This window comes from Chryseobacterium indologenes, assembly GCF_001295265.1.
Taxonomy (GTDB): Bacteria; Bacteroidota; Bacteroidia; order Flavobacteriales; family Weeksellaceae; genus Chryseobacterium; species Chryseobacterium indologenes_A.
On sequence record NZ_LJOD01000001.1, the window covers coordinates 748,561 to 806,231 of the forward strand.

At 39.0% G+C, this 57,671-nt stretch carries 52 protein-coding genes and 1 riboswitch (2 of these 53 only partly in view); of the genes, 32 read left to right on the forward strand and 20 right to left on the reverse strand.

Annotated features, from left to right (window positions below):
• The 4 genes from AOB46_RS03370 to AOB46_RS03385 form a co-directional block, all read left to right on the forward strand.
• Positions 1-416 carry the 3' portion of a phage baseplate protein gene (locus AOB46_RS03370; protein WP_062696620.1) on the forward strand. It extends 403 nt beyond the left edge of the window, so the window shows 416 of its 819 coding nt (coding positions 404-819); its start codon lies beyond the left edge, outside the window; its stop codon occupies positions 414-416.
• A 97-nt stretch (positions 417-513) separates the two neighbouring features.
• Positions 514-2,535 (forward strand): hypothetical protein, encoded by a 2,022-nt coding sequence (locus tag AOB46_RS03375; protein WP_062696621.1) that lies wholly within the window; start codon positions 514-516, stop codon positions 2,533-2,535.
• Positions 2,536-2,571: 36 nt separating this feature from the next.
• On the forward strand, positions 2,572-4,833 hold the full coding sequence (locus AOB46_RS03380; protein WP_062696622.1) for a hypothetical protein: 2,262 nt from the start codon (positions 2,572-2,574) through the stop codon (positions 4,831-4,833).
• A gap of 20 nt (positions 4,834-4,853) precedes the next feature.
• A complete protein-coding gene (locus AOB46_RS03385) occupies positions 4,854-5,195 on the forward strand; it encodes an LPXTG cell wall anchor domain-containing protein (RefSeq protein ID WP_062696623.1) in 342 nt (113 codons plus the stop codon).
• 228 nt (positions 5,196-5,423) lie between these two features.
• On the opposite strand, the gene msrB is transcribed toward AOB46_RS03385, so the two are convergent.
• From msrB to AOB46_RS03405, 4 genes are all read right to left on the reverse strand, one after another.
• On the reverse strand, positions 5,424-6,521 hold the full coding sequence (gene msrB / locus AOB46_RS03390; RefSeq protein ID WP_082377015.1) for a peptide-methionine (R)-S-oxide reductase MsrB: 1,098 nt from the start codon (positions 6,519-6,521) through the stop codon (positions 5,424-5,426).
• Between the two features lie 19 nt (positions 6,522-6,540).
• On the reverse strand, positions 6,541-6,987 hold the full coding sequence (locus tag AOB46_RS03395) for a DUF417 family protein (RefSeq protein WP_062696625.1): 447 nt from the start codon (positions 6,985-6,987) through the stop codon (positions 6,541-6,543).
• Positions 6,988-7,066: 79 nt separating this feature from the next.
• Positions 7,067-7,339, reverse strand: a complete 273-nt coding sequence (locus AOB46_RS03400; protein ID WP_062696626.1) for a hypothetical protein — start codon at positions 7,337-7,339, stop codon at positions 7,067-7,069.
• Positions 7,340-7,352: 13 nt separating this feature from the next.
• Positions 7,353-7,907, reverse strand: a complete 555-nt coding sequence (locus AOB46_RS03405; protein WP_062696627.1) for a sigma-70 family RNA polymerase sigma factor — start codon at positions 7,905-7,907, stop codon at positions 7,353-7,355.
• A 456-nt stretch (positions 7,908-8,363) separates the two neighbouring features.
• On the opposite strand from AOB46_RS03405, the gene alaS reads away from it, so the two are divergent.
• The 5 genes from alaS to AOB46_RS03430 all read left to right on the forward strand — a co-directional run bounded on the left by alaS (position 8,364) and on the right by AOB46_RS03430 (position 17,558).
• A complete protein-coding gene (gene alaS, locus AOB46_RS03410) occupies positions 8,364-10,967 on the forward strand; it encodes an alanine--tRNA ligase (RefSeq protein WP_062696628.1) in 2,604 nt (867 codons plus the stop codon).
• Positions 10,968-11,359: 392 nt separating this feature from the next.
• Positions 11,360-12,847 carry a hypothetical protein gene (locus tag AOB46_RS03415; RefSeq protein ID WP_062696629.1) on the forward strand — a complete coding sequence of 496 codons (1,488 nt, stop codon included), beginning with the start codon at positions 11,360-11,362 and terminating at the stop codon, positions 12,845-12,847.
• A 67-nt stretch (positions 12,848-12,914) separates the two neighbouring features.
• A complete protein-coding gene (locus tag AOB46_RS03420; RefSeq protein WP_062696630.1) occupies positions 12,915-14,729 on the forward strand; it encodes a cytochrome-c peroxidase in 1,815 nt (604 codons plus the stop codon).
• Between the two features lie 162 nt (positions 14,730-14,891).
• Positions 14,892-17,306, forward strand: a complete 2,415-nt coding sequence (locus AOB46_RS03425) for a hypothetical protein (RefSeq protein WP_062696631.1) — start codon at positions 14,892-14,894, stop codon at positions 17,304-17,306.
• A gap of 15 nt (positions 17,307-17,321) precedes the next feature.
• Entirely contained in the window at positions 17,322-17,558 is a 237-nt protein-coding gene (locus tag AOB46_RS03430) for a hypothetical protein (RefSeq protein ID WP_062696632.1), read from the forward strand.
• Positions 17,559-17,738: 180 nt separating this feature from the next.
• On the opposite strand, the gene folP is transcribed toward AOB46_RS03430, so the two are convergent.
• Positions 17,739-18,506, reverse strand: a complete 768-nt coding sequence (folP, locus tag AOB46_RS03435; RefSeq protein WP_241489152.1) for a dihydropteroate synthase — start codon at positions 18,504-18,506, stop codon at positions 17,739-17,741.
• Positions 18,507-18,830: 324 nt separating this feature from the next.
• Here folP and AOB46_RS03440 point away from each other — a divergent pair, with 324 nt between their 5' ends.
• The 5 genes from AOB46_RS03440 (at position 18,831) to tpiA (ending at position 23,973) form a co-directional block, all read left to right on the forward strand.
• On the forward strand, positions 18,831-19,394 hold the full coding sequence (locus AOB46_RS03440; RefSeq protein WP_062696800.1) for a DUF1599 domain-containing protein: 564 nt from the start codon (positions 18,831-18,833) through the stop codon (positions 19,392-19,394).
• Positions 19,395-19,400: 6 nt separating this feature from the next.
• On the forward strand, positions 19,401-20,510 hold the full coding sequence (locus AOB46_RS03445; protein ID WP_062696634.1) for a BT_3928 family protein: 1,110 nt from the start codon (positions 19,401-19,403) through the stop codon (positions 20,508-20,510).
• Positions 20,511-20,640: 130 nt separating this feature from the next.
• Positions 20,641-20,991, forward strand: a complete 351-nt coding sequence (locus AOB46_RS03450; RefSeq protein WP_062696635.1) for a TerB family tellurite resistance protein — start codon at positions 20,641-20,643, stop codon at positions 20,989-20,991.
• Positions 20,992-21,017: 26 nt separating this feature from the next.
• Positions 21,018-23,141, forward strand: coding sequence for a S9 family peptidase (locus AOB46_RS03455; RefSeq protein WP_062696636.1), 2,124 nt, complete (start codon positions 21,018-21,020; stop codon positions 23,139-23,141).
• Positions 23,142-23,214: 73 nt separating this feature from the next.
• Positions 23,215-23,973, forward strand: a complete 759-nt coding sequence (tpiA, locus tag AOB46_RS03460; RefSeq protein ID WP_062696801.1) for a triose-phosphate isomerase — start codon at positions 23,215-23,217, stop codon at positions 23,971-23,973.
• 302 nt (positions 23,974-24,275) lie between these two features.
• Here the strand turns inward: tpiA and AOB46_RS03465 are convergent, their stop codons facing one another.
• A complete protein-coding gene (locus tag AOB46_RS03465; RefSeq protein WP_241489153.1) occupies positions 24,276-25,568 on the reverse strand; it encodes an esterase-like activity of phytase family protein in 1,293 nt (430 codons plus the stop codon).
• A 217-nt stretch (positions 25,569-25,785) separates the two neighbouring features.
• Positions 25,786-25,976, forward strand: a riboswitch (cobalamin riboswitch).
• Between the two features lie 76 nt (positions 25,977-26,052).
• Here AOB46_RS03465 and AOB46_RS03470 point away from each other — a divergent pair.
• Positions 26,053-27,177, forward strand: a complete 1,125-nt coding sequence (locus AOB46_RS03470) for a T9SS type A sorting domain-containing protein (RefSeq protein ID WP_062696637.1) — start codon at positions 26,053-26,055, stop codon at positions 27,175-27,177.
• Between the two features lie 126 nt (positions 27,178-27,303).
• Here AOB46_RS03470 and clpP read toward each other — a convergent pair whose 3' ends face one another.
• On the reverse strand, positions 27,304-27,990 hold the full coding sequence (gene clpP / locus AOB46_RS03475) for an ATP-dependent Clp endopeptidase proteolytic subunit ClpP (protein WP_027373257.1): 687 nt from the start codon (positions 27,988-27,990) through the stop codon (positions 27,304-27,306).
• Positions 27,991-28,096: 106 nt separating this feature from the next.
• The gene (dnaG, locus tag AOB46_RS03480) at positions 28,097-30,079 is read right to left on the reverse strand and encodes a DNA primase (protein WP_062696638.1); all 1,983 of its coding nucleotides are present in this window, start codon (positions 30,077-30,079) and stop codon (positions 28,097-28,099) included.
• A gap of 211 nt (positions 30,080-30,290) precedes the next feature.
• Between dnaG and tsaE the strand changes: the two genes are divergently transcribed.
• The 8 genes from tsaE to AOB46_RS03520 all read left to right on the forward strand — a co-directional run bounded on the left by tsaE (position 30,291) and on the right by AOB46_RS03520 (position 37,484).
• The gene (tsaE, locus tag AOB46_RS03485) at positions 30,291-30,698 is read left to right on the forward strand and encodes a tRNA (adenosine(37)-N6)-threonylcarbamoyltransferase complex ATPase subunit type 1 TsaE (RefSeq protein WP_062696639.1); all 408 of its coding nucleotides are present in this window, start codon (positions 30,291-30,293) and stop codon (positions 30,696-30,698) included.
• Positions 30,699-30,768: 70 nt separating this feature from the next.
• Entirely contained in the window at positions 30,769-31,962 is a 1,194-nt protein-coding gene (locus AOB46_RS03490) for an alanine dehydrogenase (protein WP_062696640.1), read from the forward strand.
• The gene (locus tag AOB46_RS03495; protein ID WP_062696641.1) at positions 31,962-32,333 is read left to right on the forward strand and encodes a hypothetical protein; all 372 of its coding nucleotides are present in this window, start codon (positions 31,962-31,964) and stop codon (positions 32,331-32,333) included. Before AOB46_RS03490 ends, AOB46_RS03495 begins: the two co-directional genes overlap by 1 nt.
• Positions 32,334-32,439: 106 nt before the next feature.
• The gene (locus AOB46_RS03500) at positions 32,440-33,210 is read left to right on the forward strand and encodes a histidine kinase (protein ID WP_082377003.1); all 771 of its coding nucleotides are present in this window, start codon (positions 32,440-32,442) and stop codon (positions 33,208-33,210) included.
• Positions 33,188-33,898, forward strand: coding sequence for a LytR/AlgR family response regulator transcription factor (locus AOB46_RS03505; protein ID WP_062696642.1), 711 nt, complete (start codon positions 33,188-33,190; stop codon positions 33,896-33,898). The genes AOB46_RS03500 and AOB46_RS03505 overlap by 23 nt, the downstream gene beginning before the upstream one ends.
• Before the next feature lie 194 nt (positions 33,899-34,092).
• Entirely contained in the window at positions 34,093-36,375 is a 2,283-nt protein-coding gene (locus AOB46_RS03510; RefSeq protein ID WP_062696643.1) for a cation:proton antiporter, read from the forward strand.
• Positions 36,376-36,457: 82 nt separating this feature from the next.
• On the forward strand, positions 36,458-36,949 hold the full coding sequence (locus tag AOB46_RS03515; RefSeq protein WP_062696644.1) for a hypothetical protein: 492 nt from the start codon (positions 36,458-36,460) through the stop codon (positions 36,947-36,949).
• 16 nt (positions 36,950-36,965) lie between these two features.
• Complete coding sequence (locus tag AOB46_RS03520) at positions 36,966-37,484, forward strand: hypothetical protein (RefSeq protein ID WP_241489154.1); 519 nt, start codon at positions 36,966-36,968, stop codon at positions 37,482-37,484.
• Between the two features lie 87 nt (positions 37,485-37,571).
• Here the strand turns inward: AOB46_RS03520 and AOB46_RS03525 are convergent, their stop codons facing one another.
• Positions 37,572-38,204: a hypothetical protein gene (locus tag AOB46_RS03525; protein WP_062696646.1), complete on the reverse strand. Its 633-nt coding sequence runs from the start codon at positions 38,202-38,204 to the stop codon at positions 37,572-37,574.
• A gap of 380 nt (positions 38,205-38,584) precedes the next feature.
• Here AOB46_RS03525 and AOB46_RS03530 point away from each other — a divergent pair, with 380 nt between their 5' ends.
• From AOB46_RS03530 to AOB46_RS03545, 4 genes are all read left to right on the forward strand, one after another.
• The gene (locus tag AOB46_RS03530; protein WP_062696647.1) at positions 38,585-39,427 is read left to right on the forward strand and encodes a prephenate dehydrogenase; all 843 of its coding nucleotides are present in this window, start codon (positions 38,585-38,587) and stop codon (positions 39,425-39,427) included.
• A gap of 157 nt (positions 39,428-39,584) precedes the next feature.
• Entirely contained in the window at positions 39,585-39,857 is a 273-nt protein-coding gene (locus AOB46_RS03535; protein WP_062696648.1) for a DUF2089 family protein, read from the forward strand.
• A gap of 10 nt (positions 39,858-39,867) precedes the next feature.
• Entirely contained in the window at positions 39,868-40,449 is a 582-nt protein-coding gene (locus AOB46_RS03540) for a YIP1 family protein (protein ID WP_062696649.1), read from the forward strand.
• Between the two features lie 4 nt (positions 40,450-40,453).
• Complete coding sequence (locus AOB46_RS03545; RefSeq protein WP_062696650.1) at positions 40,454-42,091, forward strand: serine hydrolase domain-containing protein; 1,638 nt, start codon at positions 40,454-40,456, stop codon at positions 42,089-42,091.
• A 104-nt stretch (positions 42,092-42,195) separates the two neighbouring features.
• On the opposite strand, the gene AOB46_RS03550 is transcribed toward AOB46_RS03545, so the two are convergent.
• The 6 genes from AOB46_RS03550 to AOB46_RS03575 all read right to left on the reverse strand — a co-directional run bounded on the left by AOB46_RS03550 (position 42,196) and on the right by AOB46_RS03575 (position 47,660).
• Complete coding sequence (locus AOB46_RS03550) at positions 42,196-43,617, reverse strand: L-serine ammonia-lyase (protein ID WP_062696651.1); 1,422 nt, start codon at positions 43,615-43,617, stop codon at positions 42,196-42,198.
• A 102-nt stretch (positions 43,618-43,719) separates the two neighbouring features.
• Positions 43,720-44,397: an alpha/beta hydrolase gene (locus AOB46_RS03555; RefSeq protein WP_062696652.1), complete on the reverse strand. Its 678-nt coding sequence runs from the start codon at positions 44,395-44,397 to the stop codon at positions 43,720-43,722.
• Between the two features lie 116 nt (positions 44,398-44,513).
• Positions 44,514-45,140 (reverse strand): YceI family protein, encoded by a 627-nt coding sequence (locus AOB46_RS03560; protein WP_062696653.1) that lies wholly within the window; start codon positions 45,138-45,140, stop codon positions 44,514-44,516.
• Between the two features lie 78 nt (positions 45,141-45,218).
• A complete protein-coding gene (locus tag AOB46_RS03565; protein ID WP_062696654.1) occupies positions 45,219-45,785 on the reverse strand; it encodes a YceI family protein in 567 nt (188 codons plus the stop codon).
• Between the two features lie 147 nt (positions 45,786-45,932).
• On the reverse strand, positions 45,933-46,982 hold the full coding sequence (locus tag AOB46_RS03570) for a glucokinase (RefSeq protein WP_062696655.1): 1,050 nt from the start codon (positions 46,980-46,982) through the stop codon (positions 45,933-45,935).
• Positions 46,983-47,096: 114 nt separating this feature from the next.
• Positions 47,097-47,660, reverse strand: a complete 564-nt coding sequence (locus AOB46_RS03575) for a hypothetical protein (RefSeq protein WP_062696656.1) — start codon at positions 47,658-47,660, stop codon at positions 47,097-47,099.
• A 356-nt stretch (positions 47,661-48,016) separates the two neighbouring features.
• On the opposite strand from AOB46_RS03575, the gene AOB46_RS03580 reads away from it, so the two are divergent.
• Positions 48,017-49,393, forward strand: a complete 1,377-nt coding sequence (locus AOB46_RS03580; RefSeq protein ID WP_062696657.1) for a DUF1800 family protein — start codon at positions 48,017-48,019, stop codon at positions 49,391-49,393.
• A 26-nt stretch (positions 49,394-49,419) separates the two neighbouring features.
• Positions 49,420-50,604 carry a DUF1501 domain-containing protein gene (locus AOB46_RS03585; RefSeq protein WP_062696658.1) on the forward strand — a complete coding sequence of 395 codons (1,185 nt, stop codon included), beginning with the start codon at positions 49,420-49,422 and terminating at the stop codon, positions 50,602-50,604.
• A 52-nt stretch (positions 50,605-50,656) separates the two neighbouring features.
• Here the strand turns inward: AOB46_RS03585 and AOB46_RS03590 are convergent, their stop codons facing one another.
• Positions 50,657-52,411 (reverse strand): hypothetical protein, encoded by a 1,755-nt coding sequence (locus AOB46_RS03590; protein WP_062696659.1) that lies wholly within the window; start codon positions 52,409-52,411, stop codon positions 50,657-50,659.
• 204 nt (positions 52,412-52,615) lie between these two features.
• Positions 52,616-53,998 carry an RtcB family protein gene (locus AOB46_RS03595; protein WP_062696660.1) on the reverse strand — a complete coding sequence of 461 codons (1,383 nt, stop codon included), beginning with the start codon at positions 53,996-53,998 and terminating at the stop codon, positions 52,616-52,618.
• Positions 53,999-54,094: 96 nt separating this feature from the next.
• Between AOB46_RS03595 and AOB46_RS03600 the strand changes: the two genes are divergently transcribed.
• The 3 genes from AOB46_RS03600 to AOB46_RS23605 all read left to right on the forward strand — a co-directional run bounded on the left by AOB46_RS03600 (position 54,095) and on the right by AOB46_RS23605 (position 55,787).
• A complete protein-coding gene (locus AOB46_RS03600; protein ID WP_062696661.1) occupies positions 54,095-54,427 on the forward strand; it encodes a HopJ type III effector protein in 333 nt (110 codons plus the stop codon).
• 39 nt (positions 54,428-54,466) lie between these two features.
• A complete protein-coding gene (locus tag AOB46_RS03605; RefSeq protein ID WP_062696662.1) occupies positions 54,467-55,489 on the forward strand; it encodes a helix-turn-helix transcriptional regulator in 1,023 nt (340 codons plus the stop codon).
• 160 nt (positions 55,490-55,649) lie between these two features.
• Entirely contained in the window at positions 55,650-55,787 is a 138-nt protein-coding gene (locus AOB46_RS23605; protein WP_185113841.1) for a hypothetical protein, read from the forward strand.
• Positions 55,788-55,864: 77 nt separating this feature from the next.
• On the opposite strand, the gene cobC is transcribed toward AOB46_RS23605, so the two are convergent.
• The 3 genes in view from cobC to cobT are tightly spaced (each overlapping or abutting the next) and all read right to left on the reverse strand, a layout consistent with a single transcriptional unit that may run on beyond the window.
• Positions 55,865-56,419 carry an alpha-ribazole phosphatase gene (gene cobC, locus AOB46_RS03610; RefSeq protein WP_062696663.1) on the reverse strand — a complete coding sequence of 185 codons (555 nt, stop codon included), beginning with the start codon at positions 56,417-56,419 and terminating at the stop codon, positions 55,865-55,867.
• A complete protein-coding gene (locus tag AOB46_RS03615; RefSeq protein WP_062696664.1) occupies positions 56,404-57,186 on the reverse strand; it encodes an adenosylcobinamide-GDP ribazoletransferase in 783 nt (260 codons plus the stop codon). The genes cobC and AOB46_RS03615 overlap by 16 nt, the downstream gene beginning before the upstream one ends.
• A protein-coding gene (cobT, locus tag AOB46_RS03620) for a nicotinate-nucleotide--dimethylbenzimidazole phosphoribosyltransferase (protein ID WP_062696665.1) crosses the window boundary here: on the reverse strand, positions 57,187-57,671 show its end. It continues 520 nt past the right edge of the window; only the last 485 of its 1,005 coding nucleotides appear in the window; its start codon lies beyond the right edge, outside the window; its stop codon occupies positions 57,187-57,189.

The window sequence follows — 57,671 nt, forward strand, 5'->3', positions numbered from 1 at the left end:
CCCAGATTGATGTTTCCGCATTAACGGCCAGGATTGCAAAACTGGAACAGAAAACCGCACCTTTCATCAATGGAGGCATTGTCATAGCCTGGAGAAAACCTGTTTCCGAAATTCCTGCAGGATGGAAAGAATGTCTGGATTTCAGAGGAAAAACCATTGTAGGCTGGAATCCTGCCGAATCCGAATTCCAGAATCTGGGCGGTGAAGTCGGTTCAAAAACCCATACTCTTACCATTGAGCAGATGCCAAGACACTCGCATCAGCATTACTGGACCATAGGAAGCAAAGGAGCCAGCGGCACAGGAGGAACATTGGTAGATGGTTACAGAAATACCAGCGAAGTTGGTGGAAACCAGCCTCACAACAACATCCAGCCATCCAGAATCGCCATTTACATAGAACCGAACTTCCAGTAACTTAAACAACAGGAAGATGTTCAATAACAAAAATCATTTACAGACCATCTTTACCATCAATAAAAACCCTTTTGACTATATCATTAACTGAAACGCAATGAAAATACCTTTAAACCAAATATTCAGCTATTTTGAAACCGGAGACTTCCCTACCCAGGAACAGTTTCAGTCCGCATGGTCATCGTTTTGGCATAAAGATGACTCCATTCCTGCGGACAAAATCACCAACCTTACCAATACACTACAGAATAAAGTAGATAAATCCGTGTATGAACTGCATCTTTCCGATCCGGAAGCCCACGCAGCGGTTTTAGCTAAAAAAAATGCAGCCAATCTTTCCGATGCAGATAAAGAGGCATGGAAAGCAGCCTTGAATGTAGGGCAACTTCCGGACAATATTGCTACAGTAGACAATGATCCGCTTGTGGGGAATGTTTATACAAAATCTCAGTCCCGGGAACTCTTCATGATGATTGATGATTATGTAAACAATGACGGAAAGATTACCGCGGATAAACTTGAATCATTAGCTCTGACCAGGATTTTTAAAGCAAACGAATATACGTTACAGGACTTTATCAGTAACGCTCATCTCTATCAGTATGAGGAAAGTGATATTGTTGCAATTCCTTCTATAGGCGAAGAATATAGCCTGTATTTTTATATCGGCGGAGAAAAAACAGAGGCTAGCAACTATCTTCCTACAGGATTATCCAATATAACTGTAGGAATGGTAGAAGGATTACAGGAGGCTTTAAACACTAAAATGAACAAACCTACTGCCTCAGGAAACTATATTGCGTCCAATCTGGATGGAACGGTAACCTGGAAAGCAGTCAACCCCGCCTCCAACTACCTTCTGTACTGGAACGGAACCGATTTTAAAGAGTCAGGTGTTTTCCATAATGCCGGTAAACTTGGAATAGGATTAACAACCCCTGCTGAACAGTTGCACTTAACGGGAAGAGTGCGAAGTACAGGGTATATTTTGGAGGAAAATAATGAAACGGTAAATAATCAGATTACCACCTTCAACAGAAACCTTTTATTCACAAACAGTGTGGGAATCAAAAAGACCATTTTAACCAATGAGGATCTGCCGTCTGAATTTTTGAAATTACCTGCAAAACTCACCAAAGCTCAGAAAGAACAATTTGGAATCGATTGGAATAACCAATACTCCAACGGAAATCTGAATGTTTACGGAATCACTCCTCCTGTTATTAAAAATGATCATATTGTCAGATACTTTGTATTGCAGGGATTAAACCTCAATGTCAATCCGGCATTCACTTCCGTTAAATTCATACCAGTCGGAAATGCTATTGGAACAGGTGAAATTGAATGTTTAGGATTTCAGGCTTTTGCCAACGGATTATCGATGATTGTTTCGGTGTATGGTGATGCTCTACAGTCCGGCAATAAGTATAATCTGGTCATCAGAACAACTAACCCAACAATCCAGGTACATAGAACCACAGGCGTCATCAACGTTGTGGATACAATCAATAATATTGATCTCACTGGGCTTAAATGGGAAACCAGATCGTATACGCCAGGACAGGAAGGAAGTATATTTAACGTTAACGGAGGAGTATTCAACTATAATTCAAGCCCTAATAATAAAGCGTATGTTTATGAACCCAATGTTATTGTAGCAAGCGCTAAAAGTGATGTCGTTTTTGAAGCCAACACCAACTTCTATCTGGAAATGAATATGGCTCTTTCAACAGTAGCCGGACAAACCGTTAGTGATGTATATGATTTTTATGGTTACCTGGGGTTAATTCAAAAAAATATCCCTTTAACCTTAGCAGATAATTCATTTTTAAGAGTGATAAGCTCCAATTTCAGAAGTGGCGGTTATGAATCTGTATTGGTTTGGAATAATATTGCATCCCTTACTACCAAAATTGAACCGGGTGCGACAGTGATCAATGCCAATATTATTATCATGAGACAAGGAAATGTGTATACTCAGTTTGTAACAGTAGGCAGTACTTCCCTTATTCAGTCCGTTACCTCTACAACAGAAGCAGTTTCCTTATCACTGGTTGCTTCAAACAGCTCCAAACAAAAAACCATCAGCGGATCTGTTGCTCAGGCTTTTACATTTTAAGCAAAAAAATAAGATCATTATTCAATTATTAAAATTATGTCAATCCCATTAAATACTATATACAGCTATTTTGAAACCGGAGACTTCCCTACCCAGGAACAGTTCCAGGCTTCATGGTCATCATTCTGGCACAAAGATGAATCAATACCCACCAGTAAAATTACGGGTCTTGAAAATCTGTTACAAAATAAAGTAGACAAACCGCTATATGAACTTCACCTTTCAGATCCTGAAGCACATGCTTCATTTTTAGCGAAAAGAAACGCATCCAACCTTTCTGCATCAGACAAGCAGGCCTGGAAAGAAGCTTTAAACGTAGGGGAACTTCCCGAGAATGTTGCCACAGTAGACAGTGATCCTCTTATTGGAAACGTGTATACAAAGACCCAGTCAAAAGACCAGTTCATGATGATTGATGATTATGTAAACAGTGAAGGAAAAATTACCGCCGATAAACTGGAAGCACTGGCATTGACCAGGATCTTTAAAGCAGCAGAAGAGACCATTGATGACTTTATCTATAATTCTGATGCTTATCAGTATGAAGAAAGTGACATCGTTGCTATTCCTTACTACGTCGCAGTAGATCAAGACATTAATGGGGCTCCGGTCCCTGAGCCTAAATACACCCTGTATTTCTATATAGGCGGCGATAAAAAGAATGTTAACAACTATCTCAATACAGGAGTTTCTACAGTATCCATATCAATGGTAAAAGGATTGTCAGAGCGTTTAGACAGCAAAGTGGATAAACCGTTAACAGACGGTATTTACCATATTGAAAGAAGAGAGGGGGTCACTTCTACAGTACTTGCTACCGCTGAAACACTGGCATCAGTGATGAACCGTAACAATTATGCTCCCAAAGGAATTGCCTTCACTGAAGAAACAGACGGAACCGGGCAACCCGGTAAAGATGCCGTTTTAAGAGCCAACCCGGCAACCTATTCATTTTCCTTTGGGAATATCAATACGGCCCATACCGGAGTATACAATATTGCCATTGGGTATAATAATATGCCAGCCATTACTGATGGTTCATCCAACACGGCAATAGGGCATTTTGCGGCACAAGGTCTTACCTCAGGAGGAGCCAACGTTGCCCTGGGACTTGATTCAGCGAAAGGGCTTACCACCGGAGATGACAATACCTTAATAGGCGTATCGGCAGGATATGGTATTGAAGGCGGATCAGGAAATACCATGCTCGGAAAATGGACGGGATGTAATATCAAAGGAAACAACAATACCTTCCTGGGATACCAGGCCGGTCTGAACTGGGGTAAAGGAGGTAGCGGCAGATGGTCATCCAACATCGTCATCGGTGCCAATACAACAGGACATCCTATGGGAGTCTGGGGAGAAAACAGTATTATCATCGGGTCTAACCTGGAGCTGAACGGGCAGCAGTATAATAAATTTATTATCAACAACTTTACCGCAAAAGATAATAACTACTACAAAACCCACTTCATCGAAGGAAACTTTGCCGAAAGATGGCTGAGATTCGATACCAGCTTACAGGTACTGAGAATGCCTGCAGCAGATGCATCCTACACCAAAAATATCGTAGCAAGACCTGATGGTACCTTCGGAACAGAAGATAAAGTAGACAATGTTCCATTAAACGGCACACGTCTGGGGAAACCACTTAACGGCTCATTTGAATTTTCAAATGAATCCCTGGGGATGTTTTACTGTGGCCCTTCAGTGCTTAATATTAATGACGGGGCTATATCAATGGTCACCAATAATTCAAATGTTTTGGTTACCGCTTCTAAAGCCTCCATGTCAAATGGCTTCAAATCTATTGATATTGAAAGCAGTAATACTCACATTGATGTAAAATCTGATCTGAGGGGTCCCGGATTATTAGGAGCAGACTATTATGGTTATAACTATCAGCCCAACTCTTTTGTTCAGAAACAATGGGTGGAAGAGCAACTTCAATATGCCAATAAAAGACCCTACGAAGTATACACCGCATTTCTGAACTTTACCGAAGACGGAAGGTTTGACCCTTTATTCTTAGGTCTTGAGAATACAATCGGTGATATCGAGTGGAAACACGATTCAGAAGGCAGATATCTCGGAACCTTCAAAGAAGAACATTATGGAAACTGGTGGCTCGATAGTAAAATAAACAATTTTGACAAAGATCTTGTAAGCTGTCGTATCAAATCTTTAGATGCAAGAACCATTTCCCTGGATATTTTCAGAATGCTTGATTTCCGTCCAATAGAAATATCTGGAAATGTGGGCATCATAGAAATCCGCCTCTACCCCGGAGTAGACTAACAACAAATAAATAATATTATATGAAAGAAATACTAACCGAACATTTAAGCACCTTTTTAGGACTTCTGGCCACAGGCCTGGCAGGATTTGTTTTCGGAAAAAAGAAAATGAATGCTGAAGTCGCTGGAATGGATGCCGACAATGAAGGAAAAGAAATAGAAAACGCCGACAAACTGGTCAAGCTCTACAAAGATGCCCTTGACGATCTTGCCGGACGTTACGAAGTGAAATTTAAAGAATTTTCAAATCTGGCAGAGAGAAAAATCAAGCTGCTGGAAGAAGAAATAAACATACAGAAACGCATTAATGATCAGCTGAAAACTGAAAATGCCAAACTGAGAGCAAAACTTAAAGAAAATTGAATTATTAAAAATATCCTGTAATTTTTTTAGTAATTGCCATGAGACACCCGAAAGGGTGTTTTTTTGTTTATAAGCATAAAACAAACCTCTTTTCTCTGAAAAAACAGACATTTCGAAAACCCTTTCCGGCATCTGGTATTCCTGCCCGTAGAATCTCCAATTTCAAAACAAAGAAATAAAAAAGGATGAATCCTACAATTCACCCTTCCGCTTTTCATTTATTTTCTATTACTTTTTATCCAGCAAAGGCAGGTATTCCCCATAGCCTTTCTGTTCCATTTCAGCTTTTGGAATAAATTTCAATGAAGCACTGTTGATACAGTATCTAAGCCCCCCTTTATCAGCAGGACCATCCGTAAAAACATGTCCCAGGTGAGCATCCCCGGTTTTGCTCCTTACCTCTACCCTGTCCATCCCATGAGAGCGGTCTAACTTTTCATCAATCAGTTTTTTGGTGATGGGTTTTGAGAAGCTTGGCCATCCGCATCCGGATTCAAACTTATCCGTAGAAATAAATAAAGGTTCTCCGGTAGTAATATCCACATAAATGCCTTCACGGGTTTCGTTCCAGTACTCATTCTGGAAAGGTCTTTCCGTTCCGTTTTCCTGAGTTACATTATACTGTTCTGCGGTTAATTTTTCTTTCAAAACCTTTTTATCCTGCTTTTGGTATTTTGCTTTTGGAAGCGGATTGGCTTTTTTAGCCATTTCAAAAAGTCCCGGTTCAATATGGCAGTAACCTCCCGGATTTTTATCCAGATAATCCTGGTGGTAATCCTCTGCTCTGTAGAAATTTTTCAAAGGAATTGTTTCCACCAAAATAGGTTTACTGTAATTTTTAGCCAGCTTCTGAACCTCATTTTTTACTACGGTTTCATCAGCTTTATCGGTAAAGTAAATTCCGGTTCTGTATTGGTTTCCTCTGTCATTACCCTGTTGATCTTTACTTGTAGGATCAATGGTTTTAAAATATAAATCAATAAGCAGCTTCAAATCTACCTGCTCGGGATCATACTTTACTTTTACAGTTTCCGCAAAACCGGTGGTATGGCTTATCACTTCCTCATACGTAGGATTCTTGGTATTCCCGTTGGCATAGCCTACTTCCGTTCCCACTACCCCGCGGATCTGTTGAAAAAAGTGTTCTGTTCCCCAGAAACACCCGCCTGCAAAATAAATCTCTCTGACATTCTTATTATCCATAATTTCCTGATTTTCTTTTTCTTTCGTTGCTACTTTGGGCTGTCTGTTTTTAAAAAGCCCGGATCCTGCAGCAAAAGCTGCAACCCCCAGAATAACTCCGAGGACAATCAATATATTTTTCATTTTTTTCTTTTTTTCCATTTTACTTTTTATAGCTCATCAGCATCAGGCCAAATCCTAAAAGAACCAGATCTTTCAGAATAAAAAAATCCGTAACAGGAATTCCGTCTACTGTTTTCCATATACCCGGTGTGGTGAACAGATAGCTTAACGTAATAAGGAAAGTTACTGCCATTCCTATTCCGGCATACTTACGTAGAAATGCAAATTTCACACTAAACATCAATAATAAGGCAATGATAATTTCTATTATTCCGATAGTATCTGACACTGTCTGAACGCTTGTCATATCATATACGAAAAAAGTAAGAAAATGGTTTTCAACCAAAGGTTTGATAGCGGCTGCTTCTGTAGGAGTAAATTTAAATATCCCGATCCATAGCAATATAAGCGCTGACCCGAAAAGAGAAATATAATAACCTGTTCTATACGTTCCAGATTGACTGTTGAGTGATAATGTTCCGTTCATATTTTTAGGATTTTGAATGATACTTTATTATTTTCAAAAGTATAGTCGGAACAGATTCAGAATCCTGACAGTTTTTTTTCTAAAGATCTAAGTTTTTAAGAACTTTTTCTTTAAAACACTGAATTTCAGAATCATTTATTTGATCACTTTCTTTCTGAGCCAGTTTTCTTTTTAAAATATCATCTAAAATTTTAAGTTTTGATTCATAAGCCCTGCACCATTTACAGATCTTCAGGTGCATAGAAAGCTGCCAGTTCTCCTTTCGGGAGATGGTTTCCGCATTTCTTTTCTCCATCAGCATCGTAGCAGTGCTGCATGGAAGGAACAAAATATGAATAAATTTTCTCAACATGTTTCAGATATGGTTATAAGTTGGCAAACCAGTTCAAATCCAGGCATTCTCTCAGCTGCATTCTGCTTCTTTGAAGGATCTTCCACAGATTAGTCGCGGAAATCTGTAATTCCTGACTTACCTCAGGGGCTTTTTTCTCCTGAAGATAATACATCTTCAATGGAATCTTCCATCGGGAGGGTAAACGGTCAATACAATCTTCCAGTGTCTTAATGAAATCCTTGTTATCAAGAAGCTCAGATTCCCTATCCGAAACATTCCAGTCATTCAATACCCCGTCATTCCTCCATGAACCTGTTTCATCAAAAAAATGATCCAGTTTAATCTGTGGTTCCGATTTATATTTTTTACGGTAAAAGTCAGCGGCTTTTCTGTTCAGAATAGCCATCAGCCAGGTTAGCGGCTTGCTTTTTTCTTCAAAAGAATCATATGATGAAAACGCAGCAAGGAAAACGTCCTGAACAATATCCTTGGCTTCTTCCTTATCCGAAAGCAGATATACCGCCCTTTTCAAAAGAGATCCGGAATACAGTTCCACCCAGCTTTTCAGTACTTCGTCTTTCGTCATTATTCTCTATTCCTGCTTCTTCATGAGTTTCTTTATCAAATCCGGACGATTCAGCAGGAAATTTTAATTTTATTTAAACGAATATAATAAGTAAATCATAAAAACACAAAAATTTTTCAATCCGTGGTGGCTTTTTGTTGTAAACTGAAAAAAATCTGCCAAACCTTGCCCATTTTCGGTAAAACCAAACCTTATAGATTTTTAAAACACATGTATTTTTAGACCTATAAAGTTTCCGCCTTTACAACCATTTTTTTACCAAAACTGTTAATCGTCCATCAAACTCTGCTTTATCACGAATCCCATACCAACAGATCTTACAGACAATAAATTTTCCGCATGATAAAGGCGCACCCGGTACTATTCAAAACATCACATAAAATTACATCCGAATCGCTTAAAAATCTTAAATTTGCATCTTATCATAAAATGGATTAAAAAAGCAAAGCAATACATATGACATCACAAGAGATACGTCAAAAATTTTTAGATTACTTTAAAAGTAAAGGCCACCTTATCGTTCCTTCAGCTCCAATTGTGCTGAAAGACGACCCTACCCTTATGTTTTCCAACTCAGGAATGACGCAGTTCAAAGATTTTTTCTTAGGCTATAAAACACCTACCGCCCCTAGAATTGCCGATACACAGAAGTGTCTGAGAGTTTCCGGAAAACATAACGACCTAGATGATGTAGGTAGAGATACCTATCACCATACTATGTTTGAAATGTTAGGAAACTGGTCTTTTGGGGATTATTTCAAAAAAGATGCTATTGCTTTTGCCTGGGAATTACTGACGGAAGTTTACGGAATTCCAAAAGAGAATTTATACGTAACCATTTTTGAAGGTGATGCTTCAGAAAACCTTGACAGGGACCAGGATGCTTATGATTTCTGGAAAACACACATTTCTGAAGACAGAATCATTAACGGAAACAAAAAAGACAATTTCTGGGAAATGGGAGAAAGCGGACCATGCGGGCCATGCTCAGAAATCCATGTTGACCTGAGAACTCCGGAAGAAAAAGCCAAAGTTTCAGGACTTGAGCTGGTTAATAACGACCATCCTCAGGTAGTGGAAGTATGGAATCTGGTTTTCATGGAATTCAACAGAAAAGCCGATAAATCCCTTGAAAAACTTCCTGCACAGCACGTAGATACAGGAATGGGCTTTGAGCGTCTGTGTATGGCGCTTCAGGGAAAATCGTCCAACTATGATACCGATGTTTTCACCCCGCTTATTGCTAAAGTGGAAGAACTTTCAGGAAAAAAATATACCGGAATTTTAGAAGATGAAAAAGACATCGCAATCCGTGTGGTGGTAGACCATATCAGGGCGGTTGCTTTTGCCATTGCAGACGGACAGCTTCCTTCAAGCGGAGGAGCAGGATACGTAATCAGAAGAATCTTAAGAAGAGCGGTTTCTTACTCCTATAGATTCTTAGACATAAAAGAACCTTTCCTGTATAAACTGGTGGCTGTTCTTCAGGAGCAGATGGGACCATTCTTCCCGGAAATTGATAAGCAGGGCAAACTGGTAACCGAAGTGATTAAAAGTGAAGAAGAATCATTCCTGAATACCATTGAAAACGGATTGGTAAGAGTTACAAAACTAATCCAGCAAACCATTGCCGACAACCAGAAAGTATTGCCTGCAGCTGAAGTTTTCGAGTTATATGACACCTACGGTTTCCCGGATGACCTAACAAGAATTATTGCGGAAGAAAAAGGGCTGACCATCGACCAGGAAGGCTTTAATGCCAAAAGAAGGGAGCAGCAGGAGCGCTCCAGAGGAGGAGATGCTAAGAAAGTATACGACTGGGTAATATTGGAAGAAAAACCAGAAACATTTGTAGGATACGACCAGCTTGAAGCAGAAACCTATATTACGAGATACAGAAAAATAGAAAATAAAGACGGAGAATTTTACCAGGTGGTATTAAGCAACTCCCCGTTCTATCCGGAAGGCGGAGGCCAGGTTGGAGATAAAGGAGTTCTGGAAAATGCAACGGAAAGCTTCGAAGTACTGGAAACCAAAAAAGAAAACGGACTGATTATTTCACTCCTCAACGGTCTTCCGAAAGATGCCGGAGCTGTTTTCTATGCTAAGGTAAATGCTGCTGACAGAAAAAATTCCCAGGCCAACCACTCTGCAACTCACCTTTTACATGAAATATTGAGAGAGGTTTTAGGAACCCACGTAGAACAGAAAGGATCTTATGTAGGACCGGATTATCTGCGTTTCGACTTCTCCCACTTCAGCAAAATGACAGAAGAAGAGCTGGCACTGATTGAGCAGAAAGTAAACCAGAAAATAAAAGACAGCATTGCTTTACAGGAATTCAGAAGCATTCCTATTCAGGAAGCTTTAGATAAAGGAGCAATGGCTTTATTCGGTGAAAAATACGGAGATAATGTGAGAATGATCCAGTTCGGAAGTTCAAAAGAACTTTGCGGGGGAACTCACGTAAAAAATACCAGTGAGATCGGTCATTTCAAGATCACTTCCGAAGGTTCCGCAGCAGCGGGAATCAGAAGAATTGAAGCGATTTCCGGAGATGAATCTGAGGCATACTTCAGGAACTTAGAACAACAGATGCTGGAAATTTCCCAGTTGCTGAAATCTAAAGATGTCGTAAGATCCATTGAAAAGCTGATTGAAGAAAACATTTCCCTTAAAGCTGAAGCAGATACTCTTAAAAAAGAAAAAGCGAAAGGCGAAATCGGAGAATGGAAAAATGCCTACGAACAGAAAGGTAACAAACAGCTTCTTGTGAAGAAAACTTCCCTTGATGCAGCTTCTGTAAAAGACATTGTTTTCCAGCTGAAAAGAGAAATCCCCACTTCAGTAACGATCATCCTTTCTGATGCTGACGGTAAACCAATGATCACAGTAGGAGTTTCTGATGACCTTGCCGCAGATTATCAGGCTGGTGCTATTGTTAAAGATCTTGCAAAAGAGATCCAGGGCGGCGGCGGCGGAAACCCGGGCTTCGCAACAGCAGGCGGTAAAAACCTTGACGGTCTGGAAAATGCCTACCAAAAAGCATTAACTATCTAAGATCACAGATCTTATATCATACAACATTAAAAACTTCTGAAAATTTTCAGAAGTTTTTTTTATTAAGTCTGTTTTAAACTTAACCACAGACCAAAGGTTTAACGTAGTCAAAAGACACAAAAGCTCTCAAAAGAATAAAAATCAAAGATTTTTGAAGGCTTATGGGCTCTATTTTTTCAGAGTAATAATTAACTTTAAATAAAGCCTCCTGATTTTTTGTGTCTTTTGAGGTTTAATAAAAGGCTAAACAGTCTTATTTATAACCGTTCTAATTATTGACTTTACCTTAACAAAGCATTATGCAAACTTAAACAAATGGTTTTCTCTTCTTAAAATATAATTCACAATAGACCTTTAGTTTTGCTTCAAATCGAAATTCAAAAAAAGTAATTATGAAAATGAACAAAACCATTGGAGCCTTATTGTTTGCTGCTGCCATATTTCAGGCCTGTAACGACGATAATGAGGGCAGCCCTGCAGAAGGAAACGGACCTATAAATCCTAACATCAAAATTGAAAATTTTTCTCAGGAACCAGCCTTTGTTTACGGAATGCCCGGTTTTGAAAACCTGAATATCACCACACTGATTTCAAGTTCTGATGTGCTTTCCGGATCTCCCAACTTTGTTTTCGCAGGCCAGCCGGACGGGATGGGAATTATGAAAGACCCAAATTCCGAAGGATATCTGATGATTACCAACCACGAAATCACACAATCTGTATCAAGAGTATATTTAGATAAAACGTTCAGACCTTTCAAAGGAGAATATATTCTGAACGGAATCGGCGGGATGACCAGATTATGTTCTGCAACCCTGGCAACTCCGGAAACCCATGGCTTCAGTGCATTCCTTACTGCCGGAGAATCCGGTGAAGAGAGTATGGTTCATGCGCTTAATCCGCTGGCCCCTGTTACCCAGGCATCTGATCAGAGCAGGGTAAAACCGGCTTTAGGGAAAGCTTCTATGGAAAATGCCGTTCCTCTTCCTAAAGATGTTTCAGGCGGAAAAACATACATCATGATTGGTGAAGATCAGTCCTACTCTTCTTCGCATCAGTCTGCCGGGCAGCTAATCATGTATGTTTCCAATACACCTGGAGATCTGGACAACGGAAAACTGTATGCTTTAAGGAGAACCAACAACAACTATACGGAAACGGATATGGTAAAAGGAAGTTCTTACGATGTAGAATTCGTGGAAATTCCTAATGCCAAAAACCTTACGGGAGCACAGATCAACCAAAAGAATATCGACAATAATGCCATCCGTTTTTCAAGAGTGGAAGATGTAGATTACAGAAAAGGAGCCGGAAAAGGAAGAGAAATTTACTTTACCGCAACCGGGGAATCTTCAGATGGAGTTAATCCAAAACCAGGATTAACGATGTGGGGAAGAGTGTACAAGCTGGTTCTTAATGAAAGCAATATGCTGGCAGGAAAACTGGAAGTGGTAGCAGAAGGAGATTCCAATCCTGGAAATAACCTGATTAATCCCGATAACCTTTGTGTAACAGAAAACTATGTTTATATCCAGGAAGACGGTGATTCTTATTATACGGCCGCTGCTCACGATTCTTACATCTGGCAGCTGAACATCGCTACAAAACAGTATAAACCATGGCTGAATATGAAGCATAACAGAACAGATTCAGCGTGGCAGACAGCCTACAACCAGTCCGGAAATCTACAGAAATTCGGTTCGTGGGAATTTGGTGCGATGGTGGATATTTCCAATATCATTGGTCTTCCGAATACCTTTGCAGTTAACATCCACTCTCACACATGGCAGAAAGATAAATTCAAAAATGCGGACGGAGCCGGTGTTAATACCAACAAAGAAGGCGGACAGATCGTCATCATCAGAAACGTAGAGAAATAATTGCAACCCTATTCAATAAAAATTGAAGTATCAGCGGAAAATGTTCCGTTGATACTTTTTCATACCTATGAAAATCCTTTCCAAATACCCAATCCTTCTTACTGTATCCGCAATACTTGTTTTTCTTGTACTCTGGCAATGCAAAAATGATAAACACCAGCCTGTTAACGAAGACATGGCTGCTGTAAAAAGTGAAATACTGAAAACCAATGCCGCTTTTGAAAAACAGATCAGTGAGCTTATGTCTCTGGTCTCAAAAGATAGTGATCAAAAAACGCTTCAGGAAAAATTTGAAGCCCTCAGAAAAACGTATAAAAGAATGGAATGGGCAGTGGAATATTTCCTTCCTCATTCTGCAAGGTTCATCAACGGTCCCGCACTTCCTGAGATTGAAATGGATGAACACACAGAGCTGGAACCGGAAGGCCTTCAGGTACTGGAGGAACTCTTATATCCTTACACACCAGAAAATAAGGAAGAAACCATTCGTCTCCTTAAGAAACTGACCAATAAAAGCAATACGATAAAGGCTAATTTCCAGGCTATTTCCATCAGCAAAGATCAGATTTTTGATGCAGTACGGCAGGAAATTTTCAGAATATCAAGCTTAGGAATTTCAGGATTTGACACTCCGGTTTCGGGAACATTTTTAAAAGAGATGCCTTACGCTCTGGAAGGAATCCGGCTTACCCTGAAACAGATTTCCACGGAACATTCAAAAGACAGGTCCTTAAAAGATCTGAATACCGCTATTTATTCTGCAATTGCTGTTCTGAAGAAGAACACAGACAAAAATACGTTTGATTATGTGAATTTTATTCCGGATCACCTGAACAGGATCTCTTCTCTGATGCTTGAGTTCAAAAAACAGGAAAGTATTCCGGACATAGAAATTACATCGGCACTAAGTAAAAATGCATCTACTTTTTATTCTAAAAATGCATTTGATCCCAATGCTTTTACACCGGGAAAGGAATTTGCTTATTCACAGGAAAAAGCAGACCTGGGCCGGAAACTTTTTAATGATAAAATCCTTTCCAATAACAACGACAGAAGCTGCTCCACCTGCCATATTCCGGAAAAAGCCTTTACCGACGGACTTCCAAAATCCATGTCACTGGCCAATTCGGAATTACAGAGAAATGCCCCTTCCCTTAATTATGCAGGATTCCAGCATGGCCAGTTCTGGGATATGCGGAAAGATGATCTGGAAGGTCAGAGTTCTGATGTCATTTCCAACAAAGAAGAAATGCATGGTGATCTGAATGTGATCCTCGGAAAAATCAACAAAGACCCGAAATACCTTCCCGAATTCAAAAAAATATTCAAAACGTCAAAAGCAGAAACCTGGCAGCTTCAGAATGCACTGGCAAGCTATATCCGTTCATTAGCCCGGTTTAATTCAGATTTTGATGAATATATGAGAGGAACTCAATCAGCCATGACCGAAAATCAGAAGCAGGGCTTCAATCTTTTTGTAGGAAAAGCCCAGTGTGCAATTTGTCATTTTGTGCCGTTATTTAACGGAACTGTCCCTCCGAATTTCAAAAAAACTGAACAGGAAGTATTAGGAACAGCAGTGAACGGCAGCAACAAAACGTTTGATCAGGATCCCGGCAGAGGAAAATTCCATCAAACGGTAGCTTCTCTTCAGCACTCTTTTAAAACCCCAACGTTAAGGAATATCAGCAAAACAGCTCCTTATATGCACAACGGCGGTTATCAGACCTTAAAAGAAGTGATGAGCTTCTATAACAAAGGTGGCGGAAAAGGGTTCGGATTTAAGGTAGAAAACCAGACTTTATCGGATACTCCATTGAACCTTACGGATAAAGAAACTGATCAGATTATTGATTTTATGGGAGCTTTAAATGACCGATAGCAATTAGGTAATCCGTAATCAGTTTGGCAGGTGTTGATATGTTATAATAGTGGTAATTCAACTTGTTTTAACAATCGGAATATTAGATTATATCAATGTCATAACAAATCATAAAAACTTTTCCAAAAGGAGAAATATTATTACTTTTGAACTAGTTTTTGCATGAAAAGGTTTTTAATATTCTTATTTTTCCTGATATATTTCTTTGGTTATTCACAATCAAAGATTAAAGTCATAGATGAGACCGACCGCCGGCCTGTCTCCAATGCAAAGATATCCTGCAGCGGCAAAATTATCGGTTATACCAATGCTCAGGGAATACTGGAATTCAGTGCATCCTGCAACACTCTTGAGATTGAAGCTGACCGCTATCAGAAAGAGACGGCAACCGCAGAAAATGATATGGAAGTTTCACTGTCGAAAAAAACATTCAGAACCACCTCTATTGAAGAAGTGGTGATTGAAGATAAAAGTGATCCGAGGGCTCTTGAAATCCTTAAAAAGGTGAATAAAATGTTTAAAGAAAATTCACCGAAAAGCCTGGGCTCCTACTCTTTCAAATCCTACGAAAAAGTCTCTCTGGATATTGATGAGGACAGTATCTCCCAATTCAGCAAATTTTTTGATGATGCCAATCTTTTCAAAAGAAAAAGAGAAAAAGATTCACTGAATAACATTTCTGCAAGGCAGATTTTTTCCAAAAGCAAACTCTTCTTATGGGAAAGGGCTCAGGAATTTATCTATTCAAAAAAATACGGGGAAAAGATCAATATCCTGGATAACAGAATTTCCGGGCTTAAACAGCCTATGTATGAAATGATCGCCATTCAGCAGAGCAACAGGGATAAGGTTCCGAACCAGATCAAGCAGGAAAACAGAGGCCTGTACAGGTTCTTTCTCTCCGATACCATTGAGGTAGACGGAAGAAAAACCTTTGTAATTAAGTTCCGTGAAGTGAACTATAAAAAGCAGGATAAAAAACGAAAGTATAACGGTGCAATCTATGTAGATACACAAACCTACGGAATCCAGAAGATTGAAAACTTCAGCAAAAATAAAAATGACGGAATTATTACGAGTACCTGGATTTTCTATAACAACAAATGGTTTCTTTCCCAGGAAAAGGTAAAACTAAGGATGAGCAAAATGGCTATGGAAGAGGATGATAAAGAGAAACCGGAAAATAATCCTGAAAAAAAAGACCGGAGAAGCTTCGGAACTTATGCCTTCCTCACCTCCAGATATTTTGATTTCAAATCCCCTGTAGAAGAAAATCCAAAAGATTTCAAAGGCTATACTTTTTCGGTAAAAAATGCAGACGGACAACTGCTTGACCGCTACAGAACAGATCCTTTAACGGAAAGGGAACGTAATACCTATACCACAATCGACAGTCTGGGCAGAAAATATAATATTGACAGCAAAGCCAGAATCCTGACCGGACTTATCAACGGGCAGATCAGAGTGGGAATTGTAGATTTTGCAGTGGATGAAATCGTGAATTACAACTTATATGAAGGATTCAGACTTGGATTGAAAGCCAAACTGAATGAAACCTTTAATCCTTATTTTTCTCCGGATTATTATTTCGCTTATGGTTTTAAAGATGATAAATGGAAATATGGGATTGGTCTGGATATGAAGACCACACTGGATAAAAATTCATTTTTCAGGGTTGAATATTATGATGATGTCACCTCTTCAGGAGAGTTTTACAGAAGATTGTGGAACTTCAAGATGAGAACAATGAATTACGGAAACAACATCAACAACGATAAATATTACCACTTCAGGGGCGCTTCCCTGTCTTACCTGAATGATGTAACCAACGGTTTAACTCTTGTTTTTGCTGTCAAACGAAATATTGAGGAAGCTAAATTCGATTATCAGTTCAGAGAAAGAGGTGCTGCATTTGACAATTTCAATACTTTATTTACCTTAAAATATTCTCCGAATTCCACGAATATTATGACCCCTCAGGGAAAATCTATCATCGACCAGAAATATCCGGAGCTGTATCTTAACTATGAACAAAGTTACAAAGCGTTAGGCGGGGACTTCAATTATACCCGTTTTGATGCGCTGTTTGTTCATAATTTTAAAACCATGCTGGGAACAACAGGTTTCAGATTATACGGAGGAATTGTTTTAGGAGAAGCTCCCATCTGGAAACACTTTACCATGAACGGGCTGGCCTCTCCGAGAAAGGATTTCAATTTCAACCTTACCTCTTATCTTGGCTTTGCCACACTGGAAGGCGGAAAATATTACAATGATAAATTTATTGCGTACTATTTCACCCACAAGCTTCCACTCTATTTCAAAAGTTTCGGACAGAATATTTCCAGTTTCGATTTTGTACTGAGAGGTACTATAGGAGATATGAAGCATCCTGAATATCACCAGTTCAGATTCAGAAAGCTGGATCATTTATATCAGGAAGTAGGTCTGGAATGGAATAACTTTTTATCCAGCTATTTCAATTTAGGATTGTTTTACAGAGTGGGATATTACACCACTCCGAATTTTAAACAGAATTTTGCCATCCAGTTCAAACTTAAATTATTAGAATTTTAAATATATTATACCAAAATGCAGTCAATTGAAATAAAAGCAGAACAGTTTTTTGAATTATTAAAATTAAAAGATACTTCCATGTGGGCCATTTTCTCCCAGATGATCGACGGAAATGAGAAAGAAATTATCTTTTTGGACCAGGAAGATAAAATCCTTTTCAATTATGTTCTGCCTTCAACACAGGAAAAGCTGGAAGAAGACAGAAAGGAATTCTCTAAACAGTTTGCGGATAAACTGGCTGATCTGAATTAAAACCTCCTGCCCTCCGAAGTCTCCTGACTTCGGAGTCATATTTTTGTCTTTTTTCATTGTATTGTTCAGAATCTGGAGACTTTGCGGAACGAAAGTTTCAAGTAGCGGGTGTATTTCTTAATTATATCATTGAATTTCAACCCTTTGTACTATTCCCAAAACGTACCTCATCCACTACAATTAATTTCTCAAAAACTCATCCAAGGTTTTCTTAGCTTCAGCCACATCGTGCACCCTTAAGATTTTAGCGCCCTGTTCCAAAACTTTCCGATGAAGTTTCTGGGTTTCTTCATTAATATCCAATGGTGATTTACCGAGTGGCTTATAAATAAAAGATTTTCTGGAAATCCCTATCAGCAGGGGAAATCTTCCAAATCCGAGATATCCTGTTTCACCAATCATTTTCATCTGATCCTCCACAGTTTTTCCAAATCCGAATCCGGGATCAAGAATGATATCTTTCACACCTTTCTTCAGCAGTTCATTCACTTTCTGTGAAAAATAACGGTTCACTTCCAGGGTAATATCTTCAAACTTAATCTTATCATGCATGGTTTCATAGGTTGGGTTGATATGCATCAGAATATACGGAAGTCCGGTTTCAGCTGCTGTATCAAACATCTTGATATCATATTGTCCGCCTGAAATATCATTGATCATATCAATTCCTTCATGATAACCAAACTTCACGGTATCGGCATAGAAAGTATCCAGAGAAATCAACGCTTCCGGGAACTCTTTTTTAATTTGGGAAATAATGTTTCCTATCCTTTTGATTTCCTCTTCACTGCTTAAAAATTCCGCATCCGGACGGGTTGACTGCGGGCCGATGTCAATAATTTCAGCACCTTCTTTCAGTAGTTTTTCGGTTTGTTTCAATGCTGCTTTTTCAGAATTAAATTGTCCTCCATCTGAAAAAGAATCCGGTGTAAGATTCAGAATACCCATAATTTTTGGGGTATCCAGCTGTACCAAACGGCCGTTACAATTAATTGAAAAGGTTTGAGAACTTAAGGACCTGAGAGTTTGAGTATCTGAAAACATTGAATTTATTGGTAAATAATTTTAAGTACTGCAAAAATAGTGATTTTACAGGGTTGTAGTGATTAGTTATTCATTGATAGGAAATATAAATCTGACAGGAAATCCAGCTTAAGGCTTAAACTTTGAATAGTAAACATGGCACCTGCTATCCTTTCTGTTTCCCTTCTGTTAAAACCTCCGTTTTCAAACCCAAAACTAATTCGTATATTTGAAAGATTAAGAGAATTTATGTCAGAAACATCAGTACAGTTCGGGAAAGTTATTAGTGAGTGCCGTAATCTTTTCAGCAAAAAAATGCAGGATTACGGAGCAGCGTGGAGGGTTTTAAGGCCCAGCTCTATTACGGATCAGATTTACATTAAAGTTAACAGAATCCGCACTTTACAGATGACCGACAAGAAAATGGTAGATGAGAGTGAAGAGGATGAATTCATTGCCATTGTCAACTATTCCATCATCGGGCTGATCCAGCTTGAAAAAGGACTTTCCAATGATTTTAATGAAAACAGGGAAGAGATTATTGCTCTTTACGATAAATACGCTCAGGAAGCCCTTGCTTTAATGGAGCGTAAAAATCATGATTACGGTGAAGCATGGAGAGATATGAGAATCACCTCCATTACCGATCTTATCTATCAGAAAGTATTAAGAACCAAACAGATTGAAGATAATCAGGGAAAAACCATCGTCTCTGAAGGGCTGGATGCCAATTATTTTGATATGCTGAATTATGCTGTTTTCTGTCTGATCAAATTCTCCGAAAAAAAAATGAATACTGAACCCAAAAAATAATTGAATATGCTTAAAGGTTTATTACGTTTTATTGTCGCTGTGATCTTCATCCTTTCAGGTTTTGTAAAAGCGGTGGATCTGGTAGGTTTTTCCTTCAAAATGGAAGAATACTTTTCACCTTCTGTTTTCAATATGCCTTTCCTTGAAAAATTTGCACTGCTGTTTTCAATTATAGTGGTTGTACTGGAGCTTTTCCTGGGATTTATGCTCCTGCTTAAAATAAAACTTAAATTTACCCTTTCAGCATTAATTGCCCTTTGCATCTTCTTCGGATTCCTAACCTTTTATTCCGCTTATTTCAACGTAGTAACGGACTGCGGATGTTTCGGGGATGCGGTAAAATTTACACCCTGGCAGAGCTTCATTAAAGATATTATTCTTTTAGCGGGTCTGATCCTTCTGTTTATCCTGTACAGAAAAGAATTCAGAAAGAAAGATGAGTATAGCAGCAATACCCAAGAATCTTCCGGTAAGTTTAAATATTATATCCTTGGAATCTTCTCTCTGATCATGATCTACATTATGGCTCAGGGCATTTTACATGAACCGATGATTGATTTCCGCGACTATAAAATAGGAACCGATATTAAAGGAGAGAAAGAAAAAATCAATAAAAACCCTTCGGAATATAAAACATTCTATTCCCTTAAAAATCAGAAAACAGGAGAAACAGTGAATGTAGACCAGGACGATTATATCAAAGAAACAAAATACTGGGCAGAAGGTTCCCCATGGAAAATAGAGGAAGGAAAAAATAAATCTGTCCTGATTAAAGAAGGCTACAAATCTGAGATTGCGAAATTTAAAATTGATGATCCTGCAGGAATGGAGCTGACTGAAGAAATCATCAATGCCCCTAAAGCAATCCTTGTCTTCTCCTACCACCCGAAAGATGTGCCTGCAGATCTTCTTCAAAAAACCGAAGCTAAAGTAAATGCACAAAAAGGAGCTGTAATCTACGGAGTTTCCACCATCCCAAATACTTTTAAAACGATTAAAAATACCATGATGGACGGAACAGCGATCAAAACCATCGCCCGGAGCAATCCTTTCGTACTGGTATTGGAAAAAGGGAAAATTGTAGACAAGCAGCCTGCAAAAGACTATATTAAATAGCAGAGTGGCAGCCAATGGTGAACAGTGAACTTAAAAACAATTATCTCCTATAAATTGGCCATTCATTTGAAAACAAAATTGACTATTCACTATTAAAAATCAACTATCATATTAAAAACATACATTAAGAATGCAAAAATCAAATAAATCTATCGCCGGGTATCACCTTTTAATGATCCTTTCTTCTGTAGACGGAGAATTTGCTCCTGAGGAAGGAATGCTTGTACAACAATATCTGGCAGATGAGTTTCCGTTCAGAATGAACCTTGACAATGAGCTTGAAACCCTGGCTTTATTACAGCCCGAGGAATGGAAAGACCACTTTGAATTTCACGCACGATGCTTCCACGACGATTCTACGGAAGAAGAACGCATAAAATTTGCAGAATTTGCCAAAACACTGATCAAAGCTGACAATAAGGTAACCGATGAAGAGCATACTTTCTACAAGCTTTTGAAAAATCTGTGGAATATTTCTTAAACTGATTCAAAAAAACAAAATATATTATGAAAAAATTTTATTTCGGAATATTAGCAATAAGTACGTGTATGCAGGCTCAGAAATTCCCCGCCCTTAAGGCCCCCGTTGCCGAAAAACAGGAACATATCAGGGAAATCCATGGTGATAAGGTAAATGATCCTTATTATTGGATGATCGATTATTTTAAGAAAGGAAAAGATTCCACAAAAGTTGTCGACTATCTGAAGGCAGAAAATACCTATTGGGAAGGGATGATGAAAGATACAGAACCCTTCAGGGAGAGCCTTTTCCAGGAAATGAAGTCCAGAATCAAAGAAAAAGATGAATCTGTACCGGTTTTCAAAAACGGATATTACTACTATACCCGTACGGAAACAGGAAAGCAATATTACAAATACTGCCGAAAGAAAGGCAGTCTCAATGCTCCGGAAGAAATTGTTCTGGACGTAGACAAGCTTGCAGAAGGACATTCTTATTTTGCAGCCTCAGGCTTCAGCATCAGCCCGGATAATACCAAACTGCTTTACGGAGTAGATGATGTGTCCAGAAGACAGTATAAGTTATTTCTGAAGGATCTTACTACCGGAAAAACAACAGATCTCGGCATTAAAAATACCGGAGGCTATGCTGAATGGGCAAATGATAATAAAACCATTTTCTATTCTGAGAATAATCCTGTTACCCTTCTGTCTGAAAAGATCAAAAAGCATACTTTGGGAACAGATCCCAACAAAGATGTAACTGTTTATGAGGAAAAAGACAAAACCAATTTCATATCAGTATACAAATCTAAAAACCAGAAATACATCCTGATTCATTCCGGGGCAACAACCTCTTCCGAAACTAGGTATCTGGATGCTGATAAACCGGACGGTACCTTCAGGGTTTTCCAGCCAAGAATGAAGAACGTTCTGTATACGGTTACACCTTTGGAAGATAAATTCCTGATCAGGACAAATAAAGATGCTCTTAATTTCAAAATCGCTGAAGCACCTTTAGACAAAACCGGAGTTGAAAACTGGAAAGACTTTATTCCGCACAGAAATGATGTTCTGATGCAGGGCGTAAGCGCTTTTAAAAACTATCTTGTTTTCAGTGAAAGACAGAACGGTCTTACCCAGCTTATCGTTTTCGACAGAAAGACAGGTAAAAAAGAACCGTTAAAGTTTGACGAACCCGTTTACACCGCTTCAGCAGCTGAAAATCCGGAGTATAATACAGATAATTTCCGTTTCGGATATACTTCAATGATTACACCTTCTTCCCAGTTTGAACAGGATTTGAAGACCGGAAAAAGAACTCTTCTGAAGCAACAGGAAGTTTTAGGAGGCTATAATAAAGAAAATTATACTACAGAAAGACTTTTCGCAACGGCAAAAGACGGAACCAGGATCCCTATTTCAATTGTGTATAAAAAAGGATATAAAAAAGATGGAACCAGTCCGTTATTATTATATGCTTACGGATCTTACGGAAGTTCTATGGACGCATCTTTCAGCAGCACAAGACTGAGCCTTCTGGACAGAGGCTTTGCTTATGCCATTGCTCACATCCGCGGAGGTCAGGAAATGGGAAGACAGTGGTATGAGGACGGAAAAATGATGAAAAAGAAAAATACATTTACCGATTTCATTGATGCCGGAGAATATTTAGTCAAAGAAAAGTATACTTCCCCTAAACATCTGTACGCTCAGGGAGGAAGTGCCGGAGGTTTGCTGATGGGAGCCGTTGCCAATATGAAGCCGGATCTATGGAATGGCGTAATTTCACAGGTTCCGTTTGTAGATGTCATCAACACAATGCTTGACGAAAGTATTCCGCTTACCACTAATGAATATGACGAATGGGGAAATCCTAATAATAAGGATGCCTATTTCTATATGAAATCCTACTCTCCGTACGAAAATATAGAAAAGAAAAAATACCCTAACCTTCTGGTAACAACGGGGCTTCATGATTCGCAGGTGCAGTATTTTGAGCCGGCTAAATGGGTGGCCAAACTGAGAGATATGAAAACAGATAAAAACGTACTGATGCTGAAAACCGATATGGAATACGGCCACGGCGGAGCCTCAGGAAGGTTTGATTATCTGAAGGATCTGGCCCTGGTATATGCCTTTATGTTTAAGCTGGAAGGAATTAATAAATAAGAAAACTCCCCGCAGATTATGCAGATTCATAGGCGGGGAAAATATAAAAGTAAATCAATCAATATATAAATCTATGAGAAGAAAAATAGTTGCAGGAAACTGGAAAATGAACAAAAATGTAATTGATGCACAACAGTTGATGATTCAATTACTGAGCTATAAAAACAATACTGCCACCAACTGTGAGGTATGGATTGCCCCGCCTTCCTTATACCTGATGATGGCCAAGGATATTTTCGAAAAAGATGAGATAGGTGTGTTTTCCCAGGATATGAGTGCTCACGAAAGCGGTGCCTATACCGGAGAAATTTCCGCGGATATGCTAGAATCTATTGATGCTACCGGATCTTTAATCGGGCATTCTGAAAGAAGACAATACCATGGTGAAACAGATGCCAACTGCAACAAAAAGGTAAAGCTAGCTCTTGATAAAGGACTGATCCCTGTTTACTGTAACGGAGAAACCCTGGAGCAGAGAAAAGCAGGCCAGCACTTTGATGTCGTAAAAAGCCAGACTGAAGAAGCTCTTTTCACACTTTCTGCTGACGAGATCAAAAAAGTAGTCATTGCTTACGAACCGGTTTGGGCAATCGGAACCGGAGAAACCGCTACACCGGAGCAGGCACAGGAGATTCATGCACACATCAGAGGAATCATTGCTGCAAAATACGGTCAGGAAGTTGCTGATGAGGTTTCTATCCTTTACGGAGGTTCTGTAAAACCGGATAATGCTAAAGAGATCTTCTCCCAGCCGGATATTGATGGAGGACTGATTGGAGGAGCCGCTTTGAAATTAGAGGATTTCTCTAAAATTATCGAAGCTTTTAATTAATATTGAAAAAAGGATTGGCCTAAAGCCAATGGAATTTATTATAAAAGCTGTTTAAACTTTTTATTAAGCCACAAAAGATTGAGATGCTTTATTTAAAGTTGATCATTACTCTGAAAAAAGAGAACATATAAGCCTTTAAAAATCTTTGATTTTTATTCTTTTGAGAGCGTTTATAGTATCATAACATCTGTGTAATTTGTGTGATCTGTGGGAAATAATATGAATTCTGTTAAGGCTAACCTACTATAGAAACAAAAACGGCGGAATCTTCGATTCCGCCGTTTTCTTTTAAAAAAATCTAATTATTGAATATCGACTACATACATAGTTCCTTTATCTGTTTTTCCGGTTTTAGGAAGGATTTTTGCTTTGGGATTCCCGTTTCCGTCATCCAGGATTCCAAAGTCATCATCATTGAAAACAGCCAGTTTGTTATTTCCCAGATAAACAATTCCTTCAAATTTATCATGTTCATATCCCAGTTTGGCAACCAGGTCTACGGCTAATGTTTTCGATACCGGTTTTATTCCGGCAGCGGTAATTTCATTCCACGTACACTGTTCCAGTGCCTTGTTATTGATTTTCATTCCATCCACAGCCGCAACATCAGATCCGGTTACATCAGAAGCATCTGTCAGACTGATCCTGTATACTTTTTTCATTCCACCCTGCGATCCGAAATTTCCGTCTCTTTCGATCACCAGGAATTCTGTATTGCTGATTGCTGTGATGTCACATACAGAATCTGAAGCTCCGCCGTCCTGTTTATATAAAAATTGTTTTGTTTTCCCTGTGGCAATATCGAAGGTTACAATTCTCGTTAACGTAGTATTGGTAGCCAGAGCTTTGGTCGGAACATGCATCATAGACTGAATGGTTCCTACCAGTGTTTTTCCGTCTGGCGTAATGCATAATCCCTCCATTCCTCTGTTCGCTCTCCTTTTAGCAAGAACGGCAGGCAGCTTTCTCGGTCCCGTATTGACGCCTATCGGGCTTATCCTCTCCATTTCTACCCCTTCTGCGCTGTAATGTACAATATGCGGACCATATTCATCAGATACCCAGAAGGTACCATCCGCAGCAGCTACAATACTCTCACTGTCTAAACCGTAATTATCCGTTCCTAAAACATTTCCGTTTACGTCGTAAGCGGTTTCGCCTGTACTTCCCATTCCTGCGGGATTTGGAAGTCCCGTAATCGGCTGGCCGGACGGGTTTTTCAGTTTAATATATTTAATGACTTCAATATTTCCGTCAGCATTGATCTTAAAATGCATGATAGTTGGTGTAAAATCCGGAGCCGGAAACTTTTTCCCGTTCAGATAATCGGTATTCGGACCGCGGTCTGTAATCACATAAAACTCACCTTTTCTGCTTGGGTGGGCGGCTGCTCCTGAACCGAAACCTCCGTTAATCACATCCACACCATTTACAGTTGCCAGTTTAGAAAAAGGAAGTTCCTGAGGAAGTCCGGAATAATTAATATCCTGGCTACCTATATTCTCATCATCTTTACAGGATACAAGAACCATAAGTACCAATGCAGGGATCAGCAGTTTTTTCATGTTTACTTTTATGGCAGCGAAAATAGACATTGATTGTAAATTGATCTTAAATGCAAGAATAAATATACTTTAACAATGAAGGGTTTAAGGTTAATTAATTTTAAACAGGAAAAATATCAGAATAAACTCCAATATCGCCAATTCTTTACTGAATTAAAAAATCTATCAAACAAAAAACACCCAATCTATTAAACAAAATGTAAAAAGGAAGAATAATTCACAAAACAGCCTCAAAAATTTACATCCTATATTTGCAGTGGTTTAAGGCTGAACCATTGTTCATTAAAAGGGAACCAAGTGAGAAGAATATTCAAATCTTGGGCTGTACCCGCAACTGTAAGCTGTTTAAACAGGAATACACTGTGCCACTGGATCAAAATCCGGGAAGGCGTATTCCTGATGCAAGCCAGGAGACCTGCCTTAACTGTATTCATCAGGAACATAGGATTTGAAGTTATTCATTTCTTTTTTCTGAAGGAAAGTTTCGGGAATAAAACTTTAATTTAATTATATCATGAAAAAAATCTACTTTTTTTTCCTGCTGCTGTGCATGCAGCTCCTGTCAGCCCAGTTCACTGAAAACGACATTAAATTCTGGGTAGGAACCGGTTCTAAAAAAGCCTACTTTATTGCTGACTTCAATGATGATGACAATCCTTCCTCCTATGCCTGGGGTTACCGTTTTGACTCGGACAACCTGACCATGGAAGATCTCATTGTAGCTATTGCCGCAGCAGAACCTAAAATGGAAGTGGAGATTCCATCAGGATTCCTTTTCAGCTTAAATTATAACCACCACACTCCAAGTCCAGATGATTACTGGTCTACATGGTCCGGTACATCTGCTGAAAATATGACACTCAATAACGGCGTGAGCGGAGATCCGCTCGTAAACGGAAAATGGTACGGAGCCTCTTTTGGTTATGGATTTACCAATAATACTCCTCCACTTTCCCATCCGTCACCTCCGGTTCCAGCTTACAGTTCGTCATGGTATACTGCATCACAGATCACCAACTGGATTGGTACAGGAAGCAATTCAAGTCTTGTAATTATTGATTTCGGAACCACCGGTTCAAACGGCTCTGCCCATTCTTTTGTCTTCGGAATCAGATACAACGGAACTATTACTGCTGAACAGGCTCTTCAGCTGATCCAGGCGCAGACATCTTATTTCAATTTCACTTCCACAGGAGGACAGATCACTTCCCTTTCTTTAAACAGCCATACAGGAACACCAGCAGGAACAAGTGCATGGAAACTTTTCAAAGGGAAAGATCTTTCAGGCTGGAGAGGTCAGTCCTCTTTATCACAAACCCAACTGAGCGATAATGAATGGTTAGGTTTAAGCTTCGGACAAAGATTACCATTTACCCCTACCGAAGCGTCACAGGAAGTTTTAGGTGTTTCTGATGTTCAGAAGAAAATATTCAGAATTTATCCGAATCCGGCAAGTGACTTTATTCAGATAGAAACAGCTGATGATGTAAAAGAAGTCAATATCTATACGGTTTCCGGACAGAGAGTATTGGTTTCCCAGGCTTCAAAAATAAATATTCAGTCTTTATCAGCCGGTATTTATCTGGTGGAGATTAAAACCTCAAAAAATACATCGGTTCATAAGCTTATTAAAAAATAACGTATATGAGTTCGCATAATAAAAACCTAACAGGTCTGAAAAACAGCACAAAGCTTTAATATTCAACATTATAAACAAAAAAAACGCACCAAATTGGTGCGTTTTTCATTCATCCTTAAGGAAAAATTATTTTTTCTCTGTAGATCTCTGTAAAACCTCGTCTACCATTCCGTAGCCTTTAGCTTCTTCAGAGGTCATCCAGTAATCTCTGTCAGAAGATTTCTCTACCCATTCGTAAGTCTGCCCTGAGTGGTGACCGATAATTTCATAAAGTTCCTGCTTCAATTTCAGCATTTCTCTAAGGTTGATCTCCATATCGGAAGCCACTCCCTGAGCACCTCCTGAAGGCTGGTGAATCATTACTCTTGAATGTTTAAGCGCAGAACGTTTTCCTTTCTCTCCTGCAACCAGAAGAACAGCTCCCATTGAAGCAGCCATTCCGGTACAGATTGTTGCCACGTCCGGCTTAATGATCTGCATGGTATCGTAAATTCCTAACCCTGCATACACGCTTCCGCCCGGCGAGTTGATATAAATCTGGATATCTTTTGAAGGATCTGCACTTTCAAGGAATAAAAGCTGTGCTGTCACGATGTTGGCCACCTGGTCATCAATTCCTGTTCCCAGGAAAATGATTCTGTCCATCATCAGACGCGAGAAAACGTCCATCTGGGCAACGTTTAATCTTCTTTCTTCCATGATGTAAGGTGTAAGATTGGTTGGACCATACATTCCCATATACTGATCGGTAACCAGACCGTTATTTCCTAAATGTTTTACAGAGAAATCTCTGAATTCTTTTTTAATGTCCATATTTCTATTATGTATTATTATACTATTTTTTCAAAGTTTAAATTACAACTTTTATTCCTAAAATTTTATAGGACTTTTTGTCACAGAATATCTGTTTTAAGTTCTCCTATTTTTTCCGGTTCCCGTAAATTCCTTTGATCGGAGAATATTCTATAATTTCACTTAGCTTCATCGAAGCCTGTTTCAGCAAAGTGATTTTTTTGATGAGTTCAAAATATTTTGTTTCATCTGTACTGCTGAACTGATCGAGTTCTTTCGCCGTCTCCTTTATTAAATAATCAATGTACCTGTATTTATGGAGCAGGACATCGCCTCTTACCTGATCAGCAATTTTATCGCCGTAGTTGGGAGGATAAATATTTCTGGATGCCCAGTTTTCAAGATCATCCAAAGGCATCAACGCATCTACTACTTTAGAGGTGATTTCCTCATCCATAAAGGAAACAAAAAAGTTTCCGCTTCTCAGTTCATCTTTCTGAATGCCTTCTTTTACTTCATTGATGATGACTTCATTGCTTTTTACCAGAAATTCATACTGTTCGTCTTCAAAATGATGAAGAATTTCTTCAATTACCGTGATCTGGTATTCTTCGTTTTTTTCGTTTCTCCTTTTTAAAACAATATCACCAAACATCAGCATATGATCCACAAGCTTATTTTCCATAAACAGAACATCAAAAAGGAAAGGATCACCTCTTTCCTCATCCAGAGGTACGATCTCCATTTTGGGAACGGCCTTTTCTTTCTGCTGTTGGGCGTGCTGGGTCTGATTCTGGGAAATCTGTTTCTGTACATCCAATTCGTTGAACAGGCTCTGTTCTGATAATCCGAATTTATTGGAAACCTCTTTCAGATAGACCTCTCTTTTCAGGGCATTTTGTACAAAGGAAACTGATTTTACAATATTCCGGATGGCCTCCGCTTTTTTAATAGGATCATTTCCTGCATCTTTCAGCAGGATCTCAGCTTTAAAATCGATAAAATCCATCGCTTCGTTTTCGATGAACTTTTCAACATATTCCTGCGGATGCTTTCTGGCAAATGAATCCGGGTCATCTCCTTCCGGAAACAGCAGCACTCTGATATTCATTCCTTCCGTCAGCAACATGTCAATACTTCGGAAACTGGCTTTAATCCCGGCATTATCACCATCGAAAAGAATCGTTACATTTTCCGTAAGCCTTTTGATGAGCTTGATCTGCTCAGTCGTCAGGGAGGTTCCCGAGCTTGCTACGACGTTCTCTATTCCGGACATATGCAGCGAGATCACATCCATATATCCTTCCACCAGAAGGCAGACATTCTTCCTTGAAATAGCCTGCTTACTCTGGTTCAGACCGTAAAGGACATTAGATTTGTGGTAAATCTCAGTTTCCGGTGAGTTAAGGTATTTGGCGGTTTTAACATTATTTTTTAAAATCCTCGCTCCAAATCCCAATACCCTTCCTGAAAAACTGTGAATCGGGAAAATAACCCTCTCCCGGAAACGGTCCACTCCCGCAGGCGTATTTTCCGGGAAAATAGAAAGTCCGGATTTTTCAAGAATTTCTTTAGTATATCCTTTTTCCAACGCATAAGCGGTAAAAGCATTTTTCTTTTCCGGGGAATATCCCAGCTGGAATTTCCGGATCGTATCATCTTTCAATTCGCGTTCCCTGAAATAGGACAAACCGATACTTTTCCCTTCCTCAGAATCCCAGAGTGTATCCTGAAAATAAGCATTGGCTACTTCATGAATCTTATAGAGCTGGTCCCTTTCTGACTGAGCATTCTTAGCTTCTTCAGAAAATTCACGCTGATCTTCTTCAATCTCAATCCCGTATTTTTTTGCTGCATGGCGAAGCGCTTCAGGATAAGTAAAATTTTCGATCTCCATCAGGAAAGAAATGGCTGTTCCTCCTTTTCCTGTGGAAAAATCTTTCCAGATCTGCTTACTGGCAGAAACTACAAAGCTGGGGGTCTTTTCATCGTGAAAAGGACTAAGCCCTTTGAAGTTAGACCCGGCTCTCTTCAACTGTACATACTCTCCTACTATTTCTTCTACCCGTATCGTTGAGAAAATTTTATCTATGGTCTGTTTGGAAATCATAGTGTAAAATTAAATATTTAGTTTGAAGAAAAAAAACTTCCAAAAAAAGTAAAACGGGATAACAAAACGACAAACGGATCAAAAGTAATTGGTGTCTTTTTCATAGGGAAAGCCGGTATGAAGTATTTTCAGGCCTGTTTTTGTTTTGCTGGTAATTTAGAATTAAATTTGCCGTGTCGGGTTAACCTGTATTTTAAAATTTAAATCCATCATGAATTACACCATACATACCATTGAAGACTGGCAGAAAGTTGTTGACACCATTATCCCGGAATTAAAACATAATATTTTTCTTTTAAAGGGAAATCTGGGAGCTGGAAAAACCACTTTCACCCAGTTTATGCTTAAAAAACTGGGAAGTAATGATGAGGTTAATTCACCTACCTACTCCATCGTGAATGAATACAATACTCCGAAAGGAAAAGTGTATCATTTTGACCTGTACCGTCTGAAAAATATTGAAGAAGTGTACGATATTGGCATTGAAGAATATCTGGACAACGCTTTTTTATGTATCATAGAATGGCCGGAAGTATATGAAGAAGAGCTGTACGGACTTAATTATCACACAATGAGCATCATTAATACAGGTGATGAAAGAGAAATCACATTCGATTAAATATTGTGTATCTTTGCTTATTAATTCAATGGTAAAATAACGATCTGTAAGACCTAATTTAATTTAAAGAATGAGTACTACAAATATTTTTACTCCTTTCACTGAAGAAGAGCTGATGCCGAAAGAGGAAAAGCTGGAGGTTATAAAGAAAGGGAAACAATTCAGTATTGGGATTCCTAAAGAAACCTGTCTTAATGAAAGGAGAACCTGCATTACTCCGGACGCGGTACAGGTATTGGTAGAACACGGCCACGAAATCATTATAGAATCTGGTGCCGGAGAGGGCTCTTTTTTTACAGATCTCCAGTATTCTGAATCCGGAGCCAGGGTTACCAATGATCCGAAAGAAGCATTCGGACAGGATCTGATCCTTAAGATTAACCCGCCTACTGAGGATGAAATTGATTATATGAAGCCTAATACGTATCTGGTTTCAGCGCTTCAGATCAATCTGAGAGATAAAGATTATTTTTTAAAGCTGGCAGAGAAAAAAATTAATGCCATTGCTTTTGAATTTATTGTAGACGAATATAAACAGCTGGCTTTAGTACGACTGGTCGGCGAAATTGCCGGAACAGTCTCTATTTTATATGCATCTGAGCTGCTTGCACTTTCAAACGGATTAATGCTGGGAGGAATTACAGGAGTAAGGCCTGCTGAAGTAGTTATTCTGGGTGCCGGCATCGTAGGTGAATTTGCCACCAAAGCCGCAATCGGGCTGGGTGCCAGCGTGAGGGTTTTTGATAATTCTCTTTCCAAACTGAGAAGACTTCATACGCTTGTTGACAGCAGGGTTCCCACCTCTATTATTGATCCTAAAGAACTCAGCAAAAGCCTACGACGCGCCGATGTAGTGATAGGAGCCCTTCCAAGGCTGAATATGACCCCTATCGTTACAGAAGATATGGTAATGAATATGAAGAAAGGCAGCGTTATTATTGACATTACCATTGACAACGGCAAGGTAATTGAAACTTCCGAGCTGACAACAATGGAAGACCCTTACATCATCAAACACGGCGTTATCCACTGCGGGCTTCCGAATCTTACATCAAGAATGCCGAGAACCACCACAAAAGCAATCTCTAATTTCTTCCTTTCCTATATTCTTAATTATGATGAGGAAGGTGGATTTGAAAATATGCTGATCCGCAAAAATGAAATGAAGCAGAGCTTATACATGTACAAAGGAAGGCATACGAAAAAGATCATCTGTGACCGCTTCGGACTGACTTACCACGATATCAATCTTTTAATTTTCTAATGAAAAAACTGAAATTCTACTTAATAGGCCTTGTTCCGGGGCTCATTATCGTATTCTTTATATTAAACAAAAAGGGAGCAAGCTGCAGCGGCTATCTGCCTAACAGCCGTGTAATTGCGGAAACCCTTTCCAAAGATTTCAAATATTCTGAAGGTTTTAAAACGGAAATGAATACGTATAAGGTTGACGAAAAGTTTCTCAAAGACAGCATCATTACCAAAGGAAAGATTGATTTTGACAGAAGCCACGCCCAGAAAAAACCGTGTCCTGATTATGTTCTGACTTACCCTGAAAAGAATCCGGTATACGAAATCACTTTTGAAAAATGTGAGGAAAATGCTACGCTGAACAGCCTGAAAAAAATAAGATAGCTATTTCCCGGCAACAGAAAACTTTCCATACAGGAAAAAGTCATCTTTATCCTTTCAGATGCTAAGCTGATCTTTTTTAATTTTGCATTACGCTAAATAATTATTTATGGATGGCAATTACTATATGATCCACGATTATCTGATATTCATTGGAGTATTTGCTATTTTCTTTTTTCTGACGGTGAGTATTTATCTTTTTAGCCAGAACGGCAAACTCAGACAGCGGAATACAAGGCTTTCTGAAACCAATAAACTTATTGAACAGAAACTGAATGAGGTTCAGCTGGAACATATTGGTACCAAGCTGAATCCGCACCTGTTTAAAAACATCCTTAATTCCGTCCAGTCGCACGCCTACCAGACCTATATGTCACTGGATAAACTGGCAAATGTCCTGGATTATATTCTATACGAAAGCAACAACAAATTCGTCAGCCCAAAGGAAGAACTGAATTTTGCCCTGAGCCTCATCGAAATCAATAAGATCAAAATAAATCCTCTCTTTGATTTCAGGATCAAATCCAGAGTTAATAAATCAGACGCAATGTATGAAGAGAAAGTTTTTGCCCCGCTGATTTCTGTAGACCTTATTGAAAATGCTTTCAAGCATACGGATTTCCTGGCACAGGATTCTTTTATTTCAGTTTATATGGAGCTTGAAAACAGGATTTTTACAATGAAAGTCAGCAACAAAGCTTCACTGAAAAATGTACTGGAAAAAGAAAAGAGCGGCTTCGGAAGCCAGTCTCTGGACCAAAGGCTGAAAATGATCTACAACAATTGTTATCAGCTGGAAAAAAATTCAAAAAACGGTATCTTCACCGCAGAATTAAAAATCAATTTAGGCGAATTCCATGATAAAATGCGTTATTCTTGATGACGAACTGCTGGCTATCAGCTATCTGAAGCTCCTCTGTGAACAGATTGATCATGTAGAGGTGGTAAAAGCGTTCAATGATCCCAAGGTATTTTTAAATGAAATTGGCAGTATTGACTGCAATCTCTGTATCCTGGATATTGAAATGCCCGGAATGACAGGGCTTCAGGTAGCCGAACTGATTTCGGCCTCTAAAAAAATCATCTTCACTACCGCTTACAAGGAATATGCTGCAGAAGCTTTTGACCTGAATGTGGTGGACTATGTAAGAAAACCCATCAGAAAAGAAAGACTGATCCAGGCCTTTGAAAAAGCCAAAGAACTCATTTCTGTACCTCTTAAAAAGGATTTTATAGAATGGAATACCAATATCGGGAAAACCGTCATTTTTACAGAACAGATTGCCTATATCAAAACCTCTGAGATTGACAGCCGGGATAAAGACATCATCCTGAATGACGGAACAGACATTGTCCTGAAAAACCTCAGCTTTAAAACCCTGCTGGAAATGCTTCCTGCCAAAGACTTTGCCCAGATCAACAAAAAAGAGATCATCGCGCTTTCTTCCATCAAAATATTTTCCACCAACGAAATTATTACGACCATTCCTGCTGAAGGGGATCATTTCCTTAAACTTCAGATTGGAGAAGCTTATAGAAGTTCATTATTGGAGCGCTTCGGAAAGTAGAGATTACCTTAAAAAACAATATCTATCATTGACGACTTCATAACTTCCCTCTTCCATCTCCCAGCTTCAAACCTTACCCAGAACTGAGATCAAATAGATTTTATTACATTTTTCGGAAGCTTCGTTACATTTTCGGAGGAAGCATGTCTAACATCAATATATTCTTATCAACTTTGCATTAAAATATTGGAATCATGAATTGGGGGAAATACAGAAATTTAATTTTTTATATTGCTACTATAGCTTTTTTTTCATGTCTGATGTACTTTTTTATCATAGAAGGCCAGACATTGGAAATCAAGGAAAATATTGTTGCGAAAACAAGCACAGGCTCTACCTGGGATAATTTCCAGGAGTCTTTCAGGACCAATCTTCATCATCCGCTGGCCCTTCTTCTGGCCCAGATTGTCACCATCATTCTGGTGGCCCGTCTTTTCGGATGGATCTGTATGAAGATTAAACAGCCGAGCGTTATTGGTGAAATGATTGCCGGAATTGTTCTCGGGCCTTCTCTTGTAGGAATGTATTTTCCGGAATTTTCAGCTTTCCTTTTTCCTAAAGAATCTCTGGGCAATCTCCAGTTTCTCAGCCAGATAGGGCTTATTCTCTTCATGTACATTGTAGGTATGGAGCTGGATCTGAGCGTATTGAGAAAAAAAGCGCATGATGCAGTGGTGATCAGTCACGCCAGCATTATCATTCCTTTTGCTTTGGGAATCGGACTTTCCTATTTTATTTATCAGGAATTTTCACCGGACGGCATTCAGTTCACATCATTTGCCTTATTTATAGCTATTTCCATGAGTATTACAGCTTTCCCGGTACTGGCAAGAATTGTTCAGGAAAGAAACCTTCAGAAAACCAAACTGGGAACAATTGTCATTACCTGTGCTGCGGCAGATGATATCACGGCATGGTGCATCCTTGCAGCTGTTATAGCCATTGTAAAGGCAGGGTCTTTTGCAAGTTCCATTTATGTGATCATCATGGCTATCGCTTATGTATTTTTAATGATTAAAATTGTAAGACCATTCCTGAAAAGGGTTGGTGATCTTCAGGCAGGAAAAAACACCATCAGCAAACCCATGGTGGCTATTTTCTTCCTCACACTTATTCTCTCTTCCTATGCTACCGAAGTAATTGGTATCCATGCCTTATTCGGAGCTTTTATGGCCGGGGCAATTATGCCTGAAAATGCTAAATTCCGGACACTCTTCATTGATAAGGTAGAAGACGTGGCCTTGGTTCTTCTTCTTCCGTTATTCTTTGTATTTACCGGACTGCGTACACAGATCGGACTTCTGAACGACAGTCATTTGTGGATAACAGCAGGCCTGATTATTCTTACCGCTGTAGTAGGGAAATTTGCAGGAAGTGCGCTCACTGCCAGATTTGTAGGAATCAACTGGAAAGACAGCTTAACAATTGGCGCTCTGATGAATACCAGAGGACTGATGGAGCTTATCGTTCTGAATATCGGATATGATCTGGGTGTTTTAGGCCCTGAAATCTTCGCCATGCTTGTGATTATGGCTTTATTTACAACATTCATGACCGGCCCGGCCCTGGATTTCATCAATTTCATTTTTAAATCTAAGAAAGATACAGATGAAGATACCCACAATGAAAACGAAGCAAAGTACCGCGTACTATTGTCATTTGATAAACCAGAATCCGGAAGTACCCTGCTTAAGCTGGCCCATGATTTCACTCATAAAATGAACGGCAATAAAAGCATTACGGCCATGAATATTGCTCCGGTTGATGAAATGCACGCTTATGATATTAATGAATATGAAGAAGCCCAGTTCAAAAATGTTATTGAAACCTCACATGACCTGAAGCTGGAAGTGACCACTCTTTTCAAAGCTTCCACCGATATTGAAAATGATCTTACCAGTATTTCCAATAAGGGAAATTATGATCTTCTCCTGATCATGCTGGGCAAATCCATGTATGAAGGCAGCCTGCTGGGAAGACTGCTTGGCTTTACCACAAAGATTATCAATCCGGAAAAGCTCCTGAATACGGTAAAAGGGAAAGGAAATATTTTCAACAACTCTCCTTTTGACGATTTTACATTACAGATTCTGGACAAAACCAATATTCCGGTGGGAATCATGGTGGAAAAAGATTTTACGTCTGCCGATAAAGTTTTTGTGCCGATCTTTAATCTCAGTGACTTTTACCTGCTGGAATATGCTAAAAGATTAATCAACAATAACAACTCCCAGATTATCATCTTAGATGCTGCCGGACAGATCCGCAACAATATCGAGGTGAAAGAACTGATCCGGGGCATTGAACAGGTTGCCCCAAATCACATCACTTTATACAACGAAAAAAAGATAGAGAAAGAATTCCTGAATGGTCAGGACCTGATGCTGATCAGCAGTAAAAGCTGGAAAAACCTGATCGACACGAAAAGCCTCTGGCTGTCTGATATTCCCTCAACTTTGATTATTTCCAACCCATAAAACAGAACAGTTCATTAGTCCATATCTTCCGGATTCAGCATTGTCATTAAAAACAGCTATATTTATCGTTCCAAAACAATATATGCTGATCAATACTGAAAACGGAACTGTAGAGCTGGCAGCATTCAATACCTTCCTGCAGAGGGGAATGCTGCTGGCAGATCTGCAGCAGACTGACTTTTATAAATCCCGCTATTATAATATGTGGGATGTACAAACAGGATACTTCTGGTATTATTTTAATGCCATCACTATTGAAGATTCCCAGCTCTGCTTTCAACTCTGCTTTTCAGGAGACCATCTTGAAAGCATCCATATGAATACCAGGGAAGAAACTGATCCTAAAAACTGGGATGAATGGACCGAAGAAAAAGAAATGCAGGTATTCCACCGGAATAATAAGTTCCTGTCCAGGGTTCTGGAAATTCCACCCGCCCGAAAAAGTAAAACTCCTTACCCGAGCTGGACGTTTCTTTTTTCATGGGGAAATATCTGGTCTGTTTATGATCCCCGAAGTGCCAGCAGTATCATGGGGATAAGCTATAATGAAAACATAACCCCGAAAACAGATTAATATGTGTCGATACGCTATGATAGCCTATAAACCGCATTACGCCTGTTTCGGCTGTCAGAAAACCTTTAAACGGCGTCTTCTCAAGGATGTAGACAGGGATGCAGAAACCTCTTCTGAAGCCAGTTGTCCGGAATGTGGAGAATTGATGGCCAGTATGGGCAAGGATTTTAAATCTCCTCCAAAAAATGACGATAAAAAGTGGCAGCATATACGCAGTCTGTACACCGTAGGAATTACTTTTCACTCCTGTGGCTGTTCCGGCCCCGGATATATTCCCAGTGACAGGGAAGCTATTATTGCTTATCTGAAACAGATCCGTTCAGGCTATGAAGAATCACTTATTTTCTGGAGAAACCGTACCGAGCCGGAGAGTAAAGAAGAGCGCAAAAAAGACTACCAGCGGAACTGGCATAAATTATCCGCTGTAAAATCCAATGCGGAAAAACTGGGAGTAAGCAACCATGAGGGAATTGATTACTGGCTTAAAAGAATCCATGAAGTGGAAGAACGGATAAAGCTTGCTGAAAAAATGTAAGGATATAATCAATGTAACAATTTACGATGCAACAGTTTACCCATTCTTTGATTTCAGACCCTCGGTGATAGTTCTCAGATTTTTACACTAACCTCTTAGTTTCAGAAGTTTCTCATAGAGCTCAGAAATCCGTTTTTGTTCTTCAGAAATATATTCACTGCTGAAAGATATTCCACGACCTTCGGTGTTTATGATATGGATGAGGTTACCCTTTTCAAAATAGTTGCGGTTTTCAGTAATTTTTGATTTCTTAAAATCAAAAGCTTCAGTATCATTATTCTCTTTCATCGCTTTTTCATTATAATACAGCGGACGGTTGTAATGATAATTTTTTTCGAAAACAAATGACAGCTTTCCATCCAGAAGATAATATTCGATGAATATCTGTCCCATTTCACCATATAATCTCGCGGTAATCTTTTCCAATTTTCCTTTCTGTTCATAAAATACGGCTTCTCCACCTTCAGCAGATTCTCCTTCTACATCTCTTTTTTCAATTATTGTCCACTTCTTAATAGAATTGATTCTTTTGAAATTGGAACGGATGGGCTTCAGTCGATTTTCCAGAGAGGCATTATCTTCAGTATCATTTTTATTGAAAGTTTCTTTAATTTTTACCGTATCTGAATGAACGAATGTTTCAGGAAATTTTCTTCCGGCAGATATCAGGTTGATACTTCCGGCTGTTATTAATAATCCGTAGAAAATACTGTTCTTCATATTTTGGTGTTTTGTCTCCTGTAAGATTTCTGCAAAGCTAGTAAAACTTCTGTTTTTCTCGTTTTTTATTGTATGATTGGCAGATGTAAAACCGGAAATTTTCTTTTGTGACTGAAAATTAATATCAATAAATGATCTACCAATGCCTTCACAGATGTTTATGGAAATTTTATACGCTCGCAGATAATGCAGATCTTTTTGTACAGCAGTAAATAAAAAATACTCCGGATTTAAAAAATATTTTATAACTTCGCTTTGTGAATTTCAACAACGAAACATATTATTATAGAATTTTTACCTCAGATCTGGGATAGGGATTCTTATGAACATAACTTACAACCTCGTCCTGGACGGGGTTTTTTTATTTTAAAATTGAAAAGATGAAAATAAGTATTATTGGAGCGGGATTAATTGGAGGTTCAATGGCATTGAAATTAAGAGAGAAAGGAATTGCCAGCTTTATTTACGGAATTGATCATAACCAGCAGCACATTAATGAAGCATTAGAACTAAAGATCATTGATGAAGGAGCTGATCTGGAACAGGGTGTTAAAAATTCAGATCTTATCATTATAGCTGTTCCTGTGGATGCGGCCCGGAAGCTTCTGCCCGGCGTTCTGGATCTCATATCAGATCATCAGACTGTAATGGATGCCGGCTCTACCAAAGCGGGAATTGTGAATGCAGTTAAAAATCATCCGAAACGATCAAGATTCGTAGCTTTCCACCCGATGTGGGGTACCGAAAACAATGGTCCGAAATCTGCTATTGCTGAAAGTTTCTCAGGAAAAGCCGGGGTTATCTGTAATAAGGAAGAATCTGCGGATGACGCTTTGGAAACCGTAGAAAAAATAGTGGAAGCGCTTGATATGCACATGATTTATATGGATGCCGGAGACCACGACATTCATACGGCCTATATTTCCCATATTTCCCATATTACCTCCTATGCACTCGCTAATACCGTACTGGAAAAAGAACGTGAGGAAGAAACCATTTTCCAGCTTGCCAGTTCGGGGTTCTCCAGTACAGTGCGTCTGGCAAAATCCCATCCAGAAATGTGGGTTCCTATCTTTAAGCAAAACAAAGAAAATGTTCTGGATGTTCTGAACGAACATATTACGCAGCTCAGAAAATTCAAATCTGCGTTGGAAAAAGAAAATTATGAATATCTGGAAGAACTGATCTGTAATGCTAACAGGATCAGGGGAATATTAAGATAGATCATAAAAAAATAACGAAAGGGCAGACTTGTAAACTTACAAACTCGCCCTTTATTTTTTTGCTACGATCTTTTATATTTCAATAATAAATTTTAATAAAGTTAAAAAATATTTTAATTTTATTAAAATTATTATTACTTTCGTGAAAAATTAATTCATGAAGCTCCCTATCATCTGTCCGAGCTGCGAACATACTTTAAATGTAAGCCGGATGAAATGCCCCCACTGCCAAACAGAGGTAAGCGGCGAATATGAACTTCCCGTACTTCTTAAGCTCAACCGTGAAGAACAGGAGTTTATCCTCAATTTTTTTCTCTCCAGCGGAAGTATTAAAGAAATGGCCAAACAGGCCGGCCTATCCTATCCTACAATGAGAAATAAAATGGATGATTTGATCACCAAAGTCGGACAGCTAAAAACTAATTCCTAAATCGATTGTTATGAACTGGAAAAACGTTTTCAATCCTTTTGAAAGATTTGATGATAAGCAGCTGCTTATAGCCGGACTTTTGACAGTTGCAGCAGCCATTTTTACAGGATACTGGACAGACAGCTTCTTCAGCAGCATCTATAAAATCAACGGTCTGGAAAAAACGTCCCTGCAGGCCGTGGCAATTCCAACGCTTGCGAGCTTTGCTTTGGCGATAGTGATACTCTTTATTTTGGGTAAAATACTGAACAATAAGACCCGATTTATAGACATTGTCAATACGGTATTAATATCCCAAATGTCACTTGTGATTTTACAGGCTTTTACCGGTATTTCATATATTAATAGGGCTCAGGAACATGTAATCAGTTATCAGACTGATCCTGCCGGTCCGTTTCCGGTATTGGACTTTATCGTTATGCTGTCTATGGCATCTTTTGTTATCATGGTCCTTATTTACAGCATTACCGTGTATTATAATGGCTTTAAAACGGCTACCAATATAAAAAAATGGCAACATATTGTTCTTTTCGGGGTAGTATCTCTTATTATGACTATTGTCTGCCAGATCTTAACTGCTAAATACTTATAACCTCATGAAAACCAAATTATTATTAGTGCTTGTTTTTTTAGCACAGCTTTGTTATTCCCAAATTGAAGGAACCTGGTACGGTGAAATCGATCTCCAGATCAGAAAATTACCGGTTATCTTAAAAATGAAAAAAACGGCGGACGGATATACTTCACTTCTTAACAGCCCTCTGCAAAGCAAAGAAGATATTCCTGTAGACAGGACCTCTTTTATCAATAATGAACTGACTTTTGAAATCAAGAAAATCAACGCCTCTTATAAAGGTTATTTTCAAAAGAATGTTTTTGAGGGTATATTTATTCAAAACGGTAAAACCATTCCTTTACATCTTTCCCGTGATCCCCATTCATCAGAAGACAAGAAGATCTCTTATCTGAACGGGAAAACTATCAATGCTGAAAAACTTAATGAATTCCTGGATTATATTGCACAGAATAACCAGGGAATCGGCAGTGTATCTATATTCAGGAACGGGATTCAGGAATATCACAAAGATTTCGGCCAGCAGCAGGTAAAAAATATCACCTATGATAAAAATACACAATACCAGATTGGTTCTATCAGCAAGCTTTTCACTTCAATAATGCTTATGCAGCTGGTAGAAAAGGGAAAGCTGAACCTTAATGAAAAACTTTCAACATTCTATCCCGAGATTGCCAATTCTAAAAATATTACCATCCGCCAGATGCTGAACCATACCAGCGGACTTGGAAATTATATCGCTGCAGGAGCGGACAACTGGCTGATAGGAAAAGCTGTTGGAGATAAAGCCATTCTTGATGCTATTAAAGATCAGGGACTTCATTTCCAGCCAGGAAAAAGCGTAAAATATTCCAATTCCGCCTACTTTCTTTTAAGCAGGATTCTTGAAAAATTATATGATGGAAAGCCCTATCATGAGATCTTAAAAGAAAATATTCTTGAAAAAGCAGGTATGAAGTATACTTTTTCTGCATTAGATCATCCTCAGAATATTTTCAAGCCCTATAAATTCAGCAACGGCAGCTGGCAGGAAATTCCGGATTTTGATTTCAGGAACTGTATTGGTGTGGGAGATATTGTTTCTACTACAGAAGATATGAATACCTTTATCACTGCTCTGTTCAATGGTAAATTTATTAAAAAGGAAACACTGGATATGATGACCTCCAATAAAAAGGAAATAATGTTCGGAACCGGAATTATGAAACCTCCTTTTTACAATATTATTTCTTATGGGCATGGCGGTGACACTTATGGCACTCATTCTATGTTAAGTTATGAACCTACTGATAAGCTTGCTTTTGCCGTTACGGTAAACGGAGAACGCTTCATGCACAATAATCTTTATATCGGGATTTTGAATATACTCTACGGACAGGATTATCAGTTCCCTCAGTTTGAAGAGGATAAAAATGATGCGGAAAAAGATCAGTATTCAGGGGATTATACCTCAAAAGAAACTCCTCTGGATCTGAAAGTCTTTACCAAAGACGGAACTTTGTATGCCCAGGGCTCCGGACAGCCGGAATTTCCACTGACCTATGCTGAAAAAAATAAATATAAATTTGACCAGGCAGACATCACCATCCTGTTTATCCCTGAAAATAACCAGCTGAAACTCATTCAGGGAGGAAATACCTACCTGTTTAACAAAAAATAACCCACATTCCGCAGCACAATTCATTGTAATTCAGCAAAAAAACGACAATACAAAATCCTTAGACATGATCTAAGGATTTTGTATTTTAAAAGATATATTTTCTATTAACATTCCGGTACATTCACCGCAATGGCCAGCCCGCCTTCTGAGGTTTCCTTAAAACGGTCACTCATAGACAAAGCGGTCTCCCACATGGTTTGTATCACTTCATCCAGGGTAACTTTTGCTTTTGTAGGATCACTTTCCAGGGCAATATTTGCGGCAGTGATCGCTTTGATCGCTCCCATTGTATTTCTTTCGATACATGGAATCTGTACCAGGCCTTTGATCGGGTCGCAGGTAAGTCCCAGATGATGCTCCATCGCAATTTCTGCGGCCATCAGTACCTGACCTACACTTCCGCCCAAAATCTCGGTAAGTCCCGCAGCTGCCATAGCAGATGAAACTCCGATTTCAGCCTGGCATCCTCCCATAGCCGCGGAGATTGTTGCATTCTTTTTAAATAAAGTTCCGATTTCCCCGGCAACCAGGATAAACCTTACAATATCGTCTTCACTGATAAAATCTGTAAATGCCTGGGAATACATCAGCACAGCAGGAATAACTCCGCTGGCGCCATTGGTAGGAGCCGTGATAATCCTTCCGAAGCTGGCATTTTCTTCATTCACCGCAAGGGCAAAGCAGGCGATCCATTTATTGATGTTGGTAAAGTTCTCTTCCGCATCCACCACCAGCTTAAACCATTCATCAAGATTTTTATAGATTTTATCTTCTCCCAAAAGCTTCCTGTTGATTCCCGCCGCTCTTCTCGTAACGTTCAGTCCGCCAGGAAGAATTCCTTCTTTATTCACCCCTTTATAGATGCATTCTTTAATCTGCTGCCAGATATATAAAGCTTCCTGCCTCGTCTCTTCCTGCGGTCTCCAGCTTTCTTCATTAATGAATATGAGATCTGAAATTCTTTTTAAACCCAGCTTTTCACAATATTTGACAATATCTGAACCATGGTGGCAAGGATATAAGGTACGTACACAGTGCTTCTGTATTGAGTTTTTTTCCTGGCTGGCAATAAAGCCCCCACCTACAGAATAAAAATCCTGAACAAGCTCGGTTCCGTCTTCAAAAACAGCCCTGAAAATCATCCCGTTCGGATGGAAATCAAGGGATTTCTGCATGTTTAAAACCAGATGATAACCGTAAATGAACGGAATTTCCTTTTCACCACCCAGATTAAGAATTTGAGTAGTCTTGATATGATTTATTTTCTCATCAATTTTTGAAGTATCAATCGTCTTAAAATCTTCACCATTTAATCCAAGCATTCCGGCAATATCTGTTCCGTGCCCGATTCCCGTTTTAGCCAGTGAACCGAAAAATTCAAGAAAAACTTCCTTAACTTCTGCTATTGATCTTTCTCTTTTTATAATCCTGATGAATGCAGATGCCGCATTCCATGGCCCCATCGTATGCGAACTGGACGGGCCTATTCCTACTTTAATAATCTCAAAAACCGATATTGATTCCATAAGTGATTCTTCATTTTCCTCGAAAAACAAAGATACACGATAAATCCCAATAATATTGATCTTATATCAGGAGAGTAAGGATAAAATAAGAATTTTAAAAACTTATAAAAGCTTTTGATGTAAATTGTTCTCTATCACTTCTTCAAATATCTCACTCAATATTTTAGAAACCTCTTTAGATTTGGTAGCCGGAAATAAATGGGTTCCGCCCTTGATGACATAATCCGGTTTTGAATAACGGATCGGAAAGACAATATCCTTATCGCCCAGAATCTGGATCACCTCCGGGTTTTCTTCAAACTTCCATTCTGAAACCTTTTCTACCGACCATTTCAGATAATAAGGATCTCTCACTCTGAAATACTGAAGGATCTTAGGATTCTTAGGATCAAAAAGCTTCCTTACCACAGAATATACATTGGCCGCTTTATCGTTGAATAAACCTACCGGAAGTATTCTCGGGATCTTTGTAATTTCTCCGGTCTTGATAAATTTAGATTTTTCTTTATCGGATTTAATGCTTCCCAGAATCACTACTTTTTCGGCAGGCTTCAGCTTATTGATCTCCTGTACTATGATTCCTCCAAAAGAATATCCTAAAAGGCAGAATGGTTCAGAAGGATCAACTTTCTCCGCCATTCTCTGTACATAAGAATCGAAAGGCTCATTTTTCTCAGGGATGAGCCAGTCTATAAAAATCAATTCGCAGTGCTTGGGAAACTCCAGTCTTTCCAATACTTTAAAATCGGCCCCCAGCCCGCTTACAATATAAATTTTCATACAGCTAATTTATAAAAAACATGTAAAAATAAAGTAAGCTAATCTCAGAATCAATAAAAAAAGAGCGGTTTATAAAACCACTCTTCCTTGCATTATCAATCGTTATTTCTTTAAGTTTATTTTTTCTTTACAGGAACTCTGTTTTCGTTATCCAGTTTTTCTGTAGAAACTCTGAACTGGAAATCCATTTCGTTCTTGATGAAGTAATCTTTCAGTGAAGACTGGTAGAATACTTTGAAATCTCTTCTGTTCAGTGAGAACTTGGCAGATTCTATTACTACAGTAAACTGAGTTACGTATACGTTCGCAGGGAAAGTAATGGTTTTTCTTACGCCTTTAATGGTAATATCTCCGTATACTGTAGAATTGTACTCGCTGTTTGCTAACGGAATAATTTTAGTCAGGTGAAACTTTGCAATCGGGAATTTTTTTACTTCAAAGAAGTTGGTTCCTTTAAGCTCATTGGTAAGTTTAATCTGATCTTCTTCAGACACATCTCCTGCCATCATGCTTCTCATATCTATAATAAACTCTCCGTCTACCAGAACTGTTTTATCGAAATTGAATTTTCCGCTCTTCAGCTTTACCGTTCCTGAATGGGAAGAAGTTTCCGTTTTTACAACTTTATATCCCCACCATCTGATCTCTGATGAAGTTACTTTCGAAACCTTATCAAATTTCTTCTGGGCAAAAACAAATGATACGCTTACGCACATCATAGCAAACAATAGTAATCTTTTCATTCTTTTTTATTTACAATTCAACAAAAATAAAAAAAAGTGTAGAACTTCTACACTTTTAACAATCTTTTTTTGATTAAATTATTTAGCAGTTACCTTTACGGTCATATCAATGTCATCTTTCACAAAAACATCCTGCATGGTAGACTTGTATGCGACATCAAATTTCTGTCTGTCGAAAGAGAATTTGCTGGAAACAAGGCTTACCGTTCCGTTGCTGTAGGTAATTTTTGCAGGGAAGCTTACCGCATTTGTTTTTCCTTTTACCGTAAGGTTTCCGGTTACTAATGAATTGTAAACTTTATCGTTGTTTTTCTTTACAGAAGTAATTTTGAAAGAAGCTGTAGGGAATTTTTCAACTTCAAAGAAGTCACCATTTTTAAGGTGTCCGTTCAGTTTCTGCTGATATTCTCCTGAAAGGTCTGTTGCATTGATAGAAGTCATATCCAAAACAAAACTTCCTCCTACCAGCTGATTTCCTTTCATCACCATTTCTCCTGATTTTACTTTTACAGTTCCGTCGTGAGAGCTTGCCTCAGACTTCGCTACTTTGTACCCCCACCAGTGAATATCAGAAGTTACCACTTTCTTTGACTGTCCGAAAGCTAAACCACCAGCTAAAACTGCTAATAAAAATATTTTTTTCATTTGAATAAAGTTATTTACTTATTTAATGGTGCAAATGTAGCCAACTTATCCGATAGATTTCATTGATGTATATCAATAAGAACAATTATTTTTATGAATAATATCATCCTATAAAAAAACTCCGGAAATAATCCGGAGCTGTCTATTTTAATTTTGATAGTAAGCGGTATACAATGCCGCTCCTTTTAATGCTGTGTGGTTCTGTTTGATCAGGTAAATCGGGGTGTTTTTAAGCATAGCCTCCATCTTATCACTGATCTTGAATTTCTCATAGAACTTGGTTTTGTCTATATATTCTCTCACCGTCTGCGGGATATCTCCTGAAATCAGCAGACCTCCAGTGGCTTTAAGCTTAAGAACAAGGTTGTTGGCTTCTCTCGCCAGAAACTCCAGAAATGTATCTAATGCAATTCTGCAGATGAGTACATTTTCTTCTACGGCTGCTTTGTACAATTCTTCAACAAAGTTTCCTCCTGCCAGACGTTCTGCCAGCCATTCCGGTTCCGGATGCCTTTTAACGTCTCTCAGGAATCTGTAAATATTGAAAAGACCGGTTTTCGACAATACATTTTCCCAGCTTACAATACCGTAAATGTTATTTAAAAACTGGTAGAATTCTACCTCTACATTGGTTCTTGGTGAAAACTCGGAGTGTCCTCCTTCCGTAGCAAAAGGTCTTAGAAATTGCCCGTCGAAGAAATATCCGGCTTCTCCCAATCCGTTTCCGGGAGCCAGGATAGCAACATTTCCTTTCTCCAGATGCCCGCTGGTATAGATAGGCTCAAGATCGCTGTCTTCCAGAAGCCCCATTCCGTAAGCAGAAGCTTCCAGGTCGTTCAGCATATCTCCTTTTTCAAAGCCGAACTCTCTGGTATATTCTTCAATATCCAGATCCCAGCCCAATCTTGCAGGGCTGCTCTTCCCGTCAATAACAGGTCCGGGTACAGCCATTGACAGACGCTGTACATTATTTAACTGATTATCCTGAATAAACTTTCTCAGAATATCAGAAAATGACGCATACTCTTTAGTTGTATACGTATTCTGAATTTTTATCTCAAGACCTCCGTTACTGGAAACAAAATAGCCTAAGATGGTCATATCTTCACGGAGGCTGGCTCCAATGATAGAAACATTATCATTATTACTGTTCTCTACTCCTGGTAAATAAAGCGGAAATTTTGGATTCAAAATCATAACCTCAAATTTTATCAAATATAATAATAGTTTTCGTAAATCCTGTATGGAACAAAAAAACCTTTTCATAAAAATGAAAAGGTTTGGTTAATAATTGCTTATATATAAATCTAACTACTTTCCTAATGGAATATTGTACCCGAAGCCAACCCCGATGTTCCCCACATTATAGTCCTGTCCGGCAAGATCACCTTTATCTCCTACAAAAACCTTCTGGTATTGTACAAAGAAATTCCAGTCTCTGTTGTGGTATCCGATCTCAGGCTTGATATAGAACCCTCCGTCCGGTCTGTCAACACTGCTGTTGGAAGCTACTTTTTTATCTCCTACTAAAAATCCGTACCCTAAGTCTGTCCCGAAGTAGAAACCTGTCTGTTTAGGATAGATTCTAACTAAAGCTCCTACAGGAATTACCCCTACATCATTATTATCATATCCATTGTTATTTTTTGAAAAATAATGGGTGTACCCGGTGGCAATACCTAATCCGAATCCCGGAGTAATAAGGTTCTGGTAGGATACATCTACACCCGCAGCTGCGGAAAGATTATCTGCAGGAACTGCCAAACCGGCATTGGCTCCTACTTTAATCATATTATTCATTTTTGAGTCCTGCGCGCTTGCGATACCTGCTGTTAAAATTCCGGCTAACAATATGGCTTGTTTTAACATTTTCATAACTCTAATTTTTTAAATTTTACTAAGCAATAGGATGTAAAAATCATGCCAACGAAGGTATTTCTAATTTTTTTAACACTCAATATTATTTTAATAAATTGAATTCCAACATGTTAAACTATTTTAAAAATTAAATAACTGTTTAAGATAACAGAAGCCGTAAGATTTCCAAATGCATATATTTCTAATAAAAATTTATTTACTAATGAATGAATCGGTTTAAGGGTTTTTTTAAACCTCTAAAAAATTTCCTTCTCCCGGCTTCTTTTTTCTCTTCCAAAATACGACCTCCCACTTTCCTCCGTTATTATTTTAACCTTTTCCCTTCAAGGGCATCAAAACATAAACTTCTCAAAATGGCTGACCTCCTATCACATCATAAACATCTTCTCTGGCGTGCAGGCTTTGGAGCCGGCATCAACCAGATTGAGGATATGAAAAATAAGAGTATTAAAACACTCACACAGGAACTGTTCAAAGAAGAGGTTTTTGTGGAAGTCACTTATGATACCCCCGATCCTGTTTCTACGGCCGGCATGGACAGCCCGTCACCTGAAGAAAAAAGAAAGGAACTACAACGGTTCAACAGAGAACAGAATAACGAACTTAATCTCAATTTCCTTGATAAAATGGTGAACAGCCGTGAGCAGCTGCGTGAAAAGATGGCTTTTTTCTGGCATGGGCATTTTGCCACAAGAGTGAATAATCCAAAATTCAACCAAAATCTGCTCAATACCATCCGGAAAAATGCGCTGGGCAGCTTTAAAGATCTTCTTTTTGCCGTAAGCAACTCTCCCGCCATGCTCAGTTTTCTTAACAATCAGCAGAATAAAAAGGATCATCCCAATGAAAACTTTGCCCGTGAGGTGATGGAGCTTTTCACAATGGGAAGGGGAAATTATACCGAACAGGATATTCGTGAAGCTGCCAGAGCTTTTACGGGATGGGGATTTGATAAAGAAGGGATATTCAGGGAAAGAAAACAGCTTCATGACGAAGGCATCAAAACTTTTTTAGGAAAAACAGGAAACTTCAGAGGCACAGATATTTTAAACATCATTCTTGAACAAAAAATAACAGCCCGTTTTATAACGACTAAAATTTATAAATTCTTTGTGAATGAAAATCCGGACAACAAAGTTATTGACACGCTGAGCAATGATTTTTACAGGTCCGGTTATGATATAAAAAAACTCATGTATGCTATATTTTCAAGCTCATGGTTCTATGATAAAAAGAATATCGGCAACAGAATTAAATCTCCTATAGAGCTTATGACCGGCATAATGCGGATGCTTCCCATGCATATCCGGAATCCTGAAAACCTCATCGTTTACCAGAAACTTCTGGGACAGATGCTGCTCTACCCTCCGAATGTTTCAGGATGGCCCAACGGAAAATCATGGATAGACAGTTCTACGCTGATGCTTCGTATGCAGATTCCCCAGATATGGTCAGGGTTAAGACCTCTGGAATACAGTCCAAGGCAGGATGACGACATTGATATGGGCATGAAATCCCGTGAAACCGCTCTAAACAAAACATTTAAAAATCCCAATATTACGATTGACTGGGAACGTCTGGAAAAAATTTTTGCCGGGAAAAACTGTGAAGATTATCTGATTCAGAATTCAGGAACACTTGATATGGCTTCGGTCAATAATTTTTCCGATAAGAGTATAAAAATGACCGTGATCAATCTGATGTCTACACCGGAATATCAGTTAATGTAAGGTATTCATAATCAAAATCAAGAAATATGTTAATCAAAAGAAGAGAATTCCTCAAAATCAGTTCACTGGCCGCAGCGTCACTGATGATGCCCGATTTCTTAAAAGCAATGACCTTTGACGGAGCCCTAGAACCCAATCAGAAAATCCTGATTGTACTTCAGTTCACAGGCGGTAACGACGGCTTGAATACCATTATTCCAACAAGAAACGATGTTTATTTCCGGGAAAGAAACAGCATCGCCATCAAAGACTCCCTTTCCCTGAATGATGAAACGGGAATTAATCCTTCTCTTTCCTATTTTAAAGAACTTTTTGATAACGGTGAACTTTCCGTAATGAATAATGTCGGCTATCCTGATCCTGATAAATCCCACTTCCGGAGCATGGATATCTGGCATTCTGCAAGCCGGAGTGATGAGTTTCTGGAAACCGGATGGATTGGCCGTTTTCTGGATGAAGAATGCTACCGCTGTGAACATCCTACGCAGGCTCTGGAAGTAGACGATATGCTGAGTCTTGCCCTGAAAGGTGAGAATAACAAAGCTTTTGCATTCAAAGATCCGAAAAGATTATACCAGACCAGCCAGGAAAAATATTTCAAGGCGCTGTATGACCACCATCATGAAGATGAAACAGTTTCTTATTTATATCAAACACTGGGTTCCACGATCAATAATGCGGATTATATATTTGAAAAAAGCAAGGCAAAAAAAACAGATCAGACCTATCCGGATTCCCAGCTGGGAAAAGATTTCCGGACTGTAGCTTCTCTTATCAAATCCGACATCAACACGCAGGTATATTACCTTTCAATAGGAAGTTTTGATACCCATGTCAACCAGAATCAGAGACAGAAAAAACTGTTCAGCGACATCAATGAGGCCGTAAAATCTTTTGTAGCCGACATGAAAAGTAACGGGCTTTTCAATGATATTCTTCTGATGACCTTCTCGGAATTCGGGCGCCGCGTAGCCCAGAATGCCAGCAATGGAACCGATCACGGAACTGCCAATCAGATGTTTTTTATCAGCGGAGGACTTAAAAAGAAAGGTCTTCTGAATGCCCTCCCTGATCTTCAGCAGCTGAATCAGGGCGATCTGATTTATACGGAAGATTTCAGAAAAGTATATGCTACCATCCTGAAAAACTGGCTTAAAGCAGATTCTTCCAAAGTATTGGGCTGGAAAAACGGAGTTTATGATTTTATCTGATGATCTGGGAAATATTTTTAAGCATTCAAAAGACCAGGCAGATAATATGTAATTATTTGAAAATTTTAATAAAGCTATCCTTTTCCAGACTTTCCAGTGAGAAATCAAAATCTGCATTTTCTTTTACGGAAGTGATTTCTGCTCCTAATTCAGTGACCAGCCTATTGAATGACATCGGTTCGTACCACTGCTGGTATAATGCATGGGTCGCCATTGCGGCAATTTCAGAATTTCCGGAAACATGGGAATGTCCGGCTCCGAAATTAAGCAGCACGAAACACTGCTTCTTACCCTTCGGAAGCATTATCCCAAGGACCGTCTGCCTTTGGACCGATTTACATTTAACTTCTGCAAAAAGACAGTCAGGATTCATCATATATTCTCTTGAGATATCGTCTCCTCTTCCGATGATGATCTTATAACTGCAGTCTGCGTTACCTGAATAAACATTATTCATGATCAGGGTTGGCCTGAACAGGCCTTTATCCGCATACAGATATTCAACAGCTCCGTTGGGTGCTGAAGTCATATCCCCGGAATACATCAGGCTCCCGTCATATTGATTATAAGCTGCATTCCAGCCGGTTTTACCCAGAAGATTCAGCCCTGAAAGATCCAGATCATGAGCTCCCCAGCTATCTTCCCAATACACACCTACAGCCAGCTTCTCCCCTGAAAACCTTGTTCCCGCAGGAATATTTCCTGCAAACATCTTTTCTGAAGAAGGCAGTCCGAATTCCACATCTTCAGGAAAATAAAATTTCTTTCCTGAAAGATCATATCTTGATTTCATATAATTCAGTATAAAATCATAGTTTTCTCCACTTACATTTCCTGCTTTTCCTGCTTTCACCCAGGATTTCCCGTTTCTGATCCTGTAGACAAAAGTATCCTGACCATACATTCTTAAATAGCAGGCGGACAAAGCCTTAAACAAAGCAAACGGAGTAGCGTTATCCAGCCAACGCAGATCCTCTTTCTCCAATAATGAATGGGTAGCTTCATTCAGAGGATTGGATATTAAAGGCTTATGATAGATCTTAGACAGTTTTGAGATCTTATTGATTGTTTTCGGAGCTCTTTTTTTATAGGCTAAAAAAAGGGGCTTAAATCTGTTAAAAATTTCAGCCAGCCTCTCCAATCCGAAATTTTCGAACAAATAGCCTGGATTATACCTGCTCTCCTTAACGGCATCAATTAGTTCTTTATTTTTAATCAGCAGTGAAGTATCTGTTGTTTTATAGATCACATATCTGAAAAATTCTACAGGATTATCGGGATAAATGCCGTAACGGTCTGCAATTTTTATAACAGCTTCTTTGTTTCTGATATTCTCCTTTCCTGTAAACTCGTATTCCAGATCTTCTTCCAGAACCGCGATAAGATCATCCACGGTTTCTTCTTTAAGAGCAACTCCGGATCTCAGCACTGAAAGGCATTTCTCCGTCATTTCTTCTTCAGAATACGCTTTAAAAACCCTGAATATCAACTTGGTTTCAGGAACGTTCAATATTTCAGCCGGGATATAGATCTCATTCTGAAATTCGCTTCCATAAGTAGAAATATAATGCCTGATCTGTTCCAGCAGCAGGTCTGTTCTGCCTGTTTCCTTTATTTTCTTCCAGGATTTATGGAAAGTCCTGTTAAGGTCATTTCCTTTTAATTTTTCTTTTGAATAGTATTTTACGATCTGATTTTTAGCCCAAAGAGCTCCGGATTCAATCACAAAGCCTTCAGTGGAAATGAAAGGTTCCTTTCCTGAATCTTTCTTTAAAACAGCGTTAAATAATTGAAGTGTCCTCATCATGAATACAATAAATAAGTGAGGAGTATGTTCATTAAAAGTGAAGTGTATAGGAACTCCTTTTACCTATAATTTTGTAAAAAGGCGGGGAGTAACTTTCCATTGATATAGGAACTCCCTTTGCCTTTATTTTTCTCTGATGAAAATCACCGATATTCAAATATAAGCTTTTTCCATCAGGTATATTATGGTTTCAGCTCTGTGAGCCTACGCTTTTCTATATTTCTTTTTTTTCTTCCAAGGAGCATTTTTACCAACATCCCCCGCCATGATACATCCATACGGCACCACCTCATCCAGTACTTCACACAATCCGTATTCTTCAATCTGTGCTCTTACGTTTTTAGCGCTTTTATAAGCACTCGGCAGCTCGGAAATATCAATTTCATTAGAGAAGAAACGGATATCAAGCCCTTTGGTTTCTTCCTCGAAGATTTCTTCCGTTGTCTTATGGGCAAGAGACCTTTTATGCTGACTTCTGCTGAAGTTTCTTCCTGCTCCGTGCGGGGCAAATCCAAGGTTTCTTTCATTGGTTTTTCCCTGAACGATAAGCACAGGCTCTGCCATATTCAGAGGGATCAGCCTTGGTCCTGTAATATCCGGCATAAACTTATCATCCAGCGGAGTGGCTCCTTTAGCATGATAAAACAGGTCACCATCCCTGAAAACGAAATTATGCTCATTCCAATATCTGTTTTCTTTCTCTGTTTGCAGTTTATTCAAAACTGCATCATGAATGGAAGTATGATTTTCCTTCGTCCATTTTCTGATCAGCTGCAGGGCTTCCCAATATTCTTTACCTTCTTCAGTATCATAAGGAATCCATGCGTTTTCTCTCAGTGTTTCAGGAGAAATTTCCAGTCTGAAGCGGTTGGCTACCTTCATTCCTTTATCATATAATGCAGCACCCGGGGCTCTGGAACCGTGATGGGTAACCAGCATTGTATTTCCGGTATTTTTAGAAATTCCGACAAACAGGAAATGGTTTCCGTCTCCCTGAGTTCCCATATGAGAACGGGCGATGCTGATGAGTTTTTCATCATTTAAGAATTCATTTTCCCTGAAAGCATCCATCAGTTCCTGAGACATCGGCATCTGTTCCCCTCTCGCTCTTCCTCCATACCCGAAATGTGTCACGGAATGTGCAGCATCCAGCACTTCTTTGGGATCTGCTTTTCCAAAATCCGTAAGCATCACCGAACAACAGATATCCGCACTATGGAATCCGGGATGGATTGCGTTTTTAGCAACAACCACTCCTCCTACCGGAATCTGGCCTTCTGGACCCGTGGGACAGGCATCCGGCATAATAGCTCCTGCCGTTAATGTAGGGGTTTTCATCAGCACATTCATTGTTTTGATGACTTTCTCTACATTATCGTTCTCACTTTCATGCTCAGCCCTGATATTGATCACAAAATCTTTCGGAGCATCATGAAGCGGAATCAGGTCAGATTGCTTAAACTGCTCCAGATATTCTGAGATCTGCGTTTCATCCAGATTGTTTTCATTAATATAAGCGATGGCTTCTTTAAACCACTTCGCCGGTCTATACCCTAATTCTATTAAATGATTTCCGTTAAATTCCATTGTATTTGTATTTAATGATGCAAAGTAACAACACAAGTACGCAATAATCCTGCGCAGATAAAAAAATTTAGTTATTTTTGGAAAAAATAAATATACATGTTATCAGAAATAGTAAAAAATAATCCAGAGCCCCTTCAGTTCAAAGAAGTTATTGCCTTTATTGACGCACATTATGATTTTACTCCTACTGCATTTAAAAACGGAAACATAATGAATGAAGCCGGACAGAACAACGGTTCGTGCAAGGTTTTCAGTTTTGCAAAACTTCAGAAACTGTCCAAAGAACAGACTCTTTCCCTTTTCGCAGAATTTTACAGAGAGGATGTTCTAAAGAATCCCGAAGGAACCGACCACCAGAACATCAGAAACTTTATGGAATACGGATGGGACGGAATTGTCTTTGAAGGAGAAGCTCTGAAAGAAAAATAATAACGGGAATTTTTACTCATCCTTTAAAAACGTACAACCATGTCATCCAATAAAAACGCACTGATCCGCTACAAAACGCTGGATAAATGCTTAAAAAACAAATACCGGAAGTATACCCTGGAAGATCTTATCGATGAATGTTCTGAAGCCCTGTTTGAGTTTGAGGGAAAAGAATCTTATGTAAGCAGGCGTACTGTTCAGCTCGACCTTCAGAATATGCGCAGTGAGAAATTCGGGTATGAAGCCCCTATTGAGGTATATGAAAGAAAATATTACCGTTACAGCGATCCTGAATACAGTATTCATAATATTTCTGTGAACGAAAGTGACCTGAAAGCCATGAACAATGCCATACAGATTCTAAAGCAGTTCAAAGATTTTTCCATGTTCAAAGAAATGAACGGGGTGATTCAGAAACTGGAGGATTCAATTCATTCTACCAGCCAGAAATCTATCATCCATCTTGATAAAAATGAACAGCTGAAAGGTCTGGAACATATTGACATCCTATATGAAAGCATTGCCAGTAAAAAGGTTCTGAATATCCTGTACCGCAGTTTTACGGCAAGAGAGTCCAGCAGTTATATTGTACATCCGCAGCTTCTAAAGGAATTCAACAACCGCTGGTTTCTCATCTGCTTTCATAAAGGAAAAATGTATAACCTTGCCCTCGACAGAATGGAAAAAATAGAACCGGAAGAAAGTCTTCCTTATATTGATAAGGAGCTGGACGGTGATGAGTATTTCAAAGATATTGTAGGAGTAACAGTTTCCGAGACTATGGCTCCCAGAAATGTTATTTTCTCTGTAGATTCTTCCAATTCGCCATATATAAAGACCAAGCCTCTGCATAAGAGCCAGGAAATTATCCGCGAAACAGAAGAAGGTACACTTTTCAAAATCTGTGTTCAGATCAACTATGAGCTGGAAAGGCTGCTGCTGGGCTTTGGAGAATCTCTCATTGTTCATAAGCCACGGAGACTGAGATTAAGAATGGAGGCAAAATTTAAAGCAGGCTATGAAAATTATAGAAGTTTAGATATTCAGGATGAAAACGGATAAACTTTGAGCAGTGATTATTTTTTTCCTGCTTACATCAGCAGACTGAAATTACTCTGTAAACCTTATGCAAGCTTTTAAGAGCCTATTTTTATGCCACTGATGCACTGATAAAATAAAAAATGGCTTGGAAATTGTATTTACCTATCTATAAAATAACACTATGAAATCAAGAATATTTAAAGCCCTTATTGCTATTATAGCTCCGATTGCTATAGAATATATCGTAAAGAAAATATCGGAGAAGTTAGATAAAAAAGAAGAGGAAAAACCCAAAGAGCCTAAGCAGATTACTGCTTAACAAAAAAGTAGTTAAAATTTAAAATTGTTGAAAAGAGACCGTCATATGATGAATGGTCTCTTTTTTATGTAAAAGTCTTACAAATTCATCTCTTTTACAGAAAAATATCCTTCTTTCAGCTCAATAACTGTTCTCTTTCCGTAGCCGATATGCAGCTTAAACATATTTTCCAGCGGAAACTGAAGAACCGTTTGCAGTATGAGCCGTATTACTCCTGCATGGGTGACCAGAAGAATTTTGTCTCCATTTTCGGTAGCAGTGAGCTCTTTCCAGAAGTTAATGACGCGGGCCCGCATTTCCAGAAGATTTTCTCCTTCCGAAGCTTTAACATGAATAAAATCCTCATACCAGGGATTGATTTCTTCTTCCGGAATTTCTGCCCATGGTTTCATTTCCCAGTTTCCGAAATTCATTTCACGAAGCCTTTCATCTGTGGCATAATTCAGCTGAATATATTCTGCCAAAAACGTACAGCGCCGGGACGGGCTCGAAATAACCCTGTTAAAATCCCGCTCCAGGTTCAGGATTGTAAAATCTTTGATATAGTCCTCCTTTAAAGGCATTTCTGCAAATCCGTAACACAAGCCTGACGGATTTTCTACAGCAGTATGACGAATCAGATGAATTTCCATACGATCATTGTTCCCAGATAAAACAAAACTTCACTTACCTGTTGTACAGACCCCAGGCAGTCTCCTGTATAACCACCGATATGTTTCTTAAAATACCAGCCCATACAGATTTTTCCGATATATGCCAATATAAATGCTATGATCAGGCGAGGATCCGGAATCAGGACAAAAGCCACCATCACACTGAGAAAGCTTACCAGTAAAGATTTACCATCCAGAGGTTTATTGGCCAGCGGCTTGGATTTACTGACATCAATATCCGTAACATACTGGTGGGTATAGATCATTGTTCCCGAAATAAAACGGCTAACCGTATGAGCCAGGACAATAATGCTGAAGGTGGGAATCAGATCCATATTTCCCAATGCTTTGATGCTGAAAAATTTCAGAGAAAACAACAAAATGATTCCCACCGCTCCGTAAGCTCCTACCCTGCTGTCTTTCATAATCGTAAGAATCTTTTCTTTTCCGTACCCGCCTCCGAAACTGTCACAGACATCCGTAAAACCATCTTCATGAAAAGCTCCGGTGAGCAAAACGCTGGAAATCATCATCAGGACAATGGCAATATCCAGGTTGAAAATATGATAGGAAAGATACAGGACAATAGCATTGATAAGTCCTACCAATAGCCCTACCCATGCAAAATATTTCTGCGACCGGTTCATAATTTCCCCTGAATACGGGATCTTAAACGGAACCGGAATTCTTGTGAAAAACATCAGCGCCGTTGCAAAATAAATCAGTTCATTTTTTACTGCTTTCATTTATTCTTTATTTGAAACATGAGCGTCTTCAAAACTTGACATTTCATTCAGGAAATTCACGGCACTCTGTATTAATGGATAAGCCAATGCGCAACCAGTTCCTTCTCCGAGACGCAGGTTAAGGTTCAGTAAGGCTTTCTGCCCTAAAAGTTCAAGAAGCTTCTGATGGGCATTCTCGTCGCTGACATGGCAGAAAATACAGTTTTCAAGAATCTCTGCATTCTTTTTAGAGATTGCTGCTACCGCCATGCTGGCAATAAAGCCGTCCACCATAATCAGCATATCCTGTTTAAAAGCTTCTTCCATAGCGCCCATCATCTGCACGATTTCCAGTCCGCCAAAAGTCTGAGCCACTTCATCAGCCGTTATAGCCTGAGGATATTGCTGTAAAACTTTAGATAAAATATTGATTTTACGTTGAAGCTGTTCATCATCAAGCCCGGTTCCCCTTCCTATACAGTCTGCTGCCGGCAGATCAAAAAGCC

Excerpts from the sequence above, each read along its gene's own strand:
- AOB46_RS03375 (WP_062696621.1), top strand. The coding sequence starts at position 514 with ATGAAAATACCTTTAAACCAAATATTCAGCTATTTTGAAACCGGAGAC.
- AOB46_RS03380 (WP_062696622.1), top strand. The coding sequence starts at position 2,572 with ATGTCAATCCCATTAAATACTATATACAGCTATTTTGAAACCGGAGAC.
- AOB46_RS03385 (WP_062696623.1), top strand. The coding sequence starts at position 4,854 with ATGAAAGAAATACTAACCGAACATTTAAGCACCTTTTTAGGACTTCTG.
- msrB (WP_082377015.1), bottom strand. The coding sequence starts at position 6,521 with ATGAAAAATATATTGATTGTCCTCGGAGTTATTCTGGGGGTTGCAGCT.
- AOB46_RS03395 (WP_062696625.1), bottom strand. The coding sequence starts at position 6,987 with ATGAACGGAACATTATCACTCAACAGTCAATCTGGAACGTATAGAACA.
- AOB46_RS03400 (WP_062696626.1), bottom strand. The coding sequence starts at position 7,339 with ATGTTGAGAAAATTTATTCATATTTTGTTCCTTCCATGCAGCACTGCT.
- AOB46_RS03405 (WP_062696627.1), bottom strand. The coding sequence starts at position 7,907 with ATGACGAAAGACGAAGTACTGAAAAGCTGGGTGGAACTGTATTCCGGA.
- alaS (WP_062696628.1), top strand. The coding sequence starts at position 8,364 with ATGACATCACAAGAGATACGTCAAAAATTTTTAGATTACTTTAAAAGT.
- AOB46_RS03415 (WP_062696629.1), top strand. The coding sequence starts at position 11,360 with ATGAAAATGAACAAAACCATTGGAGCCTTATTGTTTGCTGCTGCCATA.
- AOB46_RS03420 (WP_062696630.1), top strand. The coding sequence starts at position 12,915 with ATGAAAATCCTTTCCAAATACCCAATCCTTCTTACTGTATCCGCAATA.
- AOB46_RS03425 (WP_062696631.1), top strand. The coding sequence starts at position 14,892 with ATGAAAAGGTTTTTAATATTCTTATTTTTCCTGATATATTTCTTTGGT.
- AOB46_RS03430 (WP_062696632.1), top strand. The coding sequence starts at position 17,322 with ATGCAGTCAATTGAAATAAAAGCAGAACAGTTTTTTGAATTATTAAAA.
- folP (WP_241489152.1), bottom strand. The coding sequence starts at position 18,506 with ATGGGTATTCTGAATCTTACACCGGATTCTTTTTCAGATGGAGGACAA.
- AOB46_RS03440 (WP_062696800.1), top strand. The coding sequence starts at position 18,831 with ATGTCAGAAACATCAGTACAGTTCGGGAAAGTTATTAGTGAGTGCCGT.
- AOB46_RS03445 (WP_062696634.1), top strand. The coding sequence starts at position 19,401 with ATGCTTAAAGGTTTATTACGTTTTATTGTCGCTGTGATCTTCATCCTT.
- AOB46_RS03450 (WP_062696635.1), top strand. The coding sequence starts at position 20,641 with ATGCAAAAATCAAATAAATCTATCGCCGGGTATCACCTTTTAATGATC.
- AOB46_RS03455 (WP_062696636.1), top strand. The coding sequence starts at position 21,018 with ATGAAAAAATTTTATTTCGGAATATTAGCAATAAGTACGTGTATGCAG.
- tpiA (WP_062696801.1), top strand. The coding sequence starts at position 23,215 with ATGAGAAGAAAAATAGTTGCAGGAAACTGGAAAATGAACAAAAATGTA.
- AOB46_RS03465 (WP_241489153.1), bottom strand. The coding sequence starts at position 25,568 with ATGTCTATTTTCGCTGCCATAAAAGTAAACATGAAAAAACTGCTGATC.
- AOB46_RS03470 (WP_062696637.1), top strand. The coding sequence starts at position 26,053 with ATGAAAAAAATCTACTTTTTTTTCCTGCTGCTGTGCATGCAGCTCCTG.
- clpP (WP_027373257.1), bottom strand. The coding sequence starts at position 27,990 with ATGGACATTAAAAAAGAATTCAGAGATTTCTCTGTAAAACATTTAGGA.
- dnaG (WP_062696638.1), bottom strand. The coding sequence starts at position 30,079 with ATGATTTCCAAACAGACCATAGATAAAATTTTCTCAACGATACGGGTA.
- tsaE (WP_062696639.1), top strand. The coding sequence starts at position 30,291 with ATGAATTACACCATACATACCATTGAAGACTGGCAGAAAGTTGTTGAC.
- AOB46_RS03490 (WP_062696640.1), top strand. The coding sequence starts at position 30,769 with ATGAGTACTACAAATATTTTTACTCCTTTCACTGAAGAAGAGCTGATG.
- AOB46_RS03495 (WP_062696641.1), top strand. The coding sequence starts at position 31,962 with ATGAAAAAACTGAAATTCTACTTAATAGGCCTTGTTCCGGGGCTCATT.
- AOB46_RS03500 (WP_082377003.1), top strand. The coding sequence starts at position 32,440 with ATGGATGGCAATTACTATATGATCCACGATTATCTGATATTCATTGGA.
- AOB46_RS03505 (WP_062696642.1), top strand. The coding sequence starts at position 33,188 with ATGATAAAATGCGTTATTCTTGATGACGAACTGCTGGCTATCAGCTAT.
- AOB46_RS03510 (WP_062696643.1), top strand. The coding sequence starts at position 34,093 with ATGAATTGGGGGAAATACAGAAATTTAATTTTTTATATTGCTACTATA.
- AOB46_RS03515 (WP_062696644.1), top strand. The coding sequence starts at position 36,458 with ATGCTGATCAATACTGAAAACGGAACTGTAGAGCTGGCAGCATTCAAT.
- AOB46_RS03520 (WP_241489154.1), top strand. The coding sequence starts at position 36,966 with ATGATAGCCTATAAACCGCATTACGCCTGTTTCGGCTGTCAGAAAACC.
- AOB46_RS03525 (WP_062696646.1), bottom strand. The coding sequence starts at position 38,204 with ATGAAGAACAGTATTTTCTACGGATTATTAATAACAGCCGGAAGTATC.
- AOB46_RS03530 (WP_062696647.1), top strand. The coding sequence starts at position 38,585 with ATGAAAATAAGTATTATTGGAGCGGGATTAATTGGAGGTTCAATGGCA.
- AOB46_RS03535 (WP_062696648.1), top strand. The coding sequence starts at position 39,585 with ATGAAGCTCCCTATCATCTGTCCGAGCTGCGAACATACTTTAAATGTA.
- AOB46_RS03540 (WP_062696649.1), top strand. The coding sequence starts at position 39,868 with ATGAACTGGAAAAACGTTTTCAATCCTTTTGAAAGATTTGATGATAAG.
- AOB46_RS03545 (WP_062696650.1), top strand. The coding sequence starts at position 40,454 with ATGAAAACCAAATTATTATTAGTGCTTGTTTTTTTAGCACAGCTTTGT.
- AOB46_RS03550 (WP_062696651.1), bottom strand. The coding sequence starts at position 43,617 with ATGGAATCAATATCGGTTTTTGAGATTATTAAAGTAGGAATAGGCCCG.
- AOB46_RS03555 (WP_062696652.1), bottom strand. The coding sequence starts at position 44,397 with ATGAAAATTTATATTGTAAGCGGGCTGGGGGCCGATTTTAAAGTATTG.
- AOB46_RS03560 (WP_062696653.1), bottom strand. The coding sequence starts at position 45,140 with ATGAAAAGATTACTATTGTTTGCTATGATGTGCGTAAGCGTATCATTT.
- AOB46_RS03565 (WP_062696654.1), bottom strand. The coding sequence starts at position 45,785 with ATGAAAAAAATATTTTTATTAGCAGTTTTAGCTGGTGGTTTAGCTTTC.
- AOB46_RS03570 (WP_062696655.1), bottom strand. The coding sequence starts at position 46,982 with ATGATTTTGAATCCAAAATTTCCGCTTTATTTACCAGGAGTAGAGAAC.
- AOB46_RS03575 (WP_062696656.1), bottom strand. The coding sequence starts at position 47,660 with ATGAAAATGTTAAAACAAGCCATATTGTTAGCCGGAATTTTAACAGCA.
- AOB46_RS03580 (WP_062696657.1), top strand. The coding sequence starts at position 48,017 with ATGGCTGACCTCCTATCACATCATAAACATCTTCTCTGGCGTGCAGGC.
- AOB46_RS03585 (WP_062696658.1), top strand. The coding sequence starts at position 49,420 with ATGTTAATCAAAAGAAGAGAATTCCTCAAAATCAGTTCACTGGCCGCA.
- AOB46_RS03590 (WP_062696659.1), bottom strand. The coding sequence starts at position 52,411 with ATGATGAGGACACTTCAATTATTTAACGCTGTTTTAAAGAAAGATTCA.
- AOB46_RS03595 (WP_062696660.1), bottom strand. The coding sequence starts at position 53,998 with ATGGAATTTAACGGAAATCATTTAATAGAATTAGGGTATAGACCGGCG.
- AOB46_RS03600 (WP_062696661.1), top strand. The coding sequence starts at position 54,095 with ATGTTATCAGAAATAGTAAAAAATAATCCAGAGCCCCTTCAGTTCAAA.
- AOB46_RS03605 (WP_062696662.1), top strand. The coding sequence starts at position 54,467 with ATGTCATCCAATAAAAACGCACTGATCCGCTACAAAACGCTGGATAAA.
- AOB46_RS23605 (WP_185113841.1), top strand. The coding sequence starts at position 55,650 with ATGAAATCAAGAATATTTAAAGCCCTTATTGCTATTATAGCTCCGATT.
- cobC (WP_062696663.1), bottom strand. The coding sequence starts at position 56,419 with ATGGAAATTCATCTGATTCGTCATACTGCTGTAGAAAATCCGTCAGGC.
- AOB46_RS03615 (WP_062696664.1), bottom strand. The coding sequence starts at position 57,186 with ATGAAAGCAGTAAAAAATGAACTGATTTATTTTGCAACGGCGCTGATG.